This is a genomic window from Arthrobacter arabinosi (assembly GCF_054511115.1).
This window is the reverse complement of the sequence record NZ_JBTNDF010000005.1, coordinates 172,318-227,764: the sequence shown is the minus strand read 5'-3', so window position 1 is coordinate 227,764 and position 55,447 is coordinate 172,318. Positions and strand designations below refer to the sequence as shown.

General features: G+C 70.6%; 59 protein-coding genes and 3 tRNA genes (2 of these 62 running past the window's edge). 39 read left to right on the top strand and 23 right to left on the bottom strand.

Features of this window, described 5'->3' with window-relative positions; translation table 11 throughout:
• The 4 genes from ACX80P_RS14075 to ACX80P_RS14060 form a co-directional block, all read left to right on the top strand.
• Positions 1-234, top strand: the end of a protein-coding gene (locus ACX80P_RS14075) for a hypothetical protein (protein ID WP_459278725.1). Its footprint begins 1,227 nt before the window's first position; 234 of the gene's 1,461 nt are visible here — the last part of the coding sequence; its start codon lies beyond the left edge, outside the window; its stop codon occupies positions 232-234.
• Between the two features lie 58 nt (positions 235-292).
• The gene (gene pelF, locus ACX80P_RS14070) at positions 293-1,987 is read left to right on the top strand and encodes a GT4 family glycosyltransferase PelF (protein ID WP_459278724.1); all 1,695 of its coding nucleotides are present in this window, start codon (positions 293-295) and stop codon (positions 1,985-1,987) included.
• Positions 1,984-3,063: a putative glycoside hydrolase gene (locus ACX80P_RS14065; RefSeq protein ID WP_459278723.1), complete on the top strand. Its 1,080-nt coding sequence runs from the start codon at positions 1,984-1,986 to the stop codon at positions 3,061-3,063. The genes pelF and ACX80P_RS14065 overlap by 4 nt, the downstream gene beginning before the upstream one ends.
• Positions 3,064-3,168: 105 nt before the next feature.
• Entirely contained in the window at positions 3,169-4,632 is a 1,464-nt protein-coding gene (locus ACX80P_RS14060; RefSeq protein WP_459278722.1) for a hypothetical protein, read from the top strand.
• Between the two features lie 6 nt (positions 4,633-4,638).
• Here the strand turns inward: ACX80P_RS14060 and ACX80P_RS14055 are convergent, their stop codons facing one another.
• The 5 genes from ACX80P_RS14055 to ACX80P_RS14035 form a co-directional block, all read right to left on the bottom strand.
• On the bottom strand, positions 4,639-5,628 hold the full coding sequence (locus ACX80P_RS14055; protein WP_459278721.1) for an acyl-CoA thioesterase: 990 nt from the start codon (positions 5,626-5,628) through the stop codon (positions 4,639-4,641).
• Positions 5,629-5,675: 47 nt separating this feature from the next.
• On the bottom strand, positions 5,676-6,719 hold the full coding sequence (locus ACX80P_RS14050) for an alcohol dehydrogenase catalytic domain-containing protein (RefSeq protein WP_459278720.1): 1,044 nt from the start codon (positions 6,717-6,719) through the stop codon (positions 5,676-5,678).
• Positions 6,720-6,736: 17 nt separating this feature from the next.
• Complete coding sequence (locus ACX80P_RS14045; protein ID WP_459278719.1) at positions 6,737-8,362, bottom strand: BCCT family transporter; 1,626 nt, start codon at positions 8,360-8,362, stop codon at positions 6,737-6,739.
• Between the two features lie 214 nt (positions 8,363-8,576).
• A complete protein-coding gene (locus ACX80P_RS14040) occupies positions 8,577-9,800 on the bottom strand; it encodes an MFS transporter (RefSeq protein ID WP_459278718.1) in 1,224 nt (407 codons plus the stop codon).
• A gap of 164 nt (positions 9,801-9,964) precedes the next feature.
• Positions 9,965-10,270, bottom strand: a complete 306-nt coding sequence (locus ACX80P_RS14035; protein WP_459278717.1) for a hypothetical protein — start codon at positions 10,268-10,270, stop codon at positions 9,965-9,967.
• Positions 10,271-10,401: 131 nt separating this feature from the next.
• Here ACX80P_RS14035 and ACX80P_RS14030 point away from each other — a divergent pair, with 131 nt between their 5' ends.
• From ACX80P_RS14030 to ACX80P_RS14020, 3 genes are read left to right on the top strand one after another with little or no spacing between them, the layout of a single operon-like run.
• Complete coding sequence (locus ACX80P_RS14030; RefSeq protein WP_459278716.1) at positions 10,402-10,743, top strand: thiamine-binding protein; 342 nt, start codon at positions 10,402-10,404, stop codon at positions 10,741-10,743.
• A gap of 38 nt (positions 10,744-10,781) precedes the next feature.
• A complete protein-coding gene (locus ACX80P_RS14025; RefSeq protein ID WP_459278715.1) occupies positions 10,782-11,318 on the top strand; it encodes a GNAT family N-acetyltransferase in 537 nt (178 codons plus the stop codon).
• A 13-nt stretch (positions 11,319-11,331) separates the two neighbouring features.
• On the top strand, positions 11,332-12,144 hold the full coding sequence (locus tag ACX80P_RS14020) for a spermidine synthase (protein ID WP_459278714.1): 813 nt from the start codon (positions 11,332-11,334) through the stop codon (positions 12,142-12,144).
• A gap of 148 nt (positions 12,145-12,292) precedes the next feature.
• Here the strand turns inward: ACX80P_RS14020 and ACX80P_RS14015 are convergent, their stop codons facing one another.
• Positions 12,293-13,198, bottom strand: a complete 906-nt coding sequence (locus ACX80P_RS14015) for a LysR family transcriptional regulator (protein ID WP_459278713.1) — start codon at positions 13,196-13,198, stop codon at positions 12,293-12,295.
• 129 nt (positions 13,199-13,327) lie between these two features.
• Here ACX80P_RS14015 and ACX80P_RS14010 point away from each other — a divergent pair, with 129 nt between their 5' ends.
• Together ACX80P_RS14010 and ACX80P_RS14005 are read left to right on the top strand one after the other, a co-directional pair.
• Entirely contained in the window at positions 13,328-14,734 is a 1,407-nt protein-coding gene (locus tag ACX80P_RS14010; RefSeq protein ID WP_459278712.1) for an MFS transporter, read from the top strand.
• A complete protein-coding gene (locus ACX80P_RS14005; protein WP_459278711.1) occupies positions 14,731-15,516 on the top strand; it encodes a 3-hydroxybutyrate dehydrogenase in 786 nt (261 codons plus the stop codon). The genes ACX80P_RS14010 and ACX80P_RS14005 overlap by 4 nt, the downstream gene beginning before the upstream one ends.
• A 163-nt stretch (positions 15,517-15,679) precedes the next feature.
• Here the strand turns inward: ACX80P_RS14005 and ACX80P_RS14000 are convergent, their stop codons facing one another.
• Positions 15,680-17,131, bottom strand: a complete 1,452-nt coding sequence (locus ACX80P_RS14000; RefSeq protein ID WP_459278710.1) for an NCS2 family permease — start codon at positions 17,129-17,131, stop codon at positions 15,680-15,682.
• A gap of 132 nt (positions 17,132-17,263) precedes the next feature.
• Between ACX80P_RS14000 and ACX80P_RS13995 the strand changes: the two genes are divergently transcribed.
• Positions 17,264-17,881 (top strand): copper resistance CopC family protein, encoded by a 618-nt coding sequence (locus ACX80P_RS13995; RefSeq protein ID WP_459278709.1) that lies wholly within the window; start codon positions 17,264-17,266, stop codon positions 17,879-17,881.
• Positions 17,882-17,986: 105 nt separating this feature from the next.
• Here ACX80P_RS13995 and ACX80P_RS13990 read toward each other — a convergent pair whose 3' ends face one another.
• On the bottom strand, positions 17,987-18,637 hold the full coding sequence (locus ACX80P_RS13990; protein ID WP_459278708.1) for an FAD-dependent monooxygenase: 651 nt from the start codon (positions 18,635-18,637) through the stop codon (positions 17,987-17,989).
• A 253-nt stretch (positions 18,638-18,890) separates the two neighbouring features.
• Here ACX80P_RS13990 and ACX80P_RS13985 point away from each other — a divergent pair, with 253 nt between their 5' ends.
• A complete protein-coding gene (locus tag ACX80P_RS13985) occupies positions 18,891-19,910 on the top strand; it encodes a universal stress protein (RefSeq protein ID WP_459278707.1) in 1,020 nt (339 codons plus the stop codon).
• Between the two features lie 26 nt (positions 19,911-19,936).
• On the opposite strand, the gene ACX80P_RS13980 is transcribed toward ACX80P_RS13985, so the two are convergent.
• Positions 19,937-20,308 (bottom strand): metallopeptidase family protein, encoded by a 372-nt coding sequence (locus ACX80P_RS13980; RefSeq protein WP_459278706.1) that lies wholly within the window; start codon positions 20,306-20,308, stop codon positions 19,937-19,939.
• A 146-nt stretch (positions 20,309-20,454) separates the two neighbouring features.
• Here ACX80P_RS13980 and ACX80P_RS13975 point away from each other — a divergent pair.
• The 13 genes from ACX80P_RS13975 (at position 20,455) to ACX80P_RS13915 (ending at position 28,557) form a co-directional block, all read left to right on the top strand.
• A tRNA-Glu gene (locus tag ACX80P_RS13975) sits at positions 20,455-20,527 on the top strand.
• A gap of 88 nt (positions 20,528-20,615) precedes the next feature.
• Positions 20,616-20,689, top strand: a tRNA-Asp gene (locus ACX80P_RS13970).
• A 71-nt stretch (positions 20,690-20,760) separates the two neighbouring features.
• Positions 20,761-20,833, top strand: a tRNA-Phe gene (locus tag ACX80P_RS13965).
• Between the two features lie 230 nt (positions 20,834-21,063).
• Complete coding sequence (locus tag ACX80P_RS13960) at positions 21,064-21,540, top strand: hypothetical protein (RefSeq protein ID WP_459278705.1); 477 nt, start codon at positions 21,064-21,066, stop codon at positions 21,538-21,540.
• A 90-nt stretch (positions 21,541-21,630) separates the two neighbouring features.
• Positions 21,631-22,089, top strand: a complete 459-nt coding sequence (locus ACX80P_RS13955; RefSeq protein ID WP_459278704.1) for an Asp23/Gls24 family envelope stress response protein — start codon at positions 21,631-21,633, stop codon at positions 22,087-22,089.
• A 7-nt stretch (positions 22,090-22,096) separates the two neighbouring features.
• Positions 22,097-22,288, top strand: coding sequence for a DUF2273 domain-containing protein (locus ACX80P_RS13950; RefSeq protein WP_459278703.1), 192 nt, complete (start codon positions 22,097-22,099; stop codon positions 22,286-22,288).
• Positions 22,289-22,347: 59 nt separating this feature from the next.
• On the top strand, positions 22,348-22,710 hold the full coding sequence (locus ACX80P_RS13945; protein WP_459278749.1) for a hypothetical protein: 363 nt from the start codon (positions 22,348-22,350) through the stop codon (positions 22,708-22,710).
• Positions 22,707-23,309 carry a DUF6286 domain-containing protein gene (locus tag ACX80P_RS13940; protein ID WP_459278702.1) on the top strand — a complete coding sequence of 201 codons (603 nt, stop codon included), beginning with the start codon at positions 22,707-22,709 and terminating at the stop codon, positions 23,307-23,309. Before ACX80P_RS13945 ends, ACX80P_RS13940 begins: the two co-directional genes overlap by 4 nt.
• Complete coding sequence (locus ACX80P_RS13935) at positions 23,306-23,962, top strand: hypothetical protein (protein WP_459278701.1); 657 nt, start codon at positions 23,306-23,308, stop codon at positions 23,960-23,962. Before ACX80P_RS13940 ends, ACX80P_RS13935 begins: the two co-directional genes overlap by 4 nt.
• A 180-nt stretch (positions 23,963-24,142) precedes the next feature.
• Positions 24,143-25,495 carry an ABC transporter substrate-binding protein gene (locus ACX80P_RS13930; protein WP_459278700.1) on the top strand — a complete coding sequence of 451 codons (1,353 nt, stop codon included), beginning with the start codon at positions 24,143-24,145 and terminating at the stop codon, positions 25,493-25,495.
• 124 nt (positions 25,496-25,619) lie between these two features.
• On the top strand, positions 25,620-26,585 hold the full coding sequence (locus ACX80P_RS13925; RefSeq protein ID WP_459278699.1) for a carbohydrate ABC transporter permease: 966 nt from the start codon (positions 25,620-25,622) through the stop codon (positions 26,583-26,585).
• Positions 26,586-26,656: 71 nt separating this feature from the next.
• A complete protein-coding gene (locus ACX80P_RS13920) occupies positions 26,657-27,544 on the top strand; it encodes a carbohydrate ABC transporter permease (protein ID WP_459278748.1) in 888 nt (295 codons plus the stop codon).
• A 2-nt stretch (positions 27,545-27,546) separates the two neighbouring features.
• Positions 27,547-28,557 (top strand): LacI family DNA-binding transcriptional regulator, encoded by a 1,011-nt coding sequence (locus ACX80P_RS13915; RefSeq protein ID WP_459278698.1) that lies wholly within the window; start codon positions 27,547-27,549, stop codon positions 28,555-28,557.
• A gap of 155 nt (positions 28,558-28,712) precedes the next feature.
• On the opposite strand, the gene ACX80P_RS13910 is transcribed toward ACX80P_RS13915, so the two are convergent.
• From ACX80P_RS13910 to ACX80P_RS13865, 10 genes are all read right to left on the bottom strand, one after another.
• Positions 28,713-29,552, bottom strand: a complete 840-nt coding sequence (locus ACX80P_RS13910; RefSeq protein ID WP_459278747.1) for a DUF8083 family protein — start codon at positions 29,550-29,552, stop codon at positions 28,713-28,715.
• 5 nt (positions 29,553-29,557) lie between these two features.
• Positions 29,558-30,367, bottom strand: a complete 810-nt coding sequence (locus ACX80P_RS13905) for an exodeoxyribonuclease III (RefSeq protein ID WP_459278697.1) — start codon at positions 30,365-30,367, stop codon at positions 29,558-29,560.
• 26 nt (positions 30,368-30,393) lie between these two features.
• Complete coding sequence (gene nadE, locus ACX80P_RS13900; protein WP_459278696.1) at positions 30,394-31,218, bottom strand: NAD(+) synthase; 825 nt, start codon at positions 31,216-31,218, stop codon at positions 30,394-30,396.
• A 121-nt stretch (positions 31,219-31,339) separates the two neighbouring features.
• Complete coding sequence (locus tag ACX80P_RS13895; RefSeq protein ID WP_459278695.1) at positions 31,340-32,338, bottom strand: sugar phosphate isomerase/epimerase family protein; 999 nt, start codon at positions 32,336-32,338, stop codon at positions 31,340-31,342.
• A 25-nt stretch (positions 32,339-32,363) separates the two neighbouring features.
• Positions 32,364-33,539, bottom strand: coding sequence for a Gfo/Idh/MocA family protein (locus tag ACX80P_RS13890; RefSeq protein WP_459278694.1), 1,176 nt, complete (start codon positions 33,537-33,539; stop codon positions 32,364-32,366).
• Positions 33,536-34,441 carry a sugar phosphate isomerase/epimerase family protein gene (locus tag ACX80P_RS13885; RefSeq protein ID WP_459278693.1) on the bottom strand — a complete coding sequence of 302 codons (906 nt, stop codon included), beginning with the start codon at positions 34,439-34,441 and terminating at the stop codon, positions 33,536-33,538. Before ACX80P_RS13885 ends, ACX80P_RS13890 begins: the two co-directional genes overlap by 4 nt.
• A gap of 40 nt (positions 34,442-34,481) precedes the next feature.
• Positions 34,482-35,720 carry a substrate-binding domain-containing protein gene (locus ACX80P_RS13880; protein WP_459278746.1) on the bottom strand — a complete coding sequence of 413 codons (1,239 nt, stop codon included), beginning with the start codon at positions 35,718-35,720 and terminating at the stop codon, positions 34,482-34,484.
• Positions 35,720-36,814, bottom strand: a complete 1,095-nt coding sequence (locus ACX80P_RS13875) for an ABC transporter permease (protein WP_459278692.1) — start codon at positions 36,812-36,814, stop codon at positions 35,720-35,722. The genes ACX80P_RS13880 and ACX80P_RS13875 overlap by 1 nt, the downstream gene beginning before the upstream one ends.
• Positions 36,811-37,881: an ABC transporter permease gene (locus tag ACX80P_RS13870; RefSeq protein WP_459278691.1), complete on the bottom strand. Its 1,071-nt coding sequence runs from the start codon at positions 37,879-37,881 to the stop codon at positions 36,811-36,813. The genes ACX80P_RS13875 and ACX80P_RS13870 overlap by 4 nt, the downstream gene beginning before the upstream one ends.
• Complete coding sequence (locus ACX80P_RS13865; RefSeq protein WP_459278690.1) at positions 37,878-39,404, bottom strand: sugar ABC transporter ATP-binding protein; 1,527 nt, start codon at positions 39,402-39,404, stop codon at positions 37,878-37,880. The genes ACX80P_RS13870 and ACX80P_RS13865 overlap by 4 nt, the downstream gene beginning before the upstream one ends.
• Positions 39,405-39,476: 72 nt before the next feature.
• On the opposite strand from ACX80P_RS13865, the gene ACX80P_RS13860 reads away from it, so the two are divergent.
• The 4 genes from ACX80P_RS13860 (at position 39,477) to ACX80P_RS13845 (ending at position 42,721) form a co-directional block, all read left to right on the top strand.
• Positions 39,477-40,712 (top strand): ROK family transcriptional regulator, encoded by a 1,236-nt coding sequence (locus tag ACX80P_RS13860; protein WP_459278689.1) that lies wholly within the window; start codon positions 39,477-39,479, stop codon positions 40,710-40,712.
• Positions 40,713-40,804: 92 nt separating this feature from the next.
• On the top strand, positions 40,805-40,945 hold the full coding sequence (locus ACX80P_RS13855; protein WP_459278688.1) for a hypothetical protein: 141 nt from the start codon (positions 40,805-40,807) through the stop codon (positions 40,943-40,945).
• 168 nt (positions 40,946-41,113) lie between these two features.
• Positions 41,114-41,686: an orotate phosphoribosyltransferase gene (pyrE, locus tag ACX80P_RS13850; RefSeq protein ID WP_459278687.1), complete on the top strand. Its 573-nt coding sequence runs from the start codon at positions 41,114-41,116 to the stop codon at positions 41,684-41,686.
• Positions 41,687-41,719: 33 nt separating this feature from the next.
• Positions 41,720-42,721, top strand: coding sequence for a thioesterase domain-containing protein (locus ACX80P_RS13845; RefSeq protein ID WP_459278686.1), 1,002 nt, complete (start codon positions 41,720-41,722; stop codon positions 42,719-42,721).
• A gap of 7 nt (positions 42,722-42,728) precedes the next feature.
• Here the strand turns inward: ACX80P_RS13845 and ACX80P_RS13840 are convergent, their stop codons facing one another.
• Complete coding sequence (locus ACX80P_RS13840; RefSeq protein WP_459278685.1) at positions 42,729-43,508, bottom strand: HAD-IIA family hydrolase; 780 nt, start codon at positions 43,506-43,508, stop codon at positions 42,729-42,731.
• 70 nt (positions 43,509-43,578) lie between these two features.
• Here ACX80P_RS13840 and ACX80P_RS13835 point away from each other — a divergent pair, with 70 nt between their 5' ends.
• The 5 genes from ACX80P_RS13835 to ACX80P_RS13815 all read left to right on the top strand — a co-directional run bounded on the left by ACX80P_RS13835 (position 43,579) and on the right by ACX80P_RS13815 (position 47,140).
• Complete coding sequence (locus ACX80P_RS13835) at positions 43,579-44,238, top strand: TrmH family RNA methyltransferase (RefSeq protein WP_459278684.1); 660 nt, start codon at positions 43,579-43,581, stop codon at positions 44,236-44,238.
• Between the two features lie 91 nt (positions 44,239-44,329).
• Positions 44,330-45,349: a class II fructose-bisphosphate aldolase gene (fbaA, locus tag ACX80P_RS13830; RefSeq protein WP_459278683.1), complete on the top strand. Its 1,020-nt coding sequence runs from the start codon at positions 44,330-44,332 to the stop codon at positions 45,347-45,349.
• Between the two features lie 4 nt (positions 45,350-45,353).
• On the top strand, positions 45,354-45,773 hold the full coding sequence (locus ACX80P_RS13825) for a DUF3151 domain-containing protein (RefSeq protein ID WP_459278682.1): 420 nt from the start codon (positions 45,354-45,356) through the stop codon (positions 45,771-45,773).
• A gap of 204 nt (positions 45,774-45,977) precedes the next feature.
• Entirely contained in the window at positions 45,978-46,181 is a 204-nt protein-coding gene (locus tag ACX80P_RS13820; protein WP_459278681.1) for a helix-turn-helix domain-containing protein, read from the top strand.
• A gap of 20 nt (positions 46,182-46,201) precedes the next feature.
• Positions 46,202-47,140: an oxygenase MpaB family protein gene (locus tag ACX80P_RS13815; RefSeq protein ID WP_459278680.1), complete on the top strand. Its 939-nt coding sequence runs from the start codon at positions 46,202-46,204 to the stop codon at positions 47,138-47,140.
• Here ACX80P_RS13815 and ACX80P_RS13810 read toward each other — a convergent pair.
• Entirely contained in the window at positions 47,109-47,711 is a 603-nt protein-coding gene (locus tag ACX80P_RS13810; RefSeq protein WP_459278679.1) for a hypothetical protein, read from the bottom strand. The two genes, ACX80P_RS13815 and ACX80P_RS13810, sit on opposite strands and share 32 nt — an antisense overlap.
• 245 nt (positions 47,712-47,956) lie before the next feature.
• Between ACX80P_RS13810 and ACX80P_RS13805 the strand changes: the two genes are divergently transcribed.
• A complete protein-coding gene (locus tag ACX80P_RS13805) occupies positions 47,957-49,243 on the top strand; it encodes an adenylosuccinate synthase (RefSeq protein WP_459278678.1) in 1,287 nt (428 codons plus the stop codon).
• An 83-nt stretch (positions 49,244-49,326) separates the two neighbouring features.
• Here ACX80P_RS13805 and ACX80P_RS13800 read toward each other — a convergent pair whose 3' ends face one another.
• Positions 49,327-50,100, bottom strand: coding sequence for a SurA N-terminal domain-containing protein (locus ACX80P_RS13800; protein ID WP_459278677.1), 774 nt, complete (start codon positions 50,098-50,100; stop codon positions 49,327-49,329).
• A gap of 87 nt (positions 50,101-50,187) precedes the next feature.
• A complete protein-coding gene (locus ACX80P_RS13795) occupies positions 50,188-50,694 on the bottom strand; it encodes a DUF427 domain-containing protein (RefSeq protein WP_459278676.1) in 507 nt (168 codons plus the stop codon).
• 81 nt (positions 50,695-50,775) lie between these two features.
• Here ACX80P_RS13795 and ACX80P_RS13790 point away from each other — a divergent pair, with 81 nt between their 5' ends.
• The 5 genes from ACX80P_RS13790 to araA form a co-directional block, all read left to right on the top strand.
• Entirely contained in the window at positions 50,776-51,582 is an 807-nt protein-coding gene (locus ACX80P_RS13790; protein WP_459278675.1) for a carbon-nitrogen hydrolase family protein, read from the top strand.
• Positions 51,566-52,642, top strand: a complete 1,077-nt coding sequence (locus ACX80P_RS13785; protein ID WP_459278674.1) for a LacI family DNA-binding transcriptional regulator — start codon at positions 51,566-51,568, stop codon at positions 52,640-52,642. Before ACX80P_RS13790 ends, ACX80P_RS13785 begins: the two co-directional genes overlap by 17 nt.
• Before the next feature lie 164 nt (positions 52,643-52,806).
• Positions 52,807-54,525, top strand: coding sequence for a ribulokinase (gene araB, locus ACX80P_RS13780; protein WP_459278673.1), 1,719 nt, complete (start codon positions 52,807-52,809; stop codon positions 54,523-54,525).
• Positions 54,522-55,250, top strand: coding sequence for an L-ribulose-5-phosphate 4-epimerase (locus ACX80P_RS13775; protein WP_459278672.1), 729 nt, complete (start codon positions 54,522-54,524; stop codon positions 55,248-55,250). Before araB ends, ACX80P_RS13775 begins: the two co-directional genes overlap by 4 nt.
• Positions 55,247-55,447, top strand: partial view of an L-arabinose isomerase gene (gene araA, locus ACX80P_RS13770; protein WP_459278671.1) — the beginning only. It continues 1,314 nt past the right edge of the window; 201 of the gene's 1,515 nt are visible here — the first part of the coding sequence; the start codon lies at positions 55,247-55,249; its stop codon lies off the right edge, out of view. The genes ACX80P_RS13775 and araA overlap by 4 nt, the downstream gene beginning before the upstream one ends.

Genomic DNA, 55,447 nt, shown 5'->3' with positions numbered 1-55,447 from the left:
GACTACATCGGCGAGAAGGTCCTGCCGCAGGTCCTGGGTGGCATCCACCTGGTGCTCTGCGCAGCGGCCTTCGTGCTGATCAACGCGTCGCAGAGCTCCGCCGGCGCTGCTCTCGCCTACGGTGCGCTGGTCGTGGCGGACCTCGTACTCGTCGCCGTCGCCTGGGTGCTCTACAAGCGCCACTGGAGCCAGCCCGAATACACCCTGTTCTGGCGCCACGCCACGTCCTGGTAGCGGTTACGCCGCTCCCGCCCCGCCCGACCCACCGCTGTCGATCGTCGAAGGAAGAACCATGTACGTGTTCAGGACCCCGAAGTCGCGCCGCGCAGCGCTTGCCCCGACAGCCGCCGTCGTTCCTGCAGCCCAGGCCGCAGCGGAACGCCCGTACGAGGACGTCGACGTGGCGATCGTCATGGAATCGACCTACCCCTACCTCAAGGGCGGCGTCTCGGCCGTTGTGCACGACATCGTCACGCACAACCCGGATCTCACCTACGGCATCATCCACATCACCTGGGACTCCGATTCGCCCCAGGAGGACCTCTACGGCATGCCGGACAACGTGGTGTGGGTGCGGCCGGTCTACCTGAGCATGCAGGAGCACCGGCACGACTACATGGCGGCGACCTCCAGGGACCTCAACATGGCACCCGCCGAGCGCGCCGCCCTCGTGGACCGCCTCTTCGACGCGCTCTACGCGCTGTCGGAGCGGCGCGAGGTGGAGCCGCTCTGGCAGCTGATCGACGAGGGCTTCAACGAGCGCACGCGGAGCTACCCACTCTGGGCCCTGCTCGGGACGCGGGAGTTCATGGAGGCCCTCGCCGTGAGGATGCCCCAGCTGGAGATGTCCCTCGCCGACTCCTTCTGGACGCTGCGGGGTTTCTTCTCGCTCGCCTACGCCATCCTCGGGGAGACGATGCCGAAGGCGCGCGTCTACCACGCGCACACCACGGGGTACGCCTCGCTCCTCGGTGCCGCTGCTGCCCGTGACCACGACACCTCGTTCCTGCTGACCGAGCACAACCTCTACGTCCGCGACACCGTGAACACGCTGCTGGACCGCAACATGGCGCTGTCCATCACCTCCGAGGACTACCGGACGTTCGACGTCACGCCGGAGCAGCGCGCGTGGATGGCCTGGTGGATCGAGATGGGGCATTTCTGCTACCCGAGTGCCGCCCTGATCACCTACCTGTATCCGACGGCCATCACGGAAGCGGCGCGCCTGGGCACCGACATCGACAAGGCCGTCGTGGTCCCCAACGCGATGGTCATCGAGGAGTTCGAGGACAAGTACCGTGCCCGGCTGACGGCACAGCAACTCCTCGCGGAGCACGGTGACGACCACACGTGGAAGCTCGTCTACATCGCCCGCGTCGTGCCCATCAAGGGGCTGCTCGACCTCCTGTCCAGCATGGACATCCTGCGCCACCACGGATTCCCGAACCTCCACCTCGACGTCCTCGGCCCCACCGAGCACGTGCCCGAGTACTACGAGGCGTGCGTGGCCAAGATCCAGAGCCTGGGGCTGCAGGACCACGTGACGATCCACGGCACGGTCAACGTCAGGGACATGCTCGACCAGTTCGACCTCCTCGTGCTGCCGAGCTACAACGAGGGCCAGCCCATCGTGGTCCTCGAAGCGATGGCTGCCGGGATCCCCACGGTGGGCACCGACGTCGGCGGCATGCGGCAGCTGATCGGCGACGACCTGCACACCCGCGACGGCCGCACCGTCGGTGCCTGCGGCGAACTCGTGGTCGCCGGCGACGTCCAGCAGATGGCCGACAGCGTGCGTGCCGTGATCGGCAACAGGGAGCTCTACGCCGATTATGCGGCCAACGCGCGCACCCGGGTGCGGGAGTTCTTCCAGATGCACGAAATCATGTCTTCCTACAACGAGATCTACCGCACCGTCGGGGACATCACCGACCTCCGGGAACTGTCCACGGCGGATCTCGAGGACCTCACGCGGGCAGGTTCATGACCGGGGTCGGTGCCTGGATCCGGTACGGCGAGCCACTGCTCCCCGGGCAGCTCGACTTCGCCGCGGAGCACTACCGGGCGGCCATCCTGCAGCCGTGGGAGACGGCCGCCGCACTGGAGCTCAAGCGCCGCCGTCCGGACATGACCGTGCTCTGCTACAAGTGCCTGTCCTCGACGCGCAGCTACGAGCCCGGGCCCGTCTACACCTCCGGTGTCTCGTTCGCGGAAGCGGAATCCTCGGCGGACGGTGACTGGTTCGCCCGCAGGCTCGACGGCACGCGGATCGAGTGGGAGCGCTACCCGGGGCACTGGCAGATGCGCGTGTGGGACCCTGCGTACCAGAGGCGCTGGGTGGAGAACGTGGTGGAGGAACTGAAGGACTCGCCCTTCGACGGCGTGATGGCGGACAACGACGTCTTCGACGACTACTACGGTCTCCGCCTCCCCATCGACGGGGCGACGGAGATGGCCGGTGTGCGCTCGGCGCTCGGCGATCTCGTGCAGGCCGCCGGGACGGCACTGAACGGCGTGGGGAAGATCCTGGTGCCGAACATCGCCGAATCCCGCCGCGAGCCGGGCCGGTGGCAGGCGCATGCCGCGTACGGCGGAGGCTTCGAGGAGGTGTGGCTCGGTTACGGCGCGGAGCAGCTGTTCGACCCCGTGACGGCCGAGGCGCAGCTCCCGCAGGCCGCCGGACCGGGACTGTCGATCCTCCGCGTCCCCACCGACGGCGACGACCGCCACCCCAACCTCCTGTACGGGCTGTCGGCGTTCTGGATCTTCGGTGCGGGCAGCGGTGCCTACTCGGCCACGGCGCACGACGACTACAGCCGCACGCAGCACGCCCCCGAACTCGACTGGCACCTCGGCCGTCCGGTCACGGAGCCGCAGGGCAAGAACCACGCCTGGTGGCGTGAGTTCGAGGACGGTTTCGCGGCCGTCAACTTCAACGCGGACGGCAGGCGCCGCCGCAGGGTGAGGGTCCCCGCCGGACTCGTGGACGCCGCCGGGGTGCCTGCTCCGTCGTGGGTGGTCCTGCCGCCCCGGCGCGGCGTACTGTTCCGCCGCGCCGGCTGAGCAGGGCGACCGTCCGGCGACCCTTCCGTCAGGTTCTCCGCAGGATTGGCCCTGATCGGGGTCCCGGGCATGGTTTGCGACCCGGTGGTGCAGCACCATGTGGACATGAAACTGAACGCCGCTGGGGCAACTCTCGTTTCCGCGGCACTCGCTGTCGCCTTCGCCGTCTGCCCGCTCACGACACCCGCGACACCCGCGCATGCCGGCAGCCTGACCGCGAGTACGGGCCAGCAGCTGCCCGCCTACCTCCAGGGCTACCGGCAGGGCCAGCTGCTCTGCCCGGGTGGGGCTCTGACGGGCAAGGTCTCCGTGGCCATCGTCGATCCGATGATGGCCACCACGGACGCTCCCGGGGACTGCACCCTGCCGGACATGAAGGCCGCCAACCCGGGCACCACCTTCCTCGCCTACCTCAACATCGGCGCCATGCGGGACTTCGAGTCCTGGAACGGCGTCTTCCAGAACTCCTGCGCGGACACCGCCACCGACGCCGGCAGGCAGTTCGGCGTGACCACGTCGAACCCGAGGGTCGCCCGCACGGACGACGGCCTCGCCGGCTATCCGGGATACTCCTACCTGACGGTCGCCGACCTGTCCCCGGCCTACGTGGACGCCTGCGCGGCGACCGCGCGGACCATGCTCAGCACCGACGCCCAGCGGGGGACGACGAGCGCGCCGCCCGCCCGCTTCGACGGCATCTTCCTCGACGACGCGTCGATGTCCCCTTCGCACGGCCAGGACATGGTCGACGTCGGCCAGTGGGGGCCCTGGGCGGACGACGACGCCTACGGGCGGGCGCTGATCGCGGCCGTCCAGCGGTTCGACGCGACGCTCACCCGCACCATGGGCCGCAACGTCCCCGTCGCCGTCAACCTCGGCGTGTACCCGGCCTGGAAGAATCAGGTCGACCTCGCCAAGGCGCTCGCGGCCACGCGTTCCGTCGACTTCGCGCTCCGGGAACACGTCGTCGCGACCGGGACCGGCGCGCCCCTGCCCGTCATCGACCTGGAGCAGGCGAGCTCCGCCTACCAGGCCATCACCGCGGCGGGCATGCCCGTCGTGGAGCACGACTACTCGGTCCCGCTGCGCGAACTGCCGACGACGGCCTACAGGCAGGGCGCCGACATCGGAGGCTCGGCCCCGTGCCTGCGCGACGGTTTCGGCAACCGCTCGTCGGTCGTGTCGGCGGCGAAGACCCGGCGCACGCTCGACCACCGCATGACCCTCGGGCACCTGCTGCAGGCGCGGACCGCGACGGCCCGGCTGATGACGGCCACCGTCTCGCAGGCGGAGCCCACCTGCCAGGACAACGCCTGGGACGACGACGCGAACTTCGAGACGGTCACCACGGCCTCGGTCGATGCGCGCGACACCCAGGTCACCGCCCTCACGAAGGCAGTCACCTCCGGTGCCTACGCCACCGCGGCACCGCTGAAGTACGCCGGCGTCAGCGTAGTGCGGCTCTCCAACGGCAGCGTCGTGGCGGTCAACAGCACGACCGTCGCGCGAACCGTGACCTCGTACGGCAGGACCCTCGCCGTCCCGGCGCGATCGGCGACGATCCGCTGACGCACCTCACCCTGCGGGCTGCCGGAGATGCGTGGGCAGCACGCTGCCAGGGGCACGGCTGCGGATCAGCAGGAGGTCCCGGGCGTGTTCGTGCAGCCGCCGGTCCTCCTCGGATGTCGGCACCCAGGCCGGCACCGGCACGGCCCGCCCCTCCTCGTCGCGCGCCACCATGACCGTGAGGCAGGTGGTGGTGAGGTCCATCTCGCGGGACCTCGGGCTGCCGGAGCGGACGTGCACGGCCACGTGCATGCCCTTGTTGCCCGTGTAGACGAGCCGGGCCTCCACCTCGACGACGTCGCCGATGCGCAGCGGCTTCAGGAAGCGGACGCCTCCGGAGAACACGGCGACGGTGTCCAGTCCGCAGTAGCGGGTGGAGCAGACGTAGGCAGCCTCGTCGATCCAGGCCATGACCGTGCCGCCGTGCACCTTGCCGCCCCAGTTCACGTCGGTCGGGGCGGCGAGGAACCTGAGCACCGTCCGCTCCGCGGTGCTGCCGTCGGTGTATTCCTGGCGACGCATCTCTTCGACGATCTCCTTGCGGACCGCGATGCGCGCGACGGCGTGGTCGCTCTCGACGCGCTCGGCCTCCGTCCGTGGTTCGAAGGACGGCACCGGGACGGGCCTGCCGTCCGGGCCCACCGCCACGAAGATGACGAGGCACTCGCTGCGCCTCCCGCCGGTGTCCCCGGTCACGGACCCCGAGGAGACACGCGTCCGGATGTGCATGGAGGACGTCCCGGTGTGGACGATCGTGGCCTCCACCTCCACGAGGTCGCCGACCATCACGGGGTCCGCGAAGTGGATGTTCCCCACGTAGGCCGTCACGCAGTACGTCTTCGCCCAGCCGACGGCGGCGGCGTATGCGGCCTTGTCCACCCACTCGAGCACCGTGCCGGCGTCCACCGAGCCGCTGTGCCCGAGGTCGGTGGGGGCGGCGAGGAAGCGCAGGGTGACGGAGTTCGACGGCGGATCGGCGGGGGACGGCGGAGGTTCCATGCCCCAGTATCTCCGCGCACGGCCGCCACCGGTAGCGCGGCCGTGCGTCACACCCCGAGGTCGACGACGGTCACCCCGCCCGCGGACGCGTCCCCGGCCATCGCGACCAGGGCGTCGGGCACCTCGCCGAGGGCGATCCTGCGCTCGATCAGGTCCTGGGGGCGCAGCCGGCCCTCGGCCACGAGGTCGAGCAGGCCCGGGTAGTCGTGCGCGGGCATCCCGTGGCTGCCGAGGACGGCGAGTTCCCTGCCGATCACGGCGCCCATCGGGATGACCGGGTCGGCGGGGAACAGCCCGATCTGCACGTGGCGGCCCCTCGGGCGCAGGGACAGGATGCCGACGGCGGCGGTCTCCTCGCGGCCGAGCGCGTCGACGGACACGTGGACGCCGTCGGGCGCGGCCCGGCGGACGGCGTCGAGCACCGCGGACCGGGAGAGACCCGCCGAGTCGACGACGGCCGCTGCGCCGAAGCGGGCGGCGCGTGCCAGGGCGTTCGCGTCGACGTCGACGCCGATCACGCGGGCGCCCAGCGCCGCTCCGATCATGACGGCACTCAGGCCGACGCCGCCGCAGCCGACCACGAGGAGGGACTCGCCGGCGGCCAGGCGCGCCTGGTGCACGAGGCCACGGTAGGACGTCGCGAACCGGCAGCCGAGGAGGGCGGCCGCTCCGGCGTCGAGCGCGTCGGGGACGGCGACGAGGTTCGTGTCGGCGTCATGCAGGGCCACGAGGTCCGCGAAGGAGCCCCAGTGCGTGAAGCCCGGCTGCGTCTGGTTGCGGCACACCTGGCCGTTGCCGGACAGGCACTCGGGGCACCGCCCGCAGGCGCAGACGAACGGCGTCGTGACGCGCTCGCCGACCGAGAAGCGCAGGACGTCGTCGCCCACCGCCGTGATGGTGCCGACGAGCTCGTGTCCCGGGACGTGCGGCAGGCTGATGCCGTCGTCGTGCCCCAACCAGCCGTGGACGTCGCTCCGGCACAGTCCGGTCGCCTCGACGCGGACGACGACGCCCCGCCGCGACGGCACGGGTTCGGGGACGTCGCGGAGGACGGGACGGGCGGAGAACTCATCGAAGCAGACGGCGCGCATCGCACCATTCTGCCCCGTCAGTCCCGGGTCGGCGTGGTCCTCCGCACGGCACGCGAGCCGGTGCGCCGGAGGCCGGTGATGAGCGGATCCTTCCGGAGATCCATCATGAGGGCCACGCACAGCCCGATCATCACGAGCAGGAAGGGTGCCGCGGCGATGATCGTGAGCGTCTGGAGCGACTCGAGGCTCCCGACGGAGAGCAGGATCGCGGCCACGCCACCGGTCAGCACGCCCCACAGGATGGTCAGCCACTTGCGGGGGACGGCCGCACCGAAGGAGGACAGCGAACCGAGAACGATCGAGGAGGCGTCCGCCCCCGAGATGAAGAACACGGCGACGAGGACGACCACGAGGATCGAGGTCACCGAGGCCAGCGGGTACTGGGCGAGGAGCGCGAACATCGCCGACTCCTGGCTCTCCGCGTTGGCGGCCGCGATGTCGACGCCGGAGTCCTGCAGGTTGAGCGCCGAGCCGCCCCACACGCCGAACCAGATGACGCTGATGACGCTGGGTACGGCGACGACGCCGATGACGAACTCGCGGATGGTACGCCCGCGCGAGATCTTCGCGAGGAAGGAACCGACGAAGGGGGTCCAGGAGACCCACCACGCCCAGTAGAAGATGGTCCAGGCGGCCAGCCACTCGTGGCCGCCGAACGCGCCCGTGCGGGACGACATCTGGGGCAGGCTGATGAGGTAGCTGCCCGCCGAGGCCGGGATCAGTTCGAGGATGAACACCGTGGGCCCGACGACGAACAGGAAGAACAGCAGGGCCAGGGCCAGGGCCATGTTGCCGTTGGACAGCCACTTGATGCCGCGGCTGACGCCGCTGACCGCGGAGACGACGAAGCAGACCGTGAGGATCGCGATCAGGGTGATCTGCAGGGGCAGGCTGCTGCCCAGGCCGAAGACCTTCGAGAGGCCGCCGTTGATCTGCAGGACGCCCAGTCCCAGGGACGTGGCCGAGCCGAAGAGGGTCGCGAAGATGGCGAACACGTCGATGGCCCGGAGGGCCTTCGGTGCGGGGCGGCCGCGGAAGAGTGCCGTGAACGCTCCGCTGAAGCCGGCGCCGCGGCCCTTCCGGAAGGCGGAGTAGGCGAGGGCCAGGCCGACGACGGCGTAGATGGCCCAGGGGTGGATGGCCCAGTGGAACAGCGTGTAGTTCATGGCCTGCCGGGCGGCGTCCGAGCTGCCCGGCTCGAGGCCTTCCACGGGCGGCGCCGTGTAGTGGGAGATGGGCTCGGTGACGCCGTAGAACATGAGCCCGATGCCCATGCCGGCGCTGAACATCATGGCGATCCAGGAGGCCCTCGAATACTCGGGCTTCTCGCCGTCCCGGCCCAGGGGGATCCTGCCGTACTTGCTGAAGGCCAGGAAGAGGGCGAAGACGACGAAACCGGTGGCCGTCAGGACGAACGCCCACCCGAAGTTCGCGACGAGCCCGCGGAGGACGGAGGTGGTGAAGTCCGAGAAGCCGGTGGGGAAGAGGACCGCCGCGAGCATCAGCAGGATGACGATCGAGAGGGAGACGAAGAGGACGGGCTTGTCCAGCGCAGCCTTCGTGGGAGCCTGTCCAGGAGGGACCTCGAAAGGGGTGTCCTCGCTGGGCGGTGATCCTTGGATGGGCACGGTGGAATTAGACATACCTCCCACCGTACGCGCGCGGCGGCAGGCCGCCGCGGACGGACCAGGAGTGAGAAGCAGCTTGCGGGAGCCCCTCTGCGGTGGTCGAGCCGCGCGCTGGAGCGCTCCTGGCGGTGTCCGCGGCGCCGGCCGGGGAAGCCCCGCCCGGCCTTCGCCTGTGACCAGGCACTCACCCCCGGACCCCTCCGGGCATGCGACGAGGCGCCGTTCCGGCTCAGCCGGCGTGGAGCCTGAGCCGGTCCCGGCGGTCGGTGACGGTGTCGGTCGCGAGGCTCAGGGCGAGGCCCAGGGCGACGATCGCGATCATCGTGAACGGGAGGATCTCCAGGCCGACGCCGTCGAGCAGGAGCCCGCCGAGGAGCGCACCCCCGCCGATGCCGACGTTGAACGCCGTCGTCTGCAGGGCGGCCGAGAGATCGCGCGTGCGGAAGGAGGCGGTCCGGAGCATGCGGGTCTGCAGCATCGCGGGGATCCCGCCGAACGCGGCGCCCCACACGATCACGCCGATGAGCACCACCACGGTGTTGGAGGTCGCGAGCGCGAGGGCGAGGACGGCCGCCATGACCCCCAGGACCACGCCCACGAACGCCTTCCGGGGAGAACGGTCCGAGGCGTAACCCGCGCCGACGAGGCCGACGATGCCCGCGCCGCCGTAGAGGAACAGGACGAGGGCGACGGACCCGGACTCGAAGGAGGAGACATCCGTCAGCCACGCGGCGATGTACGTGTAGAAGGTGTTCTGCCCGGTCAGCAGGATCAGGATGACCGCGCACAGCAGGATGACCGCCCGGAAGCTCGGATCACGGCGCAGCGGGACGCGTTCCTCGCCCGCGACCCGCTCCGCATGGTGGTTGACGGGCGGCAGGAACCTGACGATCACCACGGCGAGCAGGGCGACGGCCACGCCCATGATGGCGAAGGCCGCACGCCAGCCGAGCGCGTTCCCGATCGCCGTGCCCACCGGGACGCCGAGGACGAACGCCGCCGTGCCGCCGCCGGAGGTGATCGCGACCGCCTTGCCGAGCTGGTGCGCCGGGACGAGGTGCGCGGCGTAGGCGGCCACCACGGCCCAGAACAGGCCGTGCGCCAGGCCGCCGAGGATCCGCGCGGCCACGAGGACGCCGTAGGTCGGGGCGAACGCCCCGATGATGTTCGCGACCGCGATCACCAGGAGGACGACGACGATCAGGGACTTGCGGGAGAACCGCTGCGTCACGGCGGCCAGGGGTGTGGTGGCGACGACGACGGTCCCGGCGAAGACGGTCACGAGGTAGCCGGCGGTCGAGATCCCGACGTCCAGGTCCCGTGCCATGGACGGCAGGAGGCCGGTGGGCAGGAATTCGCTGGTGACGGAGACGAAGATCGCCCCGGCGAGGGACAGCAGGCCGACATAGGGGAACGGCGCGGTGGTCGACGCCTGCGCGGAGGAAACGGACAAGGGACACCAATCGTGGGATGGCCGGGGGTCATCGCCCCGGTTGCACCATTGAAGACCGGAAGGCGTGGGGAGGTCAGGCCCGGGAGCGGCGTGACTCCTGCGGCAACACCGGTGCCCGACCGGGCATTCCCCGGGGCGGCCGCCACGAGGTCCGCGGGCTCGGCCTAGCGCTCGCCTTCCGCGCGGACGGCGACGTCCTCGTCCTGCTCCTCCTGCTCGGGGACCAGCGCGAGGCGGGGGCCGGTATCGCGGTCGTCGAGTTCGCCCGCGATCTCGTCCTTGCGGGCTGCCGTCTCGGCGTCGACCTCGCCGTCCGTCACGAACTCGTGGTCGATCTCCCGATGCACCCTGCTGTTGAGTACTTCGACGTCCTGGTCCTTCAGCCGGCCGAGGTCGTCGGGGAACGGCTCGTCGGGGGAGATCCTGCTCTTCATGGCCATCCAATCTGCTGCCCGGGAATGCTCGGTCACTGGTGTGCAGTTTAGGTGCCGGCGAGGAAGGGGAACAAGCGGATTGTTCAGCGCCGCAGCCACGGGCCTGCGTGTCCGCGGGCGGGACGGCGGCCCTCCCCGGTTCCGGACTCCCGTGCCAGACTGGGACCATGCTCGTAGCCTTCAGCGTCGCCCCGTCCGGAACCTCCGAGTTCTCGCCCGAGAATCCCGACGGGTCGGTGCACGACGCCGTGGCCGCTGCGGTCGCCATCGTGCGCGAATCGGGGCTGCCGAACTCCACGGACTCCATGTTCACCACGATCGAGGGCGAGTGGGACGAGGTGATGGCCGTGGTCAAGCACGCCACGGAGGCCGTGGGCCGCTACGGGAGCCGCGTGTCCCTGGTGCTGAAGGCGGACATCCGGCCCGGCAGGACGGGCGAGCTGACCGGGAAGGTGGAACGCCTCGAGGCGGCCCTCGCCGAGCAGGAACAGTTCGAGGGCCACTCCTAGGTCCGGCCGCACCGGCCCGCGGCCACTAGGCTGACAGGGTGACCCCACCCCCGCTGACGCTGCCCTACGTGATCCGGCGGGCCACCCCCGACGACGCCGAGGCGTACGTCCGGACGCACGTCGCCGGCCTGCACGAGACGTACGAGCACATCATGCCGCGGGAGTACCACGCGTTCTACGACGCCGAACTGCCCGCCCTGATCGGCCGGCGCCGGCAGGCCTTCGAGGAGGCGCAACGGACGCCGGGCGGCGCGCGGAGCTGGGTGGCGTTCGACGACGACGGCGGGCCCGTCGCGGTCGCGACGTCCGGGCCGGGACGCGACGCGGACCGCCCCGACTTCGAACTGCACCACATCTACACGCTGCGGTCCACGCACGGCTCGGGCCTCGGGCAGCGGCTGCTGGACACGGCCATCGGCGCCCGGGCCGCCTACCTCTGGATCCTGGACGGCAATCCGCGGGCGGAGCGGTTCTACGTCCGCAACGGCTTCGCGCCCGACGGCACCACCATGCTCTGCGGGCCCACGTGGCACCACCGGCCGATGTTCCGCATGCATCGGCCCGACCAGGAATGAGAAGGCCTGCCTGATGGCGAAACCTGCAGGGCCCCGCCCCGAGATCGGCGAATTCCCCATCGACACCGGGACGTGCGAGCTCGAGCCCGATCCGTACAGCCCGAACGGCTGGGTCCTGCGCGTCAACGGCGTCCCGAGCTCCCACATCGACCTCGACGACCCGCTGCACCTGGACTTCGAATACATGCACTGGATCGCCTCGCTCGTCGATTCCCGCTGGGCGTCGCAGGACCGGCTGCGGGTGCTCCACCTCGGGGGAGGGGCGTGTTCGCTCGCGCGCCGCTTCGCCGCGAGCCACCCCCGGGCCCGCCAGGTCGTCGTCGAACTCGACGGGCGGCTCGCTGACCTGGTCCGCACCTGGTTCGACCTGCCCCGGGCACCCATCGTGCGGATCCGGGTCGGGGAGGCCCGCGCCGTGACGGAATCCCTCAGCGAGCACAGCCGCGACCTCGTCATCCGGGACGTGTTCGCGGGAGCCGTCACCCCCGCGCCGCTGACGACGGCGGAGTTCACCCGCGCCGCCAGGCGCGTCCTCGCACCCGACGGCGTGTACGTGGTGAACTGCGGCGACAGCCCCACCCTGGCGATGGCCCGGCGGGAAGCCGCGACCATCGCCGGGGAATTCACGCACACCGCGATCATCGCCGACCCCGCCATGCTCAAGGGCCGGCGGTACGGCAACGTCATCATCGCCGGCAGCGACGCGCCCCTGGCCGAGGACCCCGGGCTGGCGCGCGAACTGCTCGGCGGCGGCGTGCCCGCCCACCTCTGGAAGGACGCCCGCGTCCGGGCGTTCGCGGCGGGCGCGCAGGTCATCACGGACTGAGCCGTGGCGTGCCCCGGCACTTCCAGGACCTCCGGCCGCGGGTGCCGGCGGCACCTGTCCCTCGCGCGTGCTCGCCGGGGCGCAGCGCATCCTGGACGCCGAAGGCGCGCTTCTTCACCCGCGGGCGGCTCGTCCTGACCCCGGCGCCTCAGGCAGCCGGCTCGGGGCGCCGTCCGAGCAGCTGCGGTTCGCACGCCCGCGTACCCTCCCGGAGGGCCTCGACGACGGCGGCGACGGACGGCTGGCGCAGCGAATCGGGGCGCACGACGAGCCAGTAGTCGAGCTCCTCGGCGACGTCGCGGGGGAGGAGCCGCACCAGATCGGGGTGCCGGTCCGCCATGAAGCAGGGCAGGAGGCCGAGCCCGGCGCCCGCCCGGGTGGCCTCGACGTGGACGAAGACGTTGGTGGAGCTGAGGGCGTCCCGCATGGTGGGCAGGAGCCGCCGCGGCGCGTCGAGGCTGTCCACCTGCAGCATGGAGTCGATGAAGTAGACGAGCTGGTGTCCCAGGGCCTCCTCGAGCGTGGCGGGCTCTCCGCGCACTGCGAGGTATTCCCGTGACGCGTACAGCCCGAGCACGTAGGTGCCCAGCCGCTCCGCCTCCGCCCGGTGCACCTGCGGTTCGCCGACCACCACCTCGAAATCGAGGCCCGTCCGTGTCTGCGACGCCCGGCGGGTCGCGGTGACGATCTCGATGCGGAGCAGGGGATTGGCAGCCCGGAGCCGGGCGAACGCGGGGGCGGCGATGAAGGCGCTGAAGCCGTCCGTGGCGCTCATCCGCACCACGCCGGAGAGTGCGCCGTCGTCGTCGCCCAGCCGGGCCACCGCCTCGACGACGACGGCCGCCGCGTCCGCCGCACGCCGGCCGAGGTCCGTCAGCTCCCACCCGCCGCTGCCGCGGGAGAGCACGCGGCCGCCGAGCGCCTTCTCCAGCGCCGCGATCCGCCGGGACACGGTGGTGTGGTTCAGGCCCAGGGACTCGCCCGCCGTCGTGAAGCGCCCGCTCTGGGCGACGGCGAGCAGCACCACGAGATCCTGGGCATTGGGCTCGGCCATGTCTGCAGTATTGCAGAGCACAGGTGCTGATCTGGTCATTGGCGGAGCACAAAGCCGCATGGATACTCGGAAAGAACCATTCGGGCCCCGGTGCGGGCCGCCCGTGTCAGCGTCGACAGAGGAGATCCCATGAGCGTCAATCAGCGCTCCAGCACACCCGGTAGCCGGCAGGGCGACGGACAACCCGCCGAGGAGTCAGGCCTCAAGCGGATCGTCGCTGCCGCGATGGTCGGGACGGTGGTCGAGTGGTACGAGTTCTTCCTCTACGCCACGGCGGCGAGCCTGATCTTCGGGACGCTGTTCTTCCCCAACGCGGGGTCCGAACTCGACGGCATCATCGCGGCGTTCCTCACCTACGCCGTCGGCTTCGTGGCGCGGCCGCTCGGCGGGATCGTCTTCGGGCAGATCGGCGACAAGCTCGGACGCAAGCACACGCTCCAGCTCACGATCATCCTCGTCGGCGTCGCCACGTTCCTCATGGGCTGCCTCCCGGGCTTCGACTCGATCGGCTACTGGGCCCCGGCGCTGCTCGTGATCCTGCGCTTCATCCAGGGCTTCGCCGTAGGAGGGGAGTGGGGCGGCGCCGTGCTCCTCGTCGCCGAGCACAGCCCCAACCGCTCCCGCGGGTTCTGGTCGAGCTGGCCGCAGGCGGCCGTGCCGGTGGGCAACCTCCTCGCGACGCTCGTCCTGCTGGGCATGAGCTGGATCCTGCCGCAGGACGAGTTCCTCAGCTGGGGCTGGCGCGTGGCCTTCTGGGTCTCGGCGATCATCGTGGTGATCGGCTACTACATCCGCACCCACGTCAGCGAGGCGCCGATCTTCCTGGAGGCCCGCGAGAAGATCGAGTCCGAGAAGGCGGTCAGCTACGGCGTCCTCGAGGTGGTCAAGCGGTACCCCAAGGGGATCCTCGGGGCCATGGGGCTGCGGTTCGCGGAGAACATCCTCTACTACATCATCGTCAGCTTCACGATCGTGTACCTCAAGACCGTGCACCAGTACGACACCTCGCAGCTCCTCCTGGCGCTCCTGATCGCGCACGTGGTCCACTTCCTCGTCATCCCCCAGGTCGGCAGGCTGTCCGACGCCTTCGGCCGCAAGCCGGTCTACCTCGTCGGAGTAGTCCTCGGCGCCACGTGGGCGTTCTTCGCCTTCCCGATGTTCGACACCCTGAACCCGTTCCTGATCATCCTGGCGGTCACGATCGGGCTGATCTTCCACGCGTTCATGTACGCGGGCCAGCCGGCCATCATGTCCGAGATGTTCCCCACGCGCATGCGCTACTCGGGCGTCTCCCTCGGATACCAGGTGACCTCGATCCTCGCCGGATCCCTCGCGCCGATCATCGCGACGGCCCTCCTGCAGGAATACGGCAGCTGGGTGCCCGTGGCGATCTATCTCGTGATCGCCTGCGGCATCACCCTGGTCGCGGTCCTGACCCTGAAGGAGACCCGCGGCGCGTCCCTGCGCGAGGTCGATGCCGAGGACGCGCGGCGCCACGGCCTGGACGAGCCCGCCACGGGACAGGCCACGCGATGAGCACGACGGCGTCCCAGCCGGCGGCCGCCCTGGCGGCGGCGCCCCTGTCCGGACGGCGGGCACTCGTCACGGGCGGCGCGAGCGGTATCGGTGCGGCCTGCGTGCGGGCTCTCGCGGCGCGGGGCGCGAGCGTCGTCGTCGCAGACCGGGACGAGGCCGGGGCGTCTGCCCTCGCCGGTGAGCTCGGCGGGGAGGCGTGGGCCGTGGACCTCCTCGACACGCAGGCACTCGAGACACTGACCCTCGACGCCGACATCCTCGTGAACAACGCCGGCATCCAGGTGGTCAGCCCCCTCCAGGACTTTCCGCCCGAGGACTTCCGCCGCATCCAGAAACTCATGGTCGAGGTCCCGTTCCTGCTGATCCGCGCCGCCCTGCCGGGCATGTACGCGCGGGGCTTCGGCCGGATCATCAACCTCTCGTCGGTCCACGGGCTCCGGGCGTCGCCGTTCAAGTCGGCGTACGTCACCGCGAAGCACGGCCTCGAGGGGCTCTCGAAGGTGACGGCCCTCGAGGGCGGCCCGCACGGCGTCACGAGCAACTGCGTGAACCCCGGCTATGTCCGCACGCCCCTCGTGGAGAACCAGCTGGCGGACCAGGCCCGCGTGCACGGCATCAGCGAGGAGGAGGTCCTCGAGCGGATCATGCTCACCGAGTCGGCGATCAAACGGCTCGTGGAGCCGGCGGAGGTCGCCTCGCTCGTCGCCTGGCTCGCGGGCGACGACGCCGGGATGGTCACCGGGTCCTCCTACGTCATGGACGGCGGCTGGTCCGCCCGCTGACGCCGGCGGCGGGGAGCCGACGACGCCGGCCCCGGCGTCGTCGCCCGTTCCGCCCAGCAGTAGCGCCCGTCCGGTGGGATTGTCCGATCATTCCCACCGGACGGGTGCGATCGGTGGGGGAGTCGGGCACCGCGACGGACCCGACGGCCGTCGCCGGGCCGGGTCAGACGCCGAGGATCTCCTCGATCGGCCCGATGCCGAAGAACACCACGAACGCCGCCGCCACGGCCCACATCAGGGGGTGCACCTCGCGGCCGCGTCCCTGGATGGCGCGGATCAGCACGAACGCGATGAAGCCGGCGCCGAGGCCGTTGGCGATCGAGTAGGTGAACGGCATCAGGGTGAAGGTGAGGAACGCGGGGATCGCGATGCCCCAGTCGTCGAAGTCGATGCGTCCCACCTGGGAGACCATCATGAAGCCCACCACCACGAGGGCCGGTGCCACGGCCTCGAACGGCACGAGGCTGATGAGCGGGGTGAAGAACATCGCCAGGAGGAACAGCACGCCCGTCACGACGTTGGCCAGGCCCGTGCGGGCTCCTTCGCCGATGCCCGCCCCGGACTCGACGTAGATCTGGTTCGAGGAGACCGAGCCGGCGCCGCCGGCCACGGCCCCGAGGGCGTCGATCACGAGGACACGGTTCACGCCGGGGATGTTCCCCCTGGCGTCGACGAGCTTCGCCTCGTTCGCGAGGCCCACCATCGTGCCCATGGCGTCGAAGAAGATGCTCAGGAGGATGGTGAAGGTCAGCAGCACCGCGGCGGTCGCCCCGAGATGCCCGAAGGCGCCGAAGAGGCTGACGTTGCCGATGAGGCTGAGGTCGGGGGCTCCGACCCACGAGCCGGTCGGGAGTTCGGGGACCACGAGCGACCAGCCGGCGGGGTTCGGCTCCTGGCCCGGCGTGAAGCTGGCGCCCACGTCGAAGACGGCTTCGAGGACGACGGCGAGGACCGTCGCGGCGAGCACGCCGATGAGGATGGCCCCGCGCACCCTGCGGACCACCAGGGCGATCGTCAGGATCAGGCCGAAGACGAACACCAGGGTGGGCCACCCGATGAGGACCCCGCCGAAGCCGAGTCCCACGGGCACGGTGGTGCCGGCGACGTCGGGGATGCGGCGTACGAAGCCTGCGTTGACCAGGCCGATCAGCGCGATGAACAGGCCGATGCCCACGACGATCGCCGTCTTCAGGCTCTCGGGCACGGCGTTGAAGACCGCCGTGCGGAATCCGGTCAGGACCAGCACGAGCATGGTCAGGCCCGCGAGCATGACCAGGCCCATGATGTCCGGCCAGGTCAGGCCCGGGTTGGTCGCGACGGTGATGGCGACGAACGCGTTGACGCCGAGACCCGTGGCGAGGGCGAAGGGGTACTTGGCCCACGCGCCCATGACGATGGTCAGGATGCCGGCCACGAGCGCGGTCACCGCTGCCACGCGCTCGAACCCGAGCTCGCCGCCCGAGGAATCGGCGCCGGCGAGGATGAGCGGGTTGAGCACCACGATGTAGCTCATGGCGAAGAAGGTGGCGAGTCCGCCCCGGACCTCGCGGGAGACGGACGACCCCCGCTGCGTGATGTGGAAGTAGCGATCCAGCGCGGAACCGGTTTTGAGCATGATGGTCCTAGGGGGAAGGGGCGGGTCGGGGAGATTCTATCCCGGCGTCCCGGCGCGGCCTCTTTCATGACGGGCGCCCCGGGGAGTGCGGCGTCCCAGCGCCCCCTCAGGGACGCCCCGTAGGGTGGAGGCATGTCTGCCCTTTTCCTCCTGCCCTCCCGGTCGGCGGCGACCGCCCGCCGTCGTCCTGCCCGGCCCATCGCCGTGCTCGTCCCCGCCGTCCTGCTCGCGTTCGCCCTGCTCCTGGGGGCCGGCGGCGCAGCGACCGCGCACGACGAACTGACCGGGACCGATCCCGCGGAGGGTGCCACGGTGGACGTGCTGCCGCCGAGCCTGGAACTCGGCTTCTCCAACGTCCCGTCCGGGATCGGGGCGCAGATCCAGGTCCTGGACGAATCCGGGGTGGACTGGGCCGACGGCCCCGCGAAGATCGTCGACCGCTCCGCCACCCAGCCGCTGCGCCCGGGTGCTCCCGCCGGCGCCTACACCGTCAACTGGCGCGTGGTCAGCGCCGATTCCCATCCCATCGAGGGCTCCTTCGCCTTCACCACCCGCCAGGGCGGGACGACGGTGCCGGACACCGCGGGTACGGCCGGACCCCTGGACGTCCGGGACGATCAGGGCGACGTGACCCGGGAGGCCGGCGCAGGCGACATCCCCTGGAGCATCATCCTGATGGTCGCAGCGCTCGTGGCCATCGCCGTCGCGCTCGGGGTCACGGCGCGGAAGCGGCTCGGCGCCGGCCGGTAGACGCCGGCAGGCACGCGGCCCGGCCGCCGCCTGCACCCTGGCGGCCCGGGTGTGCGGACGCCCGGTCGGCGGCCCCCTTCCGGCACCCCTTCCTGCACCCCCCCCTTATAGAGGCGAGATCGCCACGCGGGGTGCTGCGACGCGATTCAGGGCGGGCGGTCCCTGCGTGTCGATGGCGTCGCTGACCAGTTTCGCCTGGCGGATGATCTCCCGCGTGGTGGGCGTCAGCAGCTCACCCACCCCCACGAGGTACAGGCCGATCGCGCGCAGGGTCTCCTTCACGTCGCGGCCGATCGCGATGCCCATCGAGCGCAGGAACCGGCGCAGCTCGTTCTGCGGGAATTTCGTGAGGACCACGTGGTCTGCGAGGAGGACCCCGTCGGCCGTCTGCACGGCCCACTTCTTGCGGCCCATCGGAGCCTTGATGAGCTGGGGGTGGCCGATCATGCAGAGCTGTTCGGCCACGGTGGTCTGCCGGACGTCGAGGTGGTGGGCGGTCGCATAACCGCGGAGGAGCCGCATCAGCTCGGTGCGCTCGGAGAGCGAGAGGGAGTCCGTCATGACGGTGCGCAAGGGCCCGGAGTCGAAGCACTCGAGGCTCTCGACGACGATGGCGTCGATGCCGCGCCGGCTGAGTTCACTGGCGACGGCGAGGCCGGACAGCCCGGAGCCGATGACGACGGTGCTCGTCTGCTCGGCCACCGCGGATGCGGACGCGGACGCAGAGCGGACCGGGTCGAGCGGCAAGGGATCCACCGGGTTACCTCCACACGAAGCATGATTTCCGCACGGCCCGGCGCCTCTTCCGGGCCGTACGGACTCTTGGCTGCGAACGGGTCAACCAAGAGCACTGCGTGCGGGATACCCCACCTGCCAGGCGGGCCCCGCGACGGGTCCTCGCAGCCTATATAACATTTGGGACCGTGGATAGACCGATCATTCCTCGTGCGCTACAAATGGGGGACCGGCCGCTTTCGGCGGTCACGGGTCCGACCGAGGGAGGCCTGCCGTGAGCAGCGAGAACACAGGGGGCCCGCCACAGGCGCCGGCCCGGCACGGGATCGTCGTCGGTGTGGACGGTTCCGATCAGAGCACCTGCGCCCTGCTCTGGGCCGCGCGTGAGGCCGAACGGCGCGGCACCCCGCTCTACGTCGTGACCGCCTACACGGTGCCGGTCTTCGCGGCATCGAGCATGGACGCCGGCTACGCCACGGTGGACGACGAGGTCATCCGTGAGAGCGCGCAGGCAGTCCTCGACGAGGCCGTGGGCCGGCTGGACGGCATGCCGCTGGAGGTGCATCCGCGGGTCGAGTCCGGTGACGCCGCCGGCGTGCTCCTCGACCTCTCGGAGGAAGCCGAACTGATGGTGGTGGGGTCGCGTGGCCGGGGCGGGTTCGTCGGCCGCCTGCTCGGCTCCGTCAGCAGCGCGCTGCCGGCCCACGCCAAGTGCCCGACGGCGGTCATCCCCGTCTGCACGGGCGTCCGGCTCGGCCACCCGGAGCTCGGCAGGAAGCAGGGGAAGGACCGGGACAGGGTGGTCCCCGCCGTGGAGCCCGTGGTGGTGGTCGGCGTCGACGGTTCCGAACAGGCCCGCACCGCCTCGCTCGCGGCGGCGGAGGAAGCCCGGTCCAGGAGGCTGCCGCTTCGGGTCATCTGTTCCGTGGCACCGTTCAACGGCTCGCTCGCGTGGGTCCCCGCGCCGGTGGACCGGACGGCGCTGCACGCGGACCTCGCCGTCCAGCTCGCCGCCGGCCGCGACTGGCTGCAGAGCCACTACCCCGACGTCGACATCAGGGTGGACCTGGTGGACGGGCCCCCCGCCGAGGTGCTCATAGAGGCGTCGGCGACGTCGGAGCTGCTGGTGGTGGGGACGCGCGGGCGCGGGGGATTCGCCGGCATGCTCATGGGATCGACGAGCCAGGGCGTCCTGCATCACGCCCGCGGTCCGGTGCTGGTCGTCCCTGACCGGCCCGACCCCCGGCTCGAGGACCGCAGCTCGTTCGGCCCGATGGTGCCGCAGGCCGGCTGACCCGTCCGTCCCGGGCCTCCGCCGCGTCAGCCCCACCCGAGCTGGTGCAGCCGATCGTCGTCGATCCCGAAGTGGTGCGCGATCTCGTGGACCACGGTCACCGTGATCTCCTCGACGAGCTCCTCGCGGGAGTCGCACAGGCGCATGAGGGGCCCGCGGAAGATGCTGATGCGGTCGGGCAGGGAGCCGGCCTCCCACCAGGAGTCCCGTTCGGTCAGGGGCGTGCCCTCGTACAGGCCCAGCAGTTCCGTGTCGGCGGGCTCGCCCGGATGCGGCTCGTACTCCTCCACCACGAAGATCGCTACGTTGTCCATGGCGCGCGCGAGCTCGTCGGGGATGCGGTCGATGGCGTCGTCGACGGCGTCCTCGAAGTCCTGACGTGAGATCCCGAACGGCACGCCCCGATCCTACCGACCCCGGCGACGGTCGGTGATTTTGTGGAACGGGGGATATGCCTCTATAGTTCTATAGGTCCACGACAGGGAATGATCCGCCGGAAATGCTCGATCTCCGGAAGGTCGCAGGAGCCCGAACCGTGGTCCTGGCCCCCATCGTCTAGTGGCCTAGGACACCGCCCTTTCACGGCGGCGACACGGGTTCGAATCCCGTTGGGGGTACGCAAGAGGCACCCTCACGGGCGGTCAACCGGAGCGAAAAGTGCTGGTAGGCTGGAACTCTTGCAAAAGCAGCAAGTGAGAATAGCAAGGCCCTGTAGCGCAGTTGGTTAGCGCGCCGCCCTGTCACGGCGGAGGTCGCGGGTTCAAGTCCCGTCAGGGTCGCTCAGGCGGCCGGATCCCCCCGGGGAAGCCGGCCGGGCTGGATACGGTGATCATCGGTACGATGGTCGCAAGGCTCTGTAGCTCAGTTGGTAGAGCGTTCGACTGAAAATCGAAAGGTCACCGGATCGACGCCGGTCGGAGCCACCGCTGAAACCCCGCAGTTCCCCACGGAACGCGGGGTTTTCTCGTCTGCCCTCTTCCCAGCCAACCCCGGGGTTCTGCCCGTAGCATTACGGTCAGGCCGGGCCACTCGTGCCCGGCCTGGCCGTGCGCGGGCGTCCCTGCCGGGCCAGGGTGTGGGGGAAACCATCCGGGGAAGTTCCGGGTCCATCGAGCGTGGACCTCCGGCATCCCACCGAGACGAAGGGGCACCCGTGAGACACCTGTACTCCGCTGCCGGGCTGTGCGCCGTCGCGCTGGCCCTGTCCGGCTGCGGCGTGGGTGACCCGACGCCGGCCCAGACGATGCTCACGATGCCTGCCAGCCCGTCCCCGCAGCACAGCGCGCCCGACGAATCACAGGAGGCCGGGCCCGACGGCGCCGCCGGGGCGGAGGACGCGGCCCCCGAGGCGTCCGACCACTGTGTCATGGTCGCCGGCGGGGTCACCACCGCCATGCTCGCACCCCTGACCCTTCGTTCCACCTCCGACCCCGGCGAGCTGCGGGCTCTCGAGCAGCAGATCCTCGACCTCCGCGACAGGGTGCCCTCCGACCTCCACGACGACTTCACCACGCTCGCGCTCTCCGTGGAGGCGCCGCCCCGCGGCTCGGGCACGTTCGACGAGGAGGCGTTCCGGCGGGCCATGGTGCCGGTGCAGGACTGGCTCGGGAAGCACTGCGCGCAGTCCTGACGGGGCGGGCGCCGCCGCCGGGCGCGTCCGCGGGCCCTGCCCGGGGACGTCGTGGCTTACGCTGGGCACAAGCGAAAGGGGCGTTCTCCGATGATCGACCAACCCATGGCCAGGCCACTGCCCGTCCCCCAGGATCCGCCGGCCGGGAGGACCGTGATCGGTGATGCTGCGGCGGTGAAGATCGCCGCCATCGCGGCCCGCTCCGTTCCGGGCGTCCACGCGCTCGGCCCCGGCGGCGGCCGCGCCCTCGGTGCCATCCGCGACGCCGTCGGCGCCAACGACCTCTCCCACGGCGTCAAGGTGGAGGTCGGCCAGACGCAGCTCGCCGTCGACGTCAGCCTCGTCGCCTCCTACGGATTCGCGCTGAATGCGCTCGCCGACGCCGTCCGCGCTGCCGTCTACCAGGCCCTCACCGAGCTCGTCGGGCTCGAGGTCATCGAGGTGAATGTCGAGGTCCTCGACGTGCACCTGCCGCCGCCGGCTGAACCGAGGACCGCGGAGCGCGTCCGTCCCGCGGGTTCCACCCAGATCCAGCAGCCGGTCGAGTGAGGCACCCATGAATCCCACCATCGTCGGCATGGCCGCCGGAGCGGTCCTCGCCTTCGCGGCACTGGTCTTCGGCTTCTGGGGCTTCCTCCTCACCCTGGTCCTGGTGCTGTGCGGTGCCGTCGTCGGGCGCACCATCGAGGGCAAGCTCGACCTGCGCGGCGTCTTCGACGCCCTGACCGGCCGACGCTCGTCGTCGTGACCACCGAGTCGGTCCCGGTCCGCCCCCAGCACAGCCACCCGGGGACGGTCCTTCCCGGGGTGCCTGTCGGGCCGCCGCCCGCCGGACACAACCGCATCACCACGCAGGCGCTCACGAGCACGGCACGGGCCGTTGCGGCCGACGTGCTCGGGGTCCCGACGGCGCAGATCCGTGCCTCCTTCTCCGACGACCGCGGCCTCCTCGCCCTCCTCCTCGCCCTGCCCCTGCCCGTGCCGCCGCTCGCCCGCGTGGTCGAGGACCCCGACGTCGTCGCGGTGTTCGGCGGCCCGCTGCAGGCACGTGCGGACGCCGCCCGATCGCCCATCCTCGAACGGGTGCAGCAGCTCACGGGTGCCCGGCTGAGCCGGGTCGACATCCGCATCATCGGCAGCACCGTCACCAGGGGGGCGCGGGTCCTGTGAACGGCGATCCACTCCACCGGTCGACGCCGTCGAACACCGCGCGCCTCGTCCGCCGCGAGCTGTACTCGTCCCGCGCCGTCGCCTCGGTGGTGACGGCGGTCCTGCTGGTGGCGGGCTGCCTCGTCCTGCTGTTCGAGGCCGTCCTGAAGGCCGTAGGGGACGAGCCGTTCCTCCTCGACCTGGAGGCAGCGGCCGCGCGGCTCGGCACCCTGCCCGACGGCGTGCCCGCCACCGTGCTCGGGGCAGGCTCCGTCCTCCTGCTCGTCGCCGGCTCGCTGCTGGTCCTGCTCGCCGTGCTGCCGGGCAGGCGGGCCCGCTTCGCCATCCCGGACGGGCGCGCCGCCGTCGTCGTCGACGCCGAGGTCGTGGCGTCCTCGCTCGCCCGCAGGGCACGCACAGCCGCAGGGGTGGGGCCCGACCAGGTCGTCGTCACGGTGGCACGCACCTCCGTTCTGGTGCAGATCCGCCCGACGTCGGGGGTGCCGGTCGACGCAGACGCGGTCCGTGCGGCGGTCGCCGACGATCTCCGGCGGTCGGGGGTCGAACCCGGACCGCGGATCGCCGTCCGCGTGGCCGACTCGGGGGTGATCGGGCAATGAACACGACTCCGCGGCTGCTCAACCGCGCGCTGCTCGCCGTCGTCGGGATCCTGGCCCTCACCGCGGGTGCCGCCGGGCTCGGGCTCCTGACCCTGCCCGCCGTCGCCGCCTGGTGGAGCGCGTCGGCGCCGCGGGCCGGCAGGGCTGTCGACGACCTCCGGATGCGGACGACCCTCGCCGGGCAGGCAGACACCTGGTTGTGGCTGGCGCTGGCTGCGGTCCTGCTGCTGCTGATCGCGCTGCTCGTCCTCTGGATCGCCGCGCAGGGCAGGGGACGCACCGGCATCTTCGCGTCCATGGAGGACCCTGTGGCCGGCCGTCGCCGCCATGCGCGCCCCCGCGATACCGGGGACCCTGCTGCGGCAGGGACGGTGACGATCACCGCCGCGGCCGCCGAGCAGGCACTGAGGTCCGCTCTCCTGGAGCGGCCGGATCTCGCCGGCGCCTCCGTGAGCACCTGGGTGGTCCGGGGCGTCCCGGGACTGCGTGTCCGGGTGCTCCCCCGCAGGGGCGTGCCCGCGTACGCGGTCGCCGCTGACGTCTCCCGCCTCGTCGAGGCTCTGGACCGGGTCACGGGCCACCGCCCTCCGGTGTTGATCAGCATCGGTTCCGGAGCGCGGGTCCGTTTCTCACGCTCCGACCGCGTCGCCTGAACAGTGAGGCGTGTCACGATTCGGTATCGAAAGCACTGACGCGTCTCCCGTGCTTGTGACGCGTGATGTAAGCGCTTACTGTGGCGATACCAATCAGTGAGGCGGCACTTCCTCGGGTCGCAGGCGCGTCCAGCCGCAGCCCCTTCGTAGACGTACCGCCAGACAAAGGAGTCTGTTTCAATGGCGACTATTCGCTCACGGAAATTCGCGCTGCCCGTTGCAGCACTCAGTGTTTCCCTTCTCGCTCTCGCCGGCTGTGGTTCGGAAGGTTCGGACAGCGCGGGAGGATCGGGTGACGCGGACTGCGCCGCCTACGAGTCCTACGGGACCTTCGACAACGCCGAGGTCAGCGTGTACTCCACGATCGTCGACATCGAGGCCGAGCGGCTCGAGGAGTCCTGGGCGGACTTCTCCGAGTGCACCGGCGTCGAGGTGGCGTACGAGGGCTCCAAGGAGTTCGAGACGCAGATCGGCGTGCGGGCGCAGGGGGGCACCGCTCCCGACCTCGCGATCTTCCCGCAGCCCGGCCTGCTTGCAGCTCAGGCGCGGGGCGGATTCCTGAAACCCGCACCCCAGGAGGTCTCCGACCTCGTCGACGAGGGCTGGTCGGAGGACTGGAGGAACTACGGCACCGTGGACGGCACCTTCTACGCGGCCCCGATGCTCGCCAACGTCAAGGGCTACGTCTGGTACGTGCCGGCCACATTCGAGGAGAAGGGCTGGGACGTCCCCACCACCTGGGACGAGATGACCGAGCTGACCGAGAAGATCGCCGGAGAGGGCGAGATGAAGCCCTGGTGTGCCGGCTTCGAGTCCGGTGAGGCCACCGGATGGCCGGGCACCGACTGGGTGGAGGACGCCGTCCTGCGCGAGCACGGCCCCGAGGTGTACGACCAGTGGGTCGCGCACGAGATCCCGTTCAACGATCCCAAGATCGTCGACTCCTTCGACCGCGTGGGCGACATCCTGAAGAACGACGAGTACGTCAACGGCGGCTTCGGCGACGTCCGGTCGATCCTCTCGACGCCGTTCCCCGAGGCCGGCCAGCCCGTCCTCGACGGCCAGTGCGCCATGCACCACCAGGCATCCTTCCAGGCCGCGAACTGGCCCGAGGGAACCAACGTCGCCGAGGACGGCGACGTCTGGGCCTTCATGACACCGCCGATCGATCCTGCCGCGGGCACGGCGGTCACCGGCGGTGGCGAGTTCGTTGGAGCCTATGCCGATCGTCCCGAGGTGCAGGCACTCCAGGCCTACCTGGCAAGCGCCGAGTTCGCCAATACCCGAGTGGCTCTGGGCGGAAACGTCAGCGCCAACAAGGGGCTCGATCCCGAGGTCGCGCAGTCGGATCTCGACCGCCAGTCCATCGAGCTGCTGCAGGACCCCGAGACGGTCTTCCGCTTCGACGGATCCGACCTGATGCCCGGGGCCGTCGGCGCCAACTCCTTCTGGTCCGGCATCGTCAACTGGATGAACGGCTCCTCCACCGAGGAAGTCACGCAGACGGTCGAGGACAGCTGGCCCGCTTCCTAGGCAGGTAGCAGCGGGCATCCTCACCGGGTGCCCGCCGACCCCCGGCGCAGCGGGGAGGCCGTGTCTCACGGCCTCCCCGCCCGCCTCCCATTCACGTTCGGAAAGCACGCCAGGAGGCTGGGCTGTGGAAGACATCGCAGACAAAGGTTTACAGGTGGTGGTGGGCCTCGCCGTCTTCGCCGCGATCATCGGGCTCATCATGCTGGTGGTGGACCGGGCCCCCAAGACCGGGCGTGAGAAGGTCCAGATCGCCGGCTTCCTGGCGCCGGCCCTGATCCTGCTCGCCGTCGGGCTCGTGTTCCCCGCACTGCAGACCTCGTACCTCTCCCTGACCGGGCGCAACGGCGAATTCGTGGGCCTCGACAACTTCGTCTGGATGTTCACCCAGCCCGAGGCGTTGGTCACCCTGCGCAACACGGTGATCTGGGTCGTCGTCGTCCCCCTGCTGGCGTCCTCGATCGGTCTGGCCTACGCGGTGTTCATCGACCGCGCACGCGGGGAGAAGGCGCTCAAGGCACTCGTCTTCATGCCCATGGCGATCTCCTTCGTCGGTGCCGGCATCATCTGGCGGTTCGTCTACGCGTACAAGGGCCCCGAGCAGGACCAGATCGGCCTGATGAACCAGATCCTCGTCTGGTTCGGCCGGGAACCCAAGCAGTTCCTCCTCGACGCACCCGAAAACACGTTCTTCCTGATCGCCGTCATGATCTGGATCCAGACCGGTTTCGCCATGGTGGTGCTCTCCGCCGCCATCAAGGGCATCCCGACCGAGATCGTGGAAGCCGCACGGCTCGACGGCGCCAGCGCGTGGCAGCAGTTCCGCAACGTCACCATCCCCACCATCCGCGGCTCGCTGATCGTCGTGGTCACGACCATCACGATCGGGACGCTGAAGGTCTTCGACATCGTGCGGACCATGACGGCGGGGCAGTACGAGACCTCCGTGGTCGCCAACGAGATGTACACCCAGGCCTTCCGGGCGGGTGAACCGGGCCGCGGAGCCGCACTGGCCCTGGTCCTCTTCCTGATGGTGCTGCCGGTGGTCGTGTACAACGCCCGGCTTCTCCGCAAGCAGAAGGAAATCCGATGAGTACCGTCCCCCTCGAGAACAAGGACCTCCTGCCGGACGTCAAGGACGACGCCACCCAGGGTCGCACCTCCATGCAGAAGCGGGTCAGGCAGCGTCTGACCTCACGCACCGCGACGGCAGCCGCCGTCATCATCGCGGTCATCTGGACCATTCCGACCTTCGGTCTGTTCATCTCGTCCTTCCGGCCCGAGGACGACATCAAGGGCAACGGGTGGTGGAACGTCTTCACCGACCGCCAGCTGACGCTGGAGAACTACGCGGATGTCCTCAGCCCCGGCGGAAGCCAGTCGCCCAACCTGCTGTCCTACTTCGTCAACTCCCTGGCGATCGTGATCCCCGGGACCATCTTCACGCTGGTCCTCGGCTCGATGGCGGCCTACATGTTCGCGTGGGGTCGCTTCCGGGGCAAGGACGGGCTCTTCATCTTCGTCTTCGCCCTGCAGATCGTGCCCCTGCAGATGGCCCTCATCCCGCTCCTGCAGCTTTTCACGCGGGTCCTGACGATCGGCGACTTCCAGCTGCTGCCCAGCGGCACCTACGCGCAGCTGTGGGTCGCCCACACGATCTTCGGGCTGCCACTCGCGATCTTCCTCCTCCACAATTTCATCGCCGAGATCCCGGGAGAGGTGATCGAGGCCGCCCGGGTGGACGGGGCCGGTCACAGCACGATCTTCTGGCGCATCATCGTCCCGCTCGCCACGCCCGCCCTGGCTTCCTTCGGCATCTTCCAGTTCCTGTGGCTGTGGAACGATCTGCTCGTGGCCCTCGTGTTCTCGGGCGGCGGAGCCGATGTCGCGCCCATCACCCAGCGGCTCGCCGAGCTCCAGGGCTCGCGCGGCGGTGAGTGGCAGCGGCTGACCGCGGGGGCCTTCGTCTCCATGATCATCCCGCTCGCCGTGTTCTTCGGGCTCCAGCGGTACTTCGTGCGGGGCCTGCTGGCCGGTGGCCTGAAGGGCTGACAGTGACAAGCATCGACGACGTCGCGGCATCCCTCGGGGTCTCGACGGCCACGGTCTCCCGTGCGCTCCGCGGGCTGCCGGGCGTCGCCGAGGAGACACGCGCGCGGGTCACCTCGACCGCCAAGAGGCTCGGCTACGTCCCGTCGTCGGCCGCGTCGGGCCTCGCCTCCGGCCGCACCATGGCGATGGGCGTGCTCGTGCCGGTGATCAACCGCTGGTACTTCTCCGCCGTGCTGGAGGGCGTCGACCGTCAGCTGCGCGCGGCCGGGTACGACCTCATCGTGTTCAGCCTCGGCGGCGCGGGCGTGAACCGGGACCGGGTGTTCCACCGCTCCATCCTCCGCAAGCGCATCGACGCGCTGCTGGTCATGTGCATGCATCTCACCGAGGACGAGCGGACGGCCGTCCAGCAGCTGGAGTACCCGAACATCGTGGTGGGCGGCGCGGTCGAGGGTGTCCGGCACGTCGGGATCGACGACGCCCGTGCGGTGCGCGACGCCGTGGAGCACCTGATCGGGCTCGGCCATACGCGGATCGCGCACATGCGGGGCGGCGGGTCCTTCGACATCGACTTCGAGGTGCCGCGCCTCCGGGAGCAGGCGTTCCAGCAGACCATGACGGACCACGGGCTGACGGTGCGCGAGGACTGGTCCGCGTACGGGGATTTCCGCTTCGTCACCTCCCGCGCGTCGGCGCTGATGCTGCTCGCCGATCCAGCGGACCGTCCGACGGCGGTGTTCTGCTCCTCCGACGAGATGGCGTTCGGGGTCCTGAAGGCCGCAGCGGAACTCGGGGTCGCCGTGCCGGACGAACTGTCGGTGATCGGCATCGACGACCACGAGTTCTCCGAACCGATGGGCCTGACGACCATCCGGCAGGATCCCGAGGACCAGGGCGCCTACGCGGCGGACATCCTGCTCGGGGAGCTGCTGCGCAACGAGCCGGCGGACTACCCGCCGCCGCGCCCGCACACGCTCGTGGAGCGGGCGTCCACGGGGCCGATTCTCACCTGAGCGTGCCGCTCGCCCCGCTGCGGGGCTTCACGCACGCGTTCGGCGGGAGGGTGTGTCGCCGGCGGGACACGCCGCATGACCTGCCCCGTCGACGCTGGACGCGTGCACGACGCCGCGATCAGGACGCCGCGATCATGCCCGCCGACGGAACAGGGTCAGGAGGCGCGGGCGAGCTGGCGGATCGGGATCCACCGGGACGCGAGGCGCCGGTAGGACGCGGCGGCGCCCATCATGTCGGCCTCCGCGAGGCTCTCGATGCCCAGGCGGACATCCATCGGGGAGTCGTCCGGGAACACGCGATCGGCGACCGGTCCGTAGTCGACCTCGACGATGGCGTCCCGCCGGAAGATCTCGAGCCACTCGATGATCTCCGTGAGCTCGTCGAGCAGATCCATCTCCGGGGCGCCGACCGCCAACTGCGCGACCGAGCGGCGCCCGCGGTCGATGCAGTCCCCGATCCGCGCCGTGATCCGGACCGTGCTGACCCGCCCCTCGTCCTCCACGACCTCGGTGAGATCGTCCTCGTGGATGAGGGCGAACCAGGCGAAGGGCACGCCCCAGGTCGCCGACCGCGTGTAGAGCTTCGCGACGGAATCCGCGAAGGTGTCCGGATCCAGGCGGGCCTGGTGCGCTTCACGCGCGATCTCCGGCACGAGGACGTCGATGAGGGGGCCGCGCAGGCTCTGGTCGAGGGACTCGGCGGCGAGCGTGGTGCGGACGGCGAGCTGGTTGGGGCAGTAGTAGGGCGTCGTCGTGCCGTTCAGGCTGGGGAAGTGGGTGACCCGCACGAGGTCCGACTCGTGGTGCGGGAAGGGGTCCGAGACGGTGCGCAGGATGCGCCGCAGCGACTGCTCGTGTTCCAGCTCCTCGGTCAGTTCGCGCGCCCGCGCCCGCTGTTCGAGGATCGCGAGCTGCTGCGCGTCGGAGAAGGCGTCGAGGGGCTCGTAGACGCGCAGGTAGGAGACGTACGGGAACGGACGGGCGACCTGGCCCATGCGGCTCACGGCCCGCTGAGTTCCACGACGACGGGGGCATGGTCCGAGGCGCCCTTGCCCTTGCGTTCCTCGCGGTCCACGAAGGCGTCGGTCGCACGGGCGGCCAGGGCGGGGGAGCCGAGGACGAAGTCGATGCGCATCCCCTCCTTCTTCGGGAAGCGGAGCTGCTTGTAGTCCCAGTAGGTGTACAGGCCGGGGCCGGGGGTGAAGGGGCGTGCGAGATCGGCGAAGCCGGAGTCCAGGAAGGCCTGGAATGCAGCGCGCTCCGCAGGGCTGACGTGGGTGTAGCCGCCGTCGACGAACAGGTCGATGTCCCAGACGTCGTCGTCCTGCGGGGCGATGTTCCAGTCGCCCATCAGGGCGATCTGCGCGTCGGGGTCGTCGGAGAGCCACTGCTGCGCATGGCCCCGGAGGGTGTCCAGCCAGTCGATCTTGTACGGCATGTGCGGGTCATCCAGCGCCCGCCCGTTCGGCACGTACAGGCTCCAGACCCGCACCCCTCCGCAGGTCGCCGCGATGGCGCGGGCCTCCTGCACCTCTTCGGCGCCCGGCTTGCCGAAGGCGGGCTGGCCGGGGAAGGTCCGCTCGACGTCGTCGAGCCCAACGCGTGAGGCGATCGCGACGCCGTTCCACTGGCTGAGGCCGAAGTGCGCCACCTCGAAGCCGCTGTTCTCGAACAATTCCCAGGGGAAGTTGTCGTCCTTGCACTTGGTTTCCTGGATGGCCAGGACGTCGACGTCGGACCGGTTCAGCCAGGCTTCGACGCGGTCGGCGCGGGCGCGGAGGGAATTGACGTTCCAGGTGGCGATCTTCACGCCCCCTACGTTACCAACGGTGCTGTTTACTCCCGCCACCACGAGTCGAACATGGTGACCGGCACGGTGCGCTTGTGCCGTGTGGTCCAGTAGCGGTGCTCGATCGCCTTCGCGGCGTCGGCGTCGACCTCGCGGCCCTCGAGGTAGTCGTCGATCTGCTCGTACGTGAGGCCGAGCTCGTGCTCGTCGGCGCGGCCGGGCAGCTCGTCCAGCAGGTCCGCCGTCGGGATCTTGTCGGAGAGGGATGCAGGCGCTCCCAGTTCCTTGAGGAGAGCCCGGTTCTGGCGCTTGTTGAGCCCGAAGAGCGGCAGCACGTCGGCTCCGCCGTCCCCGAACTTGGTGAAGAAGCCCGTGACGGACTCCGCACCGTGGTCCGTGCCGATCACGAGCAGGTTGTGCTGCCCGGCGACGGCGTACTGCGCCATCATGCGGGCGCGCGCCTTGGTGTTGCCCTTGGTGAAGTCCGAGATGGGTTCACCGGTCGTCGCGGCGTACTCCTGCTGGATGCCGTCGACGGCGGGAGCCACGTTGAACACCATCGAGGTGCGGGGCTGGATGAAGGCGAGGGCCGACTGCGCGTCCTCCTCGTCCTTCTGGACGTTGTAGGGGAGGCGCATCGCGATGAAATCGGCGTCGGAGCCCTCGGAGCGCAGCTCGTCGACGGCGAGCTGCGCGAGCCTGCCCGCGAGGGTGGAGTCGAGCCCTCCGCTGATGCCGAGGACGAACCCGCGCGTACCCGTGGACCGGACGTAGTCCTTCAGGAAGCCGACCCTGCTGCGGACTTCCGCCGCCGGGTCGATGGTGGGTTTGACGCCCATTTCCTCGATGATCCGTGCCTGGAGTTCATGCATGCCTTCAAGGCTACTCCGCCCGCATTTCTGCACGGTTACGACATGGCCGGAATCACACCGATCGCGCCGGGTGCGGACTGCTGGGGAGCCCCACCCGGCGGAGAGGCTCCCCGACCGGGGGCTACTGGCTGAACGCCGCGTCGAAGGACGTCTCCGACGGCGCGAAGTCGAAGCGCTTCAGGAAGGCGAGGGCCTCGGGCGCGCCCTGCAGCCGGTCCATGCCGGCGTCCTCCCACTCGACGGAGATGGGGCCGGTGTAACCGATGGCGGTCAGCGCCCGGAAGCTGTCCTCCCAGGGCACGTCGCCGCGGCCGGTGGACACGAAGTCCCAGCCGCGCCGCGGGTCGCCCCAGGGCAGGTGGGAGGAGAGGATGCCGTTGCGGCCCCCGCCCATGCGCATCTTCGTGTCCTTGCAGTCCACGTGGTAGATGCGGTCCTTGAAGTCCGAGATGAACGCCACGGGGTCGATCTGCTGCCACATGAAGTGGCTCGGGTCCCAGTTCAGGCCGAAGGCGGGGCGGTGGCCGATGGCCTCGAGCGTGCGCCGCGTGGACCAGTAGTCGTAGGCGATCTCCGACGGGTGCACCTCGTGGGCGAAGCGGACGCCGCACTCGTCGAAGACATCGAGGATGGGGTTCCATCGGTCCGCGAAGTCCTGGTAGCCGGCGTCGATCACGCTCGCCGGCACCGGCGGGAACATGGCCACGTACTGCCAGATCGAGGAGCCGGTGAACCCGACGACGGTGTCCACGCCGAGCTTCTTCGCGAGGCGGGCTGTCAGCTTCATCTCCTCCGCGGCGCGACGGCGCACGCCCTCGGGGTCGCCGTCGCCCCATACCGTCGGGCCGACGATCGCCTCGTGGCGGAAGTCGATGGGGTCGTCGCAGACGGCCTGCCCCTTCAGGTGGTTGGAGATGGCCCAGACCTTGAGCCCGTTGCGCTCGAGGATGTCGAGCCGGTCCTGGATGTAGGCGTCGTCGTCCCACCGCCACGCGTCGAGGTGATCACCGGAGACGGCGATCTCGAGGCCGTCATAGCCCCACTGCCCGGCGAGCTCGGCGACTTTCTCGAAGGGGAGATCGGCCCACTGGCCGGTGAACAGGGTGAAATTGCGGGTCATGCGGTCTCCTTGGATCGGGGGTGGTCTAGTGCTGGGCGGCGGAAGCGACCTGGACGACGGCGCTCCCGGCGCCTGCGCTCTCCTCGACGGCGGCGAGGACGCGCTGGAGCCGGAGGCCGGTCTCGAACGACGGCTGGGGCGGCTCGCCCGTCCGGATCGAGGTGAGGAAGTCACGGAGCTGGTGCGTGAACGTGTGCTCCCACCCGATGATGTGCCCCGGAGGCCACCATCCCTCGAGGTAGGGGTGCCCGGGTTCGGTGACCAGGATGCGGCGGAAGCCCTGCTCGGTGGCCGGCCCGGAGGTTTCCATGAACCACAGCTCGTTGAGGTTCTCGAGGTCGAAGCGGAGGGCCCCGCGCTCGCCGAACACCTCGATGCGGAGTCCGTTCTTCACCCCGGTCGCCATGCGCGAGGCCTCGACGGTCGCGATGGCGCCCCCCGAGAGTCCGGCGGTGATCCAGGCGGCGTCGTCGACAGTCACCGGCTCCGGCCCGCCCGCACCGGGCCGCTGCTCCACGAAGGTCCGTAGGCGCCCGGAGACCTCGGTGACGTCCTGGCCCGTGAGGAACTGCACCTGGTCGAGGGCGTGGGACGCGATGTCGCCGAGGGCGCCCGACCCGGCGGTCTCCCGGCGCAGGCGCCACGTCATGGGGGACTCGGGGTCCGAGAGCCAGTCCTGCAGGTAGGCGACGCGCAGCTGGCGGATGGCGCCCAGGCGGCCGTCCGCGATGAGCGTCCGCGCGTGGGCCAGGGCGGGTACGCGCCGGTAGTTGAAGCCGACCATGGACTGGACGCCTTCGGCCCTCGCAGCCGCCGCGGCGGCCACCATCGCGGTGCCCTCGGCGATCGTGTTGGCGAGGGGCTTCTCCACCAGGACGTGCTTGCCGGCCCTCAGCGCCTCGATGGCGATCTCGGCGTGCAGGTATCCCGGGGTGCAGATGTCGACGATGTCGACGTCGTCGCGGTGGATCACCTCGCGCCAGTCGGTCGCAGAGCCCTCCCAGCCGTACCGTGCGGCCGCGTCCGCGGCCCTCCCGGCGTCGCGGCCGACGACGACGCGCCGGGCGATGTCGGGGACGTCGAAGTGGCTGCCGACCGTCCGCCAGGCTGCCGAATGCGCCTTGCCCATGAAGGCGTAGCCGATCATGGCGACGCCGAGGGGGCCGGGCCGGGCGTCGGCGGGTGCGGGTGCGGTGGTCATGGAGTTACTCCTCGGAGGGGTGGGGGCGCCCCGGGGGCGGGGTCCGGGCGGCGGAGGAAGGCCAACCCATTCTCCGCCAACCGGTCCTGGGATGCTGCCAGGGGACGCCAGATGGCCGCGGCCGTGGCGATGCTGGCGTTGTCCGCGGTGAAGCTCTCGATGTTCAGTGCGCCCCGGTACCGGACGTCGTCCAGTGCCTGGAAGAGGCCGGGCCAGTCGGTCTGGTCCCCGCCGGGCGCACCGCGGTCGTTGCCGCACACCTGGAGGTGGACGAGGTGGCGGCCGGCCCTGTGGATCGCATCGGGCGTGGACCGCTCCTCGATGTTGAGGTGGTAGGTGTCCAGCGCCAGCCCCACGCCGTCGCCGAGGAGCGGGCCGAGCGCCTCGAGCGCCTGGCCCACGGTATTGATGAGGGAGGTCTCGTACCGGTTGAGCGGTTCGATCCCCAGGACGACGCCGGCGTGGACGGCCGCCTCCACCACGGGTGCGAGGTTCCGGCGCAGTTCCTCGTAGGCCCGCGCGCGGTGGGCGTCGTCCATGCGCCAGAGCCGGCCCGTCTGCGCGTAGAAGGGACCGCAGACCGTGGGCGCGCCGATGCCGGCCGCGAGGTCGACGCACCCCAGGAGGTACCGCTGAGTGCTCCGGACGGTGGCCTCGGGGGCGTCGACGAGGTCCCGGCCGGGTGCCATGGCCCCCACCACGTACGGTTTCAGTCCGGTCTGCGCCAGGACGTCGCGGACCGCGGCCACCGACAGATCGTCGACGTTCTCGAGGGGCAGCTCGACGGCGTCGAAGCCCATGCCGGCGATCCGGTGCAGGAGGGGAGGCAGGTCCGTGTCCGTCAGCGGGGACGTCCAGACCCAGGTGTTGACGCCGATCGGGCGGACGTCGCGGGTGTCCACGGTCCTGCCTCCTTCCTGCTGCTGTCGGGGTAGCGTCCGGTCAGGGGATCTGGCGTTCCTGCCAGACCTCCGGATACCCGGGCAGGTCCTCCCCGCCGAACTTGGCGTAGTGGCCATCCGGCATGCCCTCGTTGGCCGTCAGGAACTCTGCGCGCTCGTCCTCGGTGATGGGCGACTGGGGGAGCACCCACTCCGCCGGGATCTCCTCGCCCTTGAAGATCTTCTCGAGCGCCAGGAGCGGGGTCCGCCACTGGAAGTTCGAGTAGACGGGTGCGAGGGCGTCGATGCCGGTCTCGTCCCATTTGCGCAGGAAGCTCATCTCGTCCTCGCCCGTCATGACGGGCAGGTCGGCTCCGGCGTCCTCGAAGGCCTCGATGGCGGCGACGGCGCCGTCGCCCGCGTCCATCCAGACACCCTGGACGTCGCCCTTGGCCAGTTCGTCGGCGATGATCGACTTGATCTCCACGGGGTCCGCCCCGGTGAAGTAGTCGACCGCTTCGATGCCGTTCTCCTCGAAGATGCGCTCGGCGGCGGCCCAGCGCTGCTCGAGGACGTCGACGCCGGGGAGGATCCGGAGGGCGACCACCTTGTCACCCTCCCCGAGCCGCTCGCCGAGGAAGTTCGCCGTGTCGATGCCCCACGCGAAACCGCCGATGGGATGGATGAAGGTCAGGGCGCAGTCGGTCTGCACGCCGCGGTCGAACACGATGACCGGCTTCCCCGTCTCACAGGCCCGCTCGACGGCGGGTGTCATCGCCGCTGTCGAGTTGGGCGAGATGATGAAGGCGTCGCAGTCGCCGTCGGAGATGAAGTAGTCGATGTCGGCGATCTGCGTGTTGTCGTCGTCCTGCGCGTCGCGCGTCTCCATCTCGGAGATGACGCCGGACTCCTGGAGCACCTTCAGCTGCTGGTTCATGGTGATCCAGCCCGTCTGGCGCCACGGGTTCGAGATCGACGCGTTCGAGAAACACGCCTTCCGGGGCCCCTCCGCGGCGAACGCCGAGGTGTCCGTCATCTCGCCGTCGATGTACTGCAGGTACGGCTGTGCGGGGTCCCCCTCGAAGGTGGCCGAGCGCTGCTCGTCCTGCGTGTCGTACACGGCCTGGTCGAACCACTCCGTGCTGTCCTCGGTGGGCTGCTCGGCTGCCGCGGACTCGCCGGCCGCGGCGCCTTCGGAGGCCGGCGGGTCCTCGATGGATGAATCGGTGGTGCAGGCCGTCAGGGCGAGCAGCGTCGTCGCTGCGATCACCGTGACCTTGCCCAGGATGCTTCCACGCATCATGTTCCTCCCTCAGTGGTGCCCGGTGCGGGCTGTGGTGCTGCTATCGGACGGTGCTGGTCATGGGCCCGCGCAGTGGAGCCGCGCCGCTTGCGCTGCCAGTTCCGGGCGGCCGCGGCGACGGCGACGATGATGATCACGCCCTGCACGCTGTCGCGCCACGTGGACTGGACGCCGAGGAAGTTCAGGAGGGTGAAGAGCAGCTCGAGGGCAAGAGCCCCGGCGGCGGCGGACAGCACCCAGCCGCGGCCGCCCCCGAGGACCACCCCGCCGAGGACGACGGCCGTGATGGCGGTGAATTCGTAGCCCTGGCCCACCGAGGGGTGCACTCCGGCGTAACCGACCAGGATCACGCCGGCCACGGTCGCTGCGAGCGAGGACAGCATGAAGGCGCGGGTACGGATCCACCAGACCGGCGCGCCCGTCAGGGCTGCGGCCCGTGCGTTGTCGCCGACGGCGATCAGGGTGCGCCCGTAGGGCCTGCGCATGAGCCAGAAGGCGCCCGCCGCGATAATCACGAGGATGAGGACGGGATAGGGGATCACCTCGAGGACGGGGACGTCCCGGATGCCGCCGCGGCCGATCTGGCGGAAGCTGTCGGCGGGATTGCCCGTGGCCGCGCCGCCCGTCCAGTACAGGACGAGGCCGAGCAGGGCGAGCATCATCCCGAGGGTCGCGATGAAGCTCGGGACCTTCAGCAGGGTGGTCACCAGGCCGTTGACGAGTCCCACGAGGGCGCCGAACACGATCATGAGGGCCAGGACCGGCAGGGTGCGGGACTCGTCCTGACCGACGAGGTTGCCTGCGATGATGACCTGCGCGGTGACGACCGACCCCATCGACAGGTCGAACTCCCCGGACACGATGACGAAGTACTGGCCGATGGCCGCGATGGCGACGGGAGCCGTCCGGCCGATGAACCGGATCAGGGATCCCGGCTCGCCGAAGGAGGGATTCGCCGCGAGGACGGCGACCAGGAGGACGGCGACGAGGACGAAGATCGCCCCGCTCGGGGAGCGGAGCGCCCGGAGCAGGCGTTCTCCCCGCGGTGACCGGTCCTGTTCGAGGACGGCGCGCCCGGTGGCCACGCTCATGCGGACACCCCGTTCCGTGCCCCGCGGCCCGCGCCGTCGGCCGGCCCGTCGTCCCGCCGTGACGCCGCACCCGGGGGAGGGGGCTCGCTGTGCAGGACGCCCCCGCGTCCGAATCGGGCCTGGCGGTGCACGACCGTCCGCCGCGCGTAGACGGCGACCGCCACCACGATCACGATGCCCCGGACCACGTCCTTGAGGAAGGGATTGACCTGCAGCACGCTCATGATGTTGTCCAGCATGGCGAAGATCAGGACGCCGCCGAGGGTCCCCACGAGGGATCCCTTGCCTCCGGCGAGGAGGGTGCCGCCGAGCACGACGGCGGCGATCGAGAGCAGGTCGTACCCGCCCTGGGAGCCGATGGTGGGGCTGCCCACGCCGAGCCGGGCGGCCAGCAGCAGGCCCGCCAGCCCGGCCAGCAGGGAGCAGATCACATGGGCGGCGACCACTGGCGTCGCGGTCCTGATCCCGGACATCCGCGCGACGGAGGAGTCGCCGCCGACGGCGTACATCGCGTGCCCGAGGCGCGTGGTGTTCAGCATGAGGAGGACGACGGCGGCGCACGCGAGCATGATGAGGGTCGAGACCGGGACCGGCCCGATGCCCGTGGCGCCGACGAGGCGGAAGGCGAGCGGTGCCTGGCCCGAACTGCCCTGGTAGTTGGAGCCGAGGTAACCGCTGATGATCAGGCCCATGCCGAGGGTGGCGATGAAGCCGTGGACCTTCAGCCCGGCCACCACCGCACCGTTGGCCAGGCCGATGAGCCCGGAGGCGAGCAGCGCGGCGAGCACCGCGGGAAGGATGTTCCCCGGCTGATTCGCCATGATCCCGGCCCCGATCAGGCTCGAGAGGCTGATGACGTACGGGACGGAGAGGTCCAGGCTCCCGACGAGGATCACGAGGGTCTGCCCGATGGCGATGAAGCCGAGGATGCTGGTCCCCGTGAGGATGTCGGAGATGTTGCCGGGGCTGAAGAAATTGCGGCCCGTCGAGCCCACGAGGACGGTGCCGGCGACGACCGTCAGCAGGGCCACGAGGTAGACGATGTGCGTCGAGGTCAGGCGGGTCACGAGTGGACCCCCCGAGCCCCGGTCGCCAGGTGGAGGACCTGCTCCTCGGAGGCGCCCGCCGGCAGCTCCCCGGCCACGCGCCCGTCCCGCATCACGATCACCCGGTCCGACATGCCGAGTACCTCGGGCAGCTCGCTCGAGACCATGAGGATCGCCTTGCCTTCCCGCGCCAGGCGGCGCATCAGGGTGTAGACGGCGACCTTCGCGCCGACGTCGATGCCGCGGGTCGGCTCGTCGAGCAGCACGACCCGCGGATCGATCGCGAGCCACTTGGCGAGGACCACCTTCTGCTGGTTCCCGCCCGAGAGGTACTGCACCTCCTGGTCGAGGTCCCGCGCGATCACCTCCAGGGACGAGAAGACGCCGGGCGCTTCGCGGCGTGCCGCCCCCGTGCGGCGCGGGTACACGGACCGCACGACGCTCAGCGCGTTGTCGATGATGGACTGGTTCAGGCTGAGGCCCTCGACCTTGCGGTCCTCGGTGATGAGGGCGACGCGGTGCCGGATGGCCTCCCGGGGTGAGGCCGGCCGGTGATCGAGTCCCCCGAGTGAGACGGCGCCGCGGGTGAAGGGCGCCGCCCCGAAGATCGCGTGGACGAGCTCGGAGCGCCCCGACCCCTGGAGTCCGGCGACCCCGACGATCTCGCCGGCTCGCAGGGTGAGGTGGACGTCGTCGAGCTGGTCGTTGCCGGCGTCGTGGACCTCCAGCAGGGGCTCGCCGACGGTGGTGCCCGGCAGCGGATCGGGGAAGAACGCGGAGATGGGCCTGCCGACCATGGCCCGCACGAGTGAGGCGTCGTCCAGGTCCGCGGCGGGCGACGACGTCACCACGCGGCCGTCCTTGAGCACGGTGATGGTGTCGCAGAGGTCGAAGACCTCCTTCAGGCGGTGGGAGACGTAGAGGATCGCCGTCCCGCGCTTCCGGAGCCGGTCGATGATCCCGTAGAGCAGGTCCACCTCGGGGCCGGCGAGCGCGGCCGTCGGTTCGTCCATGGCGATGATCCTGGCGTCGTAGCTGACGGCCTTGGCGATCTCCACGATCTGCTGCTGCGCCACCGGGAGCGAGCTGATGACATCGGTGGGCCGGATGGTGCTGATGCCGAGCTGTCCGAGCAGTTCCGCGGTGTCCCTGGCCATGGCCCGACGGTCCACGAGGAGCCCTTTCCTCGGCTCCCGCCCCAGGTGGATGTTCTGCGCCACGGTGCGCTCGGGCAGCAGGTTGAACTCCTGGAAGACGGTGGAGAGCCCCGCGCGGCGTGCCTGCAGCGGATGGGTGAAGCTGACCGGCTGCCCGTCGATCTCCACGGTCCCGGCGTCGCGCACGTGCACGCCTGCGAGGAGCTTCATCAACGTGGACTTGCCTGCCCCGTTCTCACCGACGAGTCCGTGGACCTCCCCGGGGAAGAGCGTCAGGGACGCATCCTGCAGGACCGGCACCCCGAAGAAGCTCTTCGAGAGCCCGGTGACGTGCAGGATCGGTGCCCCTTCCCTGCTGCTGATGCTGCTGACGCCGTCGTCGTCCACGCGCCTACTGTGACATGGCTCACCCACTTCTGTCGAGAGGCAGGCAAAAGCCGCTCGTGCTTTACTGGAAAGGTGTCCTCCTCCCAGCCGGCACCGGCACTCACGAGCCACGGCGGTCCGCGTCCGCGGACGCCCCTCCCGCCGTCGGGCGCCAGTGAGGTCTTCCAGGTCCTCCGCGACGGAAGGCCGCGGACGCGGGCGGAACTCGCCCAGATCACCGGTCTCGCCCGCTCCACCGTCGCCGCCCGGGTGGACACCCTCATGGGACTCGGCCTCGTGGCGCCCACGGGCGGCGCGGCCTCCACGGGAGGCAGGCCGCCGTCCCTGTTCGCGCTCAACCCGTCGGCGCGCGTGGTGATCGGCGCGGACCTCGGCGCCACCCACGCCGTCGTCATCCTGGCGGACCTGGCCGGCGAGGAGCTCGCGCGGGAGCGGCAGGACATCAGCATCGCGGACGGGCCCGACGCCGTCCTCGGCTGGCTCGTCGCAGCCGTCGGCAGGCTCCTGCGTTCGGCCGGCCGCGCTGCGGTGGACCTCGCCGCCATCGGCATCGGGCTTCCGGGCCCGGTGGAGCACGACACCGGGCGCCCCATCAACCCGCCGATCATGCCGGGCTGGGACCGCTTCGACGTGCCCGGGCTGGTCCGGGCGAGCTTCGACGTCCCCGTCCTCGTGGACAACGACGTCAACATCATGGCGCTGGGTGAACAGAGCACCAACTGGCCCGACGTGGGCGACCTCATGTTCATCAAGGTGGCGACCGGCATCGGGGCCGGTATCATCTCCGGCGGGGTGCTGCAGCGTGGAGCGCAGGGCACGGCCGGAGACCTCGGGCACGTCCGGGTCGCCGCCGGCGGAGAGACGCCGTGCCGCTGCGGGAACACCGGCTGCCTCGAGGCCGTGGCGAGCGGGCCGGCGCTCGCGGCCGCGCTCAGCGGATCGGCGCGGAAGGACCTCCTGGGCAGCCAGGACGTGATCGACCTGGTGCGGTCCGGTGACCCCACCGCACTCCAGGCCATCCGGCAGGCGGGCCGCGACATCGGTGACGTGGTGGCGATGTGCGTGAACCTCATCAACCCGTCGGTCGTGGTGATCGGAGGGTCGCTCGCCCAGGCCGGTGAACACCTGCTCGCCGGTATCCGCGAGGTCGTGTACACGCGGTCGCTGCCGCTGGCCACCGAGCACCTGCGAATCGCCCCGTCCGTGTCCGGCCAGAGCGCGGGGGTGGCGGGCGCGGCCGTCCTGGCCATCTCCCATGTCCTGTCCCCGGAGGCGATCGACGCCGCCAGCACGCCGGTGGGAGGCTGACCGGCCTCGCAGCCGCATCGGAGCACCAGGTAGCCGCCGGCGAGGGTCGTGGTGTTGCGGCTACGGTCCCGTCGGCGGGCCGCCCGGTCGGAATGGTGGGCATCGCCGTCGACCTCCACGAGGAAGCCCTCCAGGAGGAGGTCCACACGGCCGGCGCCGTCGAGCTGCACCTGCGTCTCGGCCATCACGGCCGCGTCGACGACTCCCCGCTGCGGCTGGACGACGGCCCCTGACCGGATCAGCGCCCCGATCTCCCGGCACGTCACGCCCTGTCGCAGCAGCCGGCCCGTCCTGGCGATCGACCCCGTACGACGCAGGGCGGCAGCGGCATCCATGGGGCGGGTCCACCCAGGAAGCGGCCGTGGCGCGTGGGCGGGTCCGTCCCTCGATAGACTGGCCGCATGACCGCCGAGACCACGCAGACCACCGATCGCTCCCGCCTGCTGGAGCTCATCAGGGAACTCGCCGTGGTCCACGAGCGCGTCACGCTCTCCAGCGGCGTCGAGGCGGACTACTACATCGACCTCCGCCGTATCACCCTGCACCATGAGGCCTCCGCGCTGGTGGGGCGCGTCATGCTGCAACTGCTCGACGACGCCGGCGTCGCGTTCGAGGCGGCGGGCGGCCTGACGATGGGTGCCGATCCCGTCGGCACCGCCGTGATGCACGCCGCGGCCCAGGCAGGCCGCCCGATCGACGCCTTCGTGGTCCGCAAGACCCAGAAGAGCCACGGCATGGCCCGCCAGGTGGAGGGGCCGGACGTCTCCGGCCGCCCCGTCGTCGTACTCGAGGACACCTCGACGACGGGCGGCTCGGCCCTGACCGCCGTCGAGGGTGTCCGCCGGGCCGGGGGCGACGTGCGCGCCGTCGCCGTGATCGTCGACCGCGACACCGGGTCCAAGGAGCGGATCGAGTCCGAGGCAGGTGTGCCCTACCTCTTCGCCTTCGGCAAGGACGAACTGGGTCTCGCCTGACCCGGCCCACAGGAGCACGAACCGGAGATCCACGTGCAGGATGAGGTCGGCAGGGCGCTCCGCCAGGCGCGCGACTTCCGCGAGTCCTCCCGCCGTTCCTTCCTGATCGGCTCCGCCGCCGCCGCCGTCGTGGCCGCCGACGTCGCCACCACCCGCATCATCCAGGCCCAGCGGGACCAGACGCGTATCCTCCCGCTCGACGACGACGACGCCCGCGCCCGGTTCCCCGACGACCGCTGGGTCCTCTTCCCCGGCTACAAGACGAGCTGGGAGGAGGGGCTCTGGATCCTGAATTCGCTGCGCCCGGCCCTGTCCCGCCGGGCGCAGATGGCGGTGATGGGCTACTCCAACCGGGGCCTGGACATCAACAACGTCGTGGCCACCATGAACCGCTACGTGGACAACTTCCGGCTCGAGAAGCTCTACTTCTACGGCCACAGCTTCGGCGGCATGGTGGCGGTGGAGGTGGCGGCGCGGCTGCGCGACCGCGGCATCCCCGTGGAGCTCATCCTCCTCGACTCCTCGCCGTCCAGCCGCTATGACGTCCGCGACAAGCGCATGTTCGACGGCGTCGTGCGCCTCTACGAAGCCGGGGTGCGCGTGCCGATCAGCCTCCGCGGCACGTACGAGCTCGGCGAGCGGATCGTCCACAAGAACGAGCGGACGTGGAGCCAGATCGTGGACCAGACGCTCGAACAGCTCTCACCGCTCGCGCCCAGCAGCGAACTCATCCAGACCCAGTCCTCGTACATCTACCACTACGACGTCTCGCGGTTCCGGCTCTCCCTCGGCGACACGAAGGTGGTCTTCGCGGGCAACCCGAACGACGGCGTCGTCGACTACGCGACGGCGCGCGTGGGCTGGGCACGCGCGCTGCCGGACAACGTGGCCTCCGTCGACTACCGGACGGAGGGCGCCCTGCCCGCGCACGCCAGCCCGCAGTGGAACCCGGCGATCTACCAGGGCGTCGCCTCGGCCGTGCAACGCGAGTACATCCCCGTGCCGCGCGGTGGCGGCTCGAAGCGTCTCTTCTGATCCGGGGCTAGACCTGGTCGATCAGCTCCGCGACGGAGCCGCAGATCTGTGCCGGCCGGAACGGATAGGCGTTGATGTCCTCCGGCTGGGTGATGCCGCTGAGCACCAGAACCGTGTGCAGTCCCGCTTCCATGCCCGCGATGATGTCGGTGTCCATGCGGTCGCCGATCATCGCCGTCGTCTCGGAGTGTGCGTCGATCCGGTTCATCGCCGAGCGGAACATCATCGGGTTCGGTTTGCCCACGATGTACGGGTCGCGGCTCGTCGCCGCCGTGATCATGGCCGCGATGGCGCCCGTCGCGGGCAGCGGGCCCTCCTTGGACGGGCCCGTGACGTCCGGGTTCGTGGCGATGAATCGCGCGCCGTCGAGGATGAGGCGGACGGCCTTGGTGATCGCCTCGAACGAGTAGGTGCGGGTCTCGCCCAGCACCACGTAGTCCGGGTTCGTGTCGGTGAGGACGAAGCCGGCCTCGTGCAGCGCCGTCGTCAGCCCGGCCTCACCGATGACGTAGGCCCGCCCGCCGGGAAGCTGGTCCTGCAGGAACTGGGCCGTGGCCAGCGCCGACGTCCACAGGTTCTCCTCGGGGATTTCGAGGCCTGACGCCTTCAGGCGCGCCGCCAGGTCCCGCGGCGTGTAGATGGAGTTGTTCGTCAGGACGAGGAAGCGTTTCGAGGTGGACACCCACCGTTCGATCAGCTCGGCCGCGCCGGGGATGGCCTGGTTCTCGTGCACCAGCACGCCGTCCATGTCGGTGAGCCAGCACTCGATGTGTTCGTTCTCGCGCATGGGCGTCCTTCCAGGGGAGTTGACCGTCCGTGGACAGTCTCCCACCTCCGGGGCCGTCTACGCTTGAACGGTGGAACAATCCCTCCCGAACTCCGGCCCCGCCCTGCCTGCCTTCGAAGCGCCGACGGTCGGGGTGGGCCCGTGGCAGGGCGACCTGCCCGAGGGCGAGCACTGGGACCACGACCTGCTGGCCTCCGGCGACACCCGCAACGTCGTCGACGCCTACCGGTACTGGACGCACGAGGCGATCGTGGCGGACCTCGACGAGCGCCGGCACGGCTTCCACGTGGCCATCGAGAACTGGCAGCACGACCTCAACATCGGGTCCGTGGTGCGGACGGCGAACGCCTTCCTCGCCCGGGAGGTCCACATCATCGGCCGACGCCGGTGGAACCGGCGGGGCGCGATGGTCACCGACCGCTACCAGCACGTCCGTCACCACCCGACCGTCGAGGACTTCACCGCCTGGGCGGCGTCCGAGGGGCTGGCCGTGATCGGGATCGACAACTTCCCCGATTCCGTGCCCCTGGAGACCTACGACCTCCCGGAGAAGTGCGTGCTCGTGTTCGGGCAGGAGGGCCCGGGCCTCACGCCCGAGGTCCACGAGGCGGCGGAGGCGACGCTCTCGATCGCCCAGTTCGGGTCCACGCGCTCCATCAACGCGTCCGCGGCCGCCGCGATCGCCATGCACGGCTGGGTACGCCGGCACGTGTTCGGCCAGCACGCCTGATCCCGCCGTCCTCCCGGCCGCGCCCCTGCACACGGGAGGTCCGCTCGCTAGGATGAGGCGAAGCACTCACCACCACGAAGGAGTCCTCAGCATGCCTATTGCAACCCCTGATGTTTACGCCGAGATGATCGACCGCGCGAAGGCGGGCGGCTTCGCGTTCCCGGCCGTGAACGTGACCTCCTCGCAGACCCTCAACGCCGCGATGCGCGGCTTCGCCGAGGCGGGCTCCGACGGCATCGTGCAGGTCTCCACGGGCGGTGCGGCGTACTGGTCCGGGGCGAGCGTGAAGGACATGGTCGCCGGTTCGCTCGGCTTCGCGGCCTTCGCGAAGGAGGTGGCGAAGAACTACGACGTCAACATCGCCCTCCACACCGACCACTGCCCGAAGGACAAGCTCGACGACTTCGTGCTGCCCCTGCTCGCCGCGTCCGAGGAGGCCGTGAAGAACGGCCGCGACCCCGTCTTCAACTCCCACATGTGGGACGGTTCGGCGGAGACCCTCGAGGAGAACCTCAGGATCGCCCGCGAGCTGCTGCCCCGCGCCGCGGCGGCGAAGATCATCCTCGAGGTCGAGATCGGCACCGTCGGCGGCGAGGAGGACGGCGTGGAGAACGCCATCAACGACAAGCTGTACACCACGGTCGAGGACGCCCTCGCGACCATCGACGCCCTGGGCGCCGGGGAGCACGGCCGCTACATCACCGCCCTGACCTTCGGGAACGTGCACGGCGTGTACAAGCCCGGCGGGGTGAAGCTGCGCCCGGAGATCCTCAAGGAGATCCAGGACAAGGTGGGCCAGAAGCTCGGCAAGGACAAGCCGTTCGACCTCGTCTTCCACGGCGGCTCCGGGTCCTCGGACCAGGAGATCGCGGATGCCGTCTCCTACGGCGTCATCAAGATGAACATCGACACGGACACCCAGTACGCGTTCACGCGTCCGGTCGCGGACCACATGCTGCGCAACTACGACGGCGTCCTGAAGGTCGACGGCGAGGTCGGCAACAAGAAGACCTACGACCCCCGCGTGTGGGGTGCCGCGGCCGAGGCCGGCCTCGCCGCCCGCGTCGTCGAGGCCGCCGCGTCCCTCGGCTCCGCCGGCAAGAAGCTCTAGCGCCGTGTCGGACGAGTTCCGCAAGAACCTGCTGGGCCCGGAGCCCACCCTCCTCCCCGAGGAGCCCGACGTCGTCGCGCGCCTCGCCGCCGGCGACGAGGCGGTGGACCTCGCCGCCCAGCACCCGACGTCGTCGCTCGTGTGGGCCATCCTCGCGGACGAGGCATACGCCGACGGCCGGACGATCGAGTCCTACGCCTACGCGCGCACCGGTTATCACCGCGGCCTCGACGCGCTGCGGCGCAGCGGCTGGCGCGGGGCCGGACCCATCCCGTACTCGCACGAGCCGAACCGCGGTTTCCTCAGGGCACTCTTCGCCCTGGGCCGGGCCGCGGCCTCCATCGGCGAGATCGAGGAAGCCGAGCGGATCGCGGCATTCCTCCGGGAATCCGACCCCGAGGCCAGCGCGCAGCTCGCAGGCTGACCGTCCCGACCGGGAGCACGGACCTGACGGGTCCCGCTACGGCGGGCCCGTCCTGTCCGTGCTCCCGGGCGGGCGTGCAGGGTAGCCCTACTCGGACGCGGTCACCATAAACGAGTAGCGCGGGTGCTTGTGCCGTTGTTACCAACGCGACCAGTGTTAAAGCCTCCACACATCGTGGTGAGGCGGATGGGAGCAGTGGTGAACATGGCTACAAATGTGAGTACCAGTGAGCTGTACACGGTGGCGGAGGTCGCCGCCATGATGCGGGTCTCGAAGATGACCGTCTACCGCCTGGTGCAGGCCGGGACGATCCACAGCATCCGGTTCGGACGCTCGTACCGGGTGCCTCAGAGCGCGGTCCGGGAGTACATCGACTCGACGAATTCCGGGTCCGACTACACCATCTGAACCACTTCGGACAGGACAGCATGCGGGGCCTTGCCCGGTTCTTCCCTCCTGCGCCCGATCCCGGGACCGACGGAGATGTCGGTCTCTTCGGCCCGGGTTCGACGGCGTGGCGCATCGCCTCCGAGCGGCTGGTCATGGCGGGCGGCCCGACCGCCCTCCTGCTGCAGGTCGCCCATCCGCTGGTCGGCGAGGGTGTACGGGCGCACAGCGGCTTCGCCTCCGATCCGCTGCAGCGGCTGCGCGGAACGCTCGACGCCGTGCTCATGGTCACGTTCGGGGACCGTGAGCAGGTCCGCGCGGCGGCCGGTCATGTGGCGCGGAAGCACCGCCCGGTCACGGGGACCCTGCCCGAACCCAGCGCGTCGATGCCCGCCGGCACGCCCTACAGCGCCACCGACCCCGGACTCGCGCTGTGGGTGTTCGCGACGCTCGTGTGGACGGCCCTCCAGGTGACGGACCGCTTCCTGCGGCCGACGACGCCGGGGGAACGCGAGGCCTACTACCGGGACATGACACGCCTGGGCCACTTCTTCGGCGTGACGGACGCCGTCCTGCCCGAGGACTACCGCGGCCTCGAACGCTACGTCGACGAGCAGGTCCGGGTCACGCTCGCCGCTGGTCCCACGGCCCGCCTGATCGCCCGGCAGATCCTCACGCCGGAGCGGCCGATCGTGCCGGTGCTGCTCCGGCCGCTGCCCTCCATCCTTGCGGCGGGCATCCTGCCGGCGAGTCTGCGGGAGGACTACGGGCTGCCGTGGCGGCGTCGTGAACGCCTGGTGTTCGCCGTCCTCCGGCGGTGCACGCGGCTGGTGGTGCCCCTGCTGCCCGCGAGGGCCCGCTACTGGCCGCACTACCGCATGGCCCGTGACCGCGTGAGGCCGAACCGCGCACGACGCCGCACCCGGGGGCCGGACCGCGCGCGACCGGTCACCCCGCGGGGCGGCGGATCGTCGTCGTGACCGTCACCAGCTGCGGGCGGGGCGGCGCCGAGCTGAAGCCGAACCGGACGGGCGGGCTCACGGGGGCCAGGGCGCCGAGGTCGGCCCCGCGCCATGACGCCGTCACGTCATCGACGGCCCGGGCGGAGGTGACGCCGTAGTACTCGGTGCGGCCCTGGCCGGCGGACCCGGCCGTCGCGACGCCCGTCACCAGCAGCGAGGCCACCGGGTTGATCAGCGCGAGCCACCGAGGATGCGTGGCGAGGCGCCGGGGGACCAGGCCGAGGAGGCGCCCGAGCAGCGTCACGCCCCCGAGCCCGGCGAGGACATGCAACTCGCCCGCGTCGACGACGAGCCGCCCGCCCGCCAGCGCCGAGGTGACGGGGGTGAGCACGACGTCGTCGAACGCGTACGTGGCCCCGACGTAGTCGGCGACCTCCGCCGTGGGCGCGAGGAGCGTCCGCCGCCCTGCCGCGTCCTCCATCATGACGTCGGTGAAGGAGCCGAAGGGCGAGGTGTCCCACCGGCCGATCACCAGGCGCGTACCCGAGGCGGTGCCGATACCGGCGATGTGTCCTTCGAAGCGGTCCATGCCCCCATTGTGCCCGCGGGCGCCCGGTGGCGTACCGGGCGCCTGCGGGCCGCGGCGGCAGCCGCAACGGAACCGCAACCGTTCCGGACCACGCTTTGTGGGCACGTCCGGAGCCCCTCGGCTAAACTCGGACGGTAAGAGCCCCAGTGGCCGCGCCCCGTGCGTGGCCGGTTGGGGCGTTCTGATGCACGGCGTACTTTCCGCGGTCGCGCGGGAGGAACCCGTACCGAATGGGGGAGGATCCCATGCCAGCAATCGTCATTGTCGGAGCCCAATGGGGCGACGAAGGTAAGGGCAAGGCCACTGACCTGCTGGGCGGCCGGGTCGACTACGTCGTGAAGCCGAACGGCGGCAACAACGCCGGGCACACCGTGGTCGTCAACGGCGAGAAGTACGAGCTGAAGCTCCTTCCCGCCGGTATCCTCAGCCCGAACGCCGTCCCGATCATCGGGAACGGCTGCGTCATCAACCTCGAGGCGCTCTTCGAGGAGATCGACGGGCTCGAGGCCCGCGGCGCGGACACCTCGAAGCTCCGCGTCTCCGCCAACGCCCACCTCGTGGCCCCCTACCACCAGGTCCTCGACAAGGTCACCGAACGCTTCCTGGGCAAGCGGGCGATCGGCACCACGGGCCGTGGCATCGGCCCCGCCTACATGGACAAGGTGGCCCGCCTCGGCATCCGCGTGCAGGACGTCTTCGACGAGTCGATCCTGCGGCAGAAGGTCGAGGGTTCCCTCAAGCAGAAGAACGAACTGCTGGTCAAGGTCTACAACCGCCGCGACGTCGAGGTCGAGGAGGTCGTCGCGTACTTCCTGTCCTTCGCCGAGCGGCTGCGGCCCCTCGTCATCGACTCCACGTTCGTGCTCAACGAGGCCCTCGACGCCGGCAAGGTGGTCCTCATGGAGGGCGGCCAGGCGACGTTCCTGGACGTCGACCACGGCACCTACCCGTTCGTGACGTCGTCGAACCCCACCGCCGGTGGCGCGTCCGTGGGTTCGGGGATCGGCCCCACGCGTATCTCCCGCTCGATCGGCATCATCAAGGCGTACACGACCCGCGTGGGTGCGGGCCCCTTCCCCACGGAGCTGTTCGACGAGATGGGCCTGCACCTGCAGAAGACGGGCGGGGAGTTCGGCGTCAACACCGGCCGGCCACGCCGGTGCGGCTGGTACGACGCCGTGCTGGCGCGCCACGCGTCGCGCGTCAACGGCTTCACCGACTACTTCGTCACCAAGCTCGACGTCCTCACGGGGATCGAGAGCATCCCCGTGTGCGTGGCGTACGACGTCGACGGGGTCCGGCACGACGAGATGCCCATGACGCAGACCGAGTTCCACCACGCGAAGCCGATCTTCGAGTACTTCGACGGCTGGACCGAGGACATCACGGGTGCCCGGACCATCGGGGACCTGCCCGACAACGCGCAGACCTACGTGCGGGCGCTCGAGAAGCTGTCGGGCACCCGGTTCTCGGCCATCGGCGTCGGCCCGGACCGCGACCAGACCATCGTCGTCAACGACCTCATCAGCTAGCCGGGCCTGATACCCCGGACGCGACGGCGGCCCCCTTCGTCCTGCGAGGGGGTCGCCGTCGTACGCGGGGGAGGTGCCGGGGGCTACAGGTTGACGGTGATGTCCGCGCCCTCACGGAGCTGCGCGATCAGGGCCTGGGCCGCCTCCGACGTCTTGCCGCCCTCGAGCTGCTCCACGATCTCGTCGCGCACCTCCTCGAGCGGGGGGAGCGGCGTCGCGGTGGCACCGCCGGCCTGCTGCTGGGCCGTGGCGGCGTCGTAGGCGTCCTGGATCTCCTGGTCGGTGGGCGTCGTGTCGCCGGCCTCGTCCGCGAGCAGGGCGTCCAGCTTCACCTGGTCGCCGAGCTGCGAGTCGAACTCGGCGTCGTCGAGCCCCTGCTTCGAGAAGGCGTCGCGCAGCTCGTCCTCGGAGCCCAGCCGGCTGGTCTCGAGGAGTCCGTCGATCGCCGCGGTGCGTGCCTCGGGGGTGACCTCGATGCCGCGCTCGTCCGCCTCCTGGCGCAGCAGCTCTGTGCTCACGAGGTTGTCCGCGACGGTCGTCCTCAGCAGGTCCTGGTCCACCTCCTGGCCGCCGGCCTGCGCCTGGGCGGCCGCCTGCGGGAACTGGCCCTCGTAGGCCGTCGTGAACTCGTCCTTCCCGATCTCGGTGCCGTTGACGACCGCGACGACGTCGGGGAGGCCCTCGAGGTCCGGCTCCGGCTGGGCTGCTGCCGACTCGTCCGCGGCGGGCGCCGTGCTCGACGACGCCGTGCCCTCGGGTTCGTCCCCCGCGGCACCGCAGCCGCCGAGGACCGCGATGGAGCCGACGAACGCGGCTGCGAGCAGGCGCCGGCCCAGGTGTGTTCCCTTGATGGTCATGCTGAGCCTCGCCTTGCCTTGCGTGCGGTGGTCAGCCTGCAACGATAGCCCAGGGACCTGACCGTCCGCTGGGCACCCCCTCCGGCGCTACCAGCCCCAGGTCCCGGCGCCGCCCTTGAAGGGCCCGACGATCGCCGCGGTGATCCATCCCCCGTAGAAGTCGCCGTCCTGGGCCCGGACCCGCTCGCCGTCGACGGTGCACTCGTCCATCCGCGACGGGTAGAGGGCCGCTCGCGTGGACAGGTCCTCGTACCCCCGCACCGGAGCAGGGTAGGTCCAGGCACCGCGGGGGCTCCGCGCGCTCCCGGCGACGACGTCGAAATAGCGTGCGGCACCCTTGAACTCGCAGTGCGTGGTGCCGTCGACGGGGACCAGGGCCCCGGGTACGAATTCCACGATCGGCAGGTAGTAGACCGGGGGGTGGCTGGTCTCGAGGACCCGGACGGCGTCGTCCGTGCTGATGAGGAGCCGCCCGCCGAAGCACACCTCGATCCTCGCCGTCGTGCGTTCCACCCGCGGCGGCCTCGGGTAGTCCCACACCGATTCCTGGCCGGGGCCTGGCTCCACGCGCTGTCTCCTCACCGGATTCCTCATGGGGAGAAGGCTACTCCGGCGTGCTGGACGGGAGTCTGTACGCTGGACGGACAGGCATGACATACACGTGAGGGCGGGAACATGTTGGTCAGCGTTGGTCAGTTCAGGCCGGGCGGGGACGCCGCGGCGAATCTCGCGGTGATGCGGGACCTCGCGGGCGAGGCCGCGGCCGAGGGGTCGGAGCTCATCGTGTTCCCCGAGGAGTCGATGTTCTCGGTCGGCCTCGTCGAGGGCTCCCTCCAGCAGGCCGTGGAGTCCACCTGGAGCTCCTTCGTCCAGCAGCTGTCCTTCATCGCGGCGGAGCACTCCATCGCCGTCGTCGCCGGAGGGTACGAGCCCAGCGGCGAGGATCGGCCGTTCAACACGCTCGTCCTCGTCGACGCGACCGGCCGGATCGTGGACACGTACCGGAAGCTGCACCTGTACGACGCCTTCAGCTACTCCGAGTCCACGCGCATCAAGCCGGGCGACGGCGGCATCACGGTGGCCCGGATCGGTGGCCTCGGGGTGGGGCTCATGACCTGCTACGACCTCCGGTTCCCCGAGCAGGCGCGGGCGCTCGTCGACGCCGGCGCCGACCTCATCTGCGTGCCCGCCGCGTGGTTCAAGGGTGAGCACAAGATCGATCACTGGGAGACCCTGCTCAAGGCGCGCGCCATCGAGAACACCGTATGGATGGCCGCCGCCGGGACCTCCAGCAGCCACACGATCGGACACTCCGCCGTGATCGACCCCATGGGAGACCCGAGGGTGCACCTCGAGGACGAGGAACGCGGCGTCGTCACCACCGAGGTGACGCGGCGCAGGGTCGACGATGTCCGCGAGTTCCTGCCCGTCCTGCGGAACAGGCGCTTCGCGCGCAACGAGACCGTTGTCGACGCCCACTGACGCGGGCCCCTCCCACCCCGCGGCGGCGCGGCCCCCGGAACCGGGCCGAGCGCCCAACATCCGGGACGTCGCCCGGCGGGCCGGCGTCTCCCACCAGACCGTCTCCCGGGTGATCAACGGCCACCCCAGTCTTCGCGCCGGGACGCGCGACCGCGTCCTGGCCGCGATGGAGGAGCTCAAGTTCCGGCCCAACCGGGCGGCCCGGGCGCTCGTGACCAGCCGCTCCACCACGATCGGCGTGCTCGTCAGCAAGGGCTTCGAGTACGGCCCCGCGGCGACCCTGCAGGCCGTCGACAGCGCCGCGCGCGAGGCCGGCTACGCCGTGGACGTGGCGCACCTCGACGACGTCGACGGCGGCTCGATCCGCTCGGCCCTGGACCGGCTGCTGGCCCACCGCGTGGACGGCCTCGTCATCCTGGCACCGCAGGCACGGACCTTCGGGGAGATCGACCGCCTGTCCATCACCCTGCCGTTCGTGACGGTGCACTCCGCCCGGGCCCGCGACGACCATCGGCTGTCCGTCGACCAGTCCGGGGGAGCCGTCCTCGCGACCCGGCACCTGCTCCACCTGGGACACCGGCGGATCGCCCATATCGCCGGGCCCGACGGCTGGTTCGAGACGGATGCCCGCGTGCGAGGCTACCGCAGCGAGATGGAGGCGTGGGGCCTCGCACCCGAGCCCCTCCTCTCCGGGACGTGGACCGCGGAGTCCGGCTACCGCGCCGGGCTCGCCCTGGTCGAGGACCCCGGTATCACGGCGGTCTTCTCCTCGAACGACCAGATGGCGCTCGGCTTGATGCACGCCTTCCGCGAGCAGGGGCGTCGGGTGCCGGAGGACCTCAGCGTGGTGGGCTTCGACGACGTCCCCGAGGCCGCCCACTACTGCCCTCCGCTCACCACGGTGCGTCAGGATTTCCCCGAACTCGGCCGGCGCTGCGTCGCCCGGCTGCTCGGGCTGATCGGCGAGCCGGCGGCACCGATGACCGGGCCGGACGGGGCGGCCGCGGACGTGCGCCCCGAACTCGTGATCCGGGCGTCCACGGCCCGCCACCCCGGCTGACGCGCCCGCGCCTGCGGCGCGTCCCTGCACACCCATTGACACACCCCACCGGCGGGGCCCTACACTGGGGACCGCCGATGTGAACGGTCACATGACCGATCGCGTAGCTCCCGATCCGCCCGGGCACTGCCAGCAGTCCCCAGAAGAACAACGAGGTCCTTCCCTTGAGCGATTCCACCCCGCGCGCCTCCGCGTCGACCAGGGAAGCCGGCAGGCCCACCTATGTCATCGGCGTCGACTACGGCACCCTGTCCGGACGCGCCGTCGTCGTCCGCGTCTCCGACGGCGCCGAACTCGGCGCCTCGACGCTCGAGTACCCGCACGCCGTCATGGACACCACCCTCGCAGCCACGGGGGACCACCTCCCGCCGGAGTGGGCCCTGCAGGTGCCCTCCGACTACGTCGACGTCCTCCGCACCGCGGTACCGGCCGCCGTGGCGGAGGCGGGGATCGACCCGCAGGACGTCATCGGCATCGCCACCGACTTCACCGCCTGCACCATGGTGCCCACCCTCGCGGACGGCACTCCGCTGAACGAGGTGCCCGGCTACGAAGGACGTCCGCACGCCTACGTGAAGCTGTGGAAGCACCACGCCGCGCAGGGCCAGGCCAACCGCATCAACGAACTCGCCGCCGAACGCGGCGAGGCCTGGCTGCCCCGGTACGGAGGCCTCATCTCGAGCGAATGGGAGTTCGCCAAGGGCCTGCAGCTGCTCGAGGAGGACCCGGAGCTGTACGACCTCATGGACCACTGGGTGGAGGCCGCCGACTGGATCGTCTGGCAGCTCACGGGGCAGTACGTGCGCAACGCCTGCACGGCCGGATACAAGGGCATTTACCAGGACGGCGCCTACCCGTCCGACGACTTCCTCGCGGCCCTCAACCCCGACTTCGCCGGCTTCGCCCGCGAGAAGGTGGACCACACCATCGGTGCCCTCGCCTCGAGGGCGGGCTCGCTCTCGGAGGAGGCCGCCGGCTGGACCGGGCTGCCCGCGGGCATCGCCGTCGCCGTCGGGAACGTGGACGCGCACGTCACCGCCCCCGCCGCCCAGGCCACCGACCCCGGCCAGATGGTGGCCATCATGGGAACCTCGACCTGCCACGTCATGAACTCGGACCGGCTGAGCGAGGTTCCCGGCATGTGCGGCGTCGTGGACGGCGGCATCGTGGAGGGCTTCTACGGCTACGAGGCCGGCCAGTCCGGCGTCGGGGACATCTTCGCGTGGTTCGTGGCCAACCAGGTGCCCGGCGAGATCAAGGAGGCCGCCACCGCCCGGGGCCTGAGCGTGCACGAGTACCTGACCGAACAGGCGCAGACCGAACCCGTGGGGGCGCACGGACTGGTGGCCCTCGACTGGCATTCCGGGAACCGCTCGGTCCTCGTGGACCACGAGCTCTCCGGTACCATCGTGGGCCTCACCCTCGCCACGAGGCCGCACGAGGTCTACCGTGCACTGCTGGAATCGACGGCGTTCGGCACCCGGAAGATCGTCGAGACCTTCAACGCCTCCGGCGTGCCCGTCACGGAGTTCGTGGCCGCCGGCGGACTCATCCGCAACCCGTTCCTCATGCAGGTCTACGCCGACGTGCTGAACATGCCCCTCTCGGTGATCGGCAGTTCCCAGGGCCCGGCCCTCGGGTCCGCGATCCACGCCGCCGTGGCGGCCGGAGCCTACGAGGACATCCACGCCGCGGCCGCTGCGATGGGCCACCTGAACCGTGCCGCCTACACGCCCGACCCGGAGCGTGCCGTCGCCTACGACGCCCTGTACCGCGAGTACACCGAACTGCACGACTACTTCGGCCGCGGCACCAACGACGTCATGCACCGGCTCAAAGCCCTGCGCCGAACGGCCCGCACCCCGCAGGGGGTGTCGGCATGAGCCCTGTGTCCCCGGCTCCCTTCAGCCCCGAGGTCGAGGCGGCCATCGCCGCCGTCCGGAAGGACGTCGCCGCACTGCACGCCGAACTCGTGCGCTACGGGCTCGTGGTGTGGACCGGTGGGAACGTCTCCGGCCGCGTGCCCGGAGCCGACCTCTTCGTCATCAAGCCCTCCGGCGTCGGTTACGACGAGCTGACGCCGGAGAACCAGATCCTGTGCGATCTCGACGGCAACGTCATCGCGGGCAGCCCCGGGTCGGAGCGGTCGCCGTCGAGCGACACGGCGGCACACGCCTACGTGTACCGCAACATGCCCGACGTCGGAGGCGTGGTGCACACGCACTCCACCTACGCCGTCGCGTGGGCAGCGCGCGGGGAATCCATCCCGTGCGTGATCACGGCCATGGCGGACGAGTTCGGCGGGGAGATCCCGGTGGGCCCGTTCGCGATCATCGGCGACGACTCGATCGGCCGCGGCATCGTGGAGACACTGACCGGTCACCGCTCCCGCGGCGTGCTGATGAAGAGCCACGGCCCCTTCACGATCGGCAACGACGCGAAGGACGCCGTCAAGGCCGCCGTCATGCTCGAGGACGTCGCCCGCACCGTCCACATCTCACGGCAGCTCGGTGCACCCGCAGGGATCCAGCCCGAGCACATCGACTCACTCTTCGACCGCTACCAGAACGTGTACGGTCAGCCCACCACCCCAGGAGCCCTCGCATGAGCCCCCTCAGCACGACCCTCGACACCTACGAAGTCTGGTTCCTCACCGGGAGCCAGGATCTCTACGGCGAGGAGACGCTCCAGCAGGTCGCCGAGCAGTCGCAGGAGATCGTCAGGATCCTCGGCGACGCGGGGCTGCCCGTGAAGGTGGTCTGGAAGCCGACGCTCAAGGATTCCGCCTCCATCCGGCGCATGGCT

Excerpts from the sequence above, each read along its gene's own strand:
- pelF (WP_459278724.1), top strand. The coding sequence starts at position 293 with ATGTACGTGTTCAGGACCCCGAAGTCGCGCCGCGCAGCGCTTGCCCCG.
- ACX80P_RS13810 (WP_459278679.1), bottom strand. The coding sequence starts at position 47,711 with ATGGACCGCTTCGAAGGACACATCGCCGGTATCGGCACCGCCTCGGGT.
- ACX80P_RS13855 (WP_459278688.1), top strand. The coding sequence starts at position 40,805 with ATGGTGGGCATCGCCGTCGACCTCCACGAGGAAGCCCTCCAGGAGGAG.
- ACX80P_RS14000 (WP_459278710.1), bottom strand. The coding sequence starts at position 17,131 with ATGCTCAAAACCGGTTCCGCGCTGGATCGCTACTTCCACATCACGCAG.
- ACX80P_RS13875 (WP_459278692.1), bottom strand. The coding sequence starts at position 36,814 with ATGAGCGTGGCCACCGGGCGCGCCGTCCTCGAACAGGACCGGTCACCG.
- ACX80P_RS13935 (WP_459278701.1), top strand. The coding sequence starts at position 23,306 with ATGAACACGACTCCGCGGCTGCTCAACCGCGCGCTGCTCGCCGTCGTC.
- ACX80P_RS14050 (WP_459278720.1), bottom strand. The coding sequence starts at position 6,719 with ATGCGCGCCGTCTGCTTCGATGAGTTCTCCGCCCGTCCCGTCCTCCGC.
- ACX80P_RS13795 (WP_459278676.1), bottom strand. The coding sequence starts at position 50,694 with ATGAGGAATCCGGTGAGGAGACAGCGCGTGGAGCCAGGCCCCGGCCAG.
- ACX80P_RS13800 (WP_459278677.1), bottom strand. The coding sequence starts at position 50,100 with ATGACCATCAAGGGAACACACCTGGGCCGGCGCCTGCTCGCAGCCGCG.
- ACX80P_RS13820 (WP_459278681.1), top strand. The coding sequence starts at position 45,978 with ATGGCTACAAATGTGAGTACCAGTGAGCTGTACACGGTGGCGGAGGTC.
- fbaA (WP_459278683.1), top strand. The coding sequence starts at position 44,330 with ATGCCTATTGCAACCCCTGATGTTTACGCCGAGATGATCGACCGCGCG.
- ACX80P_RS14005 (WP_459278711.1), top strand. The coding sequence starts at position 14,731 with ATGAGCACGACGGCGTCCCAGCCGGCGGCCGCCCTGGCGGCGGCGCCC.
- ACX80P_RS13890 (WP_459278694.1), bottom strand. The coding sequence starts at position 33,539 with ATGACCACCGCACCCGCACCCGCCGACGCCCGGCCCGGCCCCCTCGGC.
- ACX80P_RS14060 (WP_459278722.1), top strand. The coding sequence starts at position 3,169 with ATGAAACTGAACGCCGCTGGGGCAACTCTCGTTTCCGCGGCACTCGCT.
- ACX80P_RS14015 (WP_459278713.1), bottom strand. The coding sequence starts at position 13,198 with ATGGCCGAGCCCAATGCCCAGGATCTCGTGGTGCTGCTCGCCGTCGCC.
- ACX80P_RS13775 (WP_459278672.1), top strand. The coding sequence starts at position 54,522 with ATGAGCCCTGTGTCCCCGGCTCCCTTCAGCCCCGAGGTCGAGGCGGCC.
- ACX80P_RS13950 (WP_459278703.1), top strand. The coding sequence starts at position 22,097 with ATGAATCCCACCATCGTCGGCATGGCCGCCGGAGCGGTCCTCGCCTTC.
- ACX80P_RS13920 (WP_459278748.1), top strand. The coding sequence starts at position 26,657 with ATGCAGAAGCGGGTCAGGCAGCGTCTGACCTCACGCACCGCGACGGCA.
- ACX80P_RS14010 (WP_459278712.1), top strand. The coding sequence starts at position 13,328 with ATGAGCGTCAATCAGCGCTCCAGCACACCCGGTAGCCGGCAGGGCGAC.
- ACX80P_RS13790 (WP_459278675.1), top strand. The coding sequence starts at position 50,776 with ATGTTGGTCAGCGTTGGTCAGTTCAGGCCGGGCGGGGACGCCGCGGCG.
- ACX80P_RS13815 (WP_459278680.1), top strand. The coding sequence starts at position 46,202 with ATGCGGGGCCTTGCCCGGTTCTTCCCTCCTGCGCCCGATCCCGGGACC.
- ACX80P_RS14045 (WP_459278719.1), bottom strand. The coding sequence starts at position 8,362 with ATGTCTAATTCCACCGTGCCCATCCAAGGATCACCGCCCAGCGAGGAC.
- ACX80P_RS13880 (WP_459278746.1), bottom strand. The coding sequence starts at position 35,720 with ATGCGTGGAAGCATCCTGGGCAAGGTCACGGTGATCGCAGCGACGACG.
- ACX80P_RS13930 (WP_459278700.1), top strand. The coding sequence starts at position 24,143 with ATGGCGACTATTCGCTCACGGAAATTCGCGCTGCCCGTTGCAGCACTC.
- ACX80P_RS13895 (WP_459278695.1), bottom strand. The coding sequence starts at position 32,338 with ATGACCCGCAATTTCACCCTGTTCACCGGCCAGTGGGCCGATCTCCCC.
- ACX80P_RS14065 (WP_459278723.1), top strand. The coding sequence starts at position 1,984 with ATGACCGGGGTCGGTGCCTGGATCCGGTACGGCGAGCCACTGCTCCCC.
- ACX80P_RS14055 (WP_459278721.1), bottom strand. The coding sequence starts at position 5,628 with ATGGAACCTCCGCCGTCCCCCGCCGATCCGCCGTCGAACTCCGTCACC.
- ACX80P_RS14020 (WP_459278714.1), top strand. The coding sequence starts at position 11,332 with ATGGCGAAACCTGCAGGGCCCCGCCCCGAGATCGGCGAATTCCCCATC.
- ACX80P_RS13910 (WP_459278747.1), bottom strand. The coding sequence starts at position 29,552 with ATGGGCCAGGTCGCCCGTCCGTTCCCGTACGTCTCCTACCTGCGCGTC.
- ACX80P_RS13805 (WP_459278678.1), top strand. The coding sequence starts at position 47,957 with ATGCCAGCAATCGTCATTGTCGGAGCCCAATGGGGCGACGAAGGTAAG.
- ACX80P_RS14030 (WP_459278716.1), top strand. The coding sequence starts at position 10,402 with ATGCTCGTAGCCTTCAGCGTCGCCCCGTCCGGAACCTCCGAGTTCTCG.
- ACX80P_RS13840 (WP_459278685.1), bottom strand. The coding sequence starts at position 43,508 with ATGCGCGAGAACGAACACATCGAGTGCTGGCTCACCGACATGGACGGC.
- nadE (WP_459278696.1), bottom strand. The coding sequence starts at position 31,218 with ATGCATGAACTCCAGGCACGGATCATCGAGGAAATGGGCGTCAAACCC.
- ACX80P_RS13955 (WP_459278704.1), top strand. The coding sequence starts at position 21,631 with ATGATCGACCAACCCATGGCCAGGCCACTGCCCGTCCCCCAGGATCCG.
- pyrE (WP_459278687.1), top strand. The coding sequence starts at position 41,114 with ATGACCGCCGAGACCACGCAGACCACCGATCGCTCCCGCCTGCTGGAG.
- ACX80P_RS13995 (WP_459278709.1), top strand. The coding sequence starts at position 17,264 with ATGTCTGCCCTTTTCCTCCTGCCCTCCCGGTCGGCGGCGACCGCCCGC.